General features: G+C 72.6%; 50 protein-coding genes and 1 pseudogene. 30 read left to right on the forward strand and 21 right to left on the reverse strand.

The features are described from left to right. The 4 genes from ACWDAS_RS07320 to ACWDAS_RS07335 form a co-directional block, all read right to left on the reverse strand. The coding region (locus tag ACWDAS_RS07320) for a beta-ketoacyl synthase N-terminal-like domain-containing protein (protein ID WP_450387859.1) at window positions 1–3,306 on the reverse strand (3,306 nt) is incomplete at its 3' end. A gap of 35 nt (window positions 3,307–3,341) precedes the next feature. Continuing rightward, complete coding sequence (locus ACWDAS_RS07325; protein WP_450387860.1) at window positions 3,342–4,229, reverse strand: thioesterase domain-containing protein; 888 nt, start codon at window positions 4,227–4,229, stop codon at window positions 3,342–3,344. Beyond that, complete coding sequence (locus ACWDAS_RS07330) at window positions 4,213–4,479, reverse strand: acyl carrier protein (protein WP_450387861.1); 267 nt, start codon at window positions 4,477–4,479, stop codon at window positions 4,213–4,215. Before ACWDAS_RS07330 ends, ACWDAS_RS07325 begins: the two co-directional genes overlap by 17 nt. Before the next feature lie 15 nt (window positions 4,480–4,494). Then, a complete protein-coding gene (locus ACWDAS_RS07335; RefSeq protein ID WP_450387862.1) occupies window positions 4,495–5,787 on the reverse strand; it encodes an NAD(P)/FAD-dependent oxidoreductase in 1,293 nt (430 codons plus the stop codon). Between the two features lie 412 nt (window positions 5,788–6,199). Between ACWDAS_RS07335 and ACWDAS_RS07340 the strand changes: the two genes are divergently transcribed. Together ACWDAS_RS07340 and ACWDAS_RS07345 are read left to right on the forward strand one after the other, a co-directional pair. After that, window positions 6,200–6,607 carry a DUF3291 domain-containing protein gene (locus tag ACWDAS_RS07340; protein WP_450387863.1) on the forward strand — a complete coding sequence of 136 codons (408 nt, stop codon included), beginning with the start codon at window positions 6,200–6,202 and terminating at the stop codon, window positions 6,605–6,607. Further along, the gene (locus tag ACWDAS_RS07345) at window positions 6,604–8,142 is read left to right on the forward strand and encodes an MFS transporter (RefSeq protein ID WP_450387864.1); all 1,539 of its coding nucleotides are present in this window, start codon (window positions 6,604–6,606) and stop codon (window positions 8,140–8,142) included. The genes ACWDAS_RS07340 and ACWDAS_RS07345 overlap by 4 nt, the downstream gene beginning before the upstream one ends. A 77-nt stretch (window positions 8,143–8,219) precedes the next feature. On the opposite strand, the gene ACWDAS_RS07350 is transcribed toward ACWDAS_RS07345, so the two are convergent. Further along, window positions 8,220–9,209, reverse strand: coding sequence for an alpha/beta fold hydrolase (locus tag ACWDAS_RS07350; RefSeq protein ID WP_450387865.1), 990 nt, complete (start codon window positions 9,207–9,209; stop codon window positions 8,220–8,222). A gap of 281 nt (window positions 9,210–9,490) precedes the next feature. Between ACWDAS_RS07350 and ACWDAS_RS07355 the strand changes: the two genes are divergently transcribed. Together ACWDAS_RS07355 and ACWDAS_RS07360 are read left to right on the forward strand one after the other, a co-directional pair. Beyond that, window positions 9,491–10,498: an ATP-grasp domain-containing protein gene (locus ACWDAS_RS07355; protein ID WP_450387866.1), complete on the forward strand. Its 1,008-nt coding sequence runs from the start codon at window positions 9,491–9,493 to the stop codon at window positions 10,496–10,498. A gap of 47 nt (window positions 10,499–10,545) precedes the next feature. After that, window positions 10,546–10,986, forward strand: a complete 441-nt coding sequence (locus ACWDAS_RS07360; protein WP_450387867.1) for an SRPBCC family protein — start codon at window positions 10,546–10,548, stop codon at window positions 10,984–10,986. Window positions 10,987–11,110: 124 nt separating this feature from the next. On the opposite strand, the gene ACWDAS_RS07365 is transcribed toward ACWDAS_RS07360, so the two are convergent. From ACWDAS_RS07365 to ACWDAS_RS07380, 4 genes are all read right to left on the reverse strand, one after another. Beyond that, on the reverse strand, window positions 11,111–12,298 hold the full coding sequence (locus ACWDAS_RS07365) for a transglycosylase family protein (protein WP_450387868.1): 1,188 nt from the start codon (window positions 12,296–12,298) through the stop codon (window positions 11,111–11,113). Between the two features lie 82 nt (window positions 12,299–12,380). Then, window positions 12,381–12,710: a hypothetical protein gene (locus tag ACWDAS_RS07370; protein ID WP_450387869.1), complete on the reverse strand. Its 330-nt coding sequence runs from the start codon at window positions 12,708–12,710 to the stop codon at window positions 12,381–12,383. Window positions 12,711–12,855: 145 nt separating this feature from the next. Then, window positions 12,856–13,443, reverse strand: a complete 588-nt coding sequence (locus tag ACWDAS_RS07375) for a pyridoxamine 5'-phosphate oxidase family protein (RefSeq protein WP_450387870.1) — start codon at window positions 13,441–13,443, stop codon at window positions 12,856–12,858. 80 nt (window positions 13,444–13,523) lie between these two features. Beyond that, window positions 13,524–14,216 (reverse strand): pentapeptide repeat-containing protein, encoded by a 693-nt coding sequence (locus tag ACWDAS_RS07380; protein ID WP_450387871.1) that lies wholly within the window; start codon window positions 14,214–14,216, stop codon window positions 13,524–13,526. Between the two features lie 142 nt (window positions 14,217–14,358). Here ACWDAS_RS07380 and ACWDAS_RS07385 point away from each other — a divergent pair, with 142 nt between their 5' ends. Together ACWDAS_RS07385 and ACWDAS_RS07390 are read left to right on the forward strand one after the other, a co-directional pair. Beyond that, complete coding sequence (locus tag ACWDAS_RS07385; protein ID WP_450387872.1) at window positions 14,359–15,756, forward strand: FtsW/RodA/SpoVE family cell cycle protein; 1,398 nt, start codon at window positions 14,359–14,361, stop codon at window positions 15,754–15,756. Then, window positions 15,753–17,216: a penicillin-binding transpeptidase domain-containing protein gene (locus ACWDAS_RS07390; RefSeq protein ID WP_450387873.1), complete on the forward strand. Its 1,464-nt coding sequence runs from the start codon at window positions 15,753–15,755 to the stop codon at window positions 17,214–17,216. The genes ACWDAS_RS07385 and ACWDAS_RS07390 overlap by 4 nt, the downstream gene beginning before the upstream one ends. Window positions 17,217–17,229: 13 nt before the next feature. Here ACWDAS_RS07390 and ACWDAS_RS07395 read toward each other — a convergent pair whose 3' ends face one another. Further along, on the reverse strand, window positions 17,230–18,312 hold the full coding sequence (locus ACWDAS_RS07395) for a ferritin-like domain-containing protein (RefSeq protein WP_450387874.1): 1,083 nt from the start codon (window positions 18,310–18,312) through the stop codon (window positions 17,230–17,232). A 52-nt stretch (window positions 18,313–18,364) separates the two neighbouring features. Here ACWDAS_RS07395 and ACWDAS_RS07400 point away from each other — a divergent pair, with 52 nt between their 5' ends. The 7 genes from ACWDAS_RS07400 to ACWDAS_RS07430 all read left to right on the forward strand — a co-directional run bounded on the left by ACWDAS_RS07400 (window position 18,365) and on the right by ACWDAS_RS07430 (window position 25,186). Beyond that, entirely contained in the window at window positions 18,365–19,267 is a 903-nt protein-coding gene (locus tag ACWDAS_RS07400; protein WP_450387875.1) for an AurF N-oxygenase family protein, read from the forward strand. A gap of 30 nt (window positions 19,268–19,297) precedes the next feature. Further along, on the forward strand, window positions 19,298–20,050 hold the full coding sequence (locus tag ACWDAS_RS07405; protein ID WP_450387876.1) for a TetR/AcrR family transcriptional regulator: 753 nt from the start codon (window positions 19,298–19,300) through the stop codon (window positions 20,048–20,050). Window positions 20,051–20,084: 34 nt separating this feature from the next. Continuing rightward, on the forward strand, window positions 20,085–20,351 hold the full coding sequence (locus ACWDAS_RS07410; protein ID WP_450387877.1) for a hypothetical protein: 267 nt from the start codon (window positions 20,085–20,087) through the stop codon (window positions 20,349–20,351). A gap of 147 nt (window positions 20,352–20,498) precedes the next feature. Next, the gene (locus tag ACWDAS_RS07415; protein WP_450387879.1) at window positions 20,499–22,082 is read left to right on the forward strand and encodes a chitinase; all 1,584 of its coding nucleotides are present in this window, start codon (window positions 20,499–20,501) and stop codon (window positions 22,080–22,082) included. A 127-nt stretch (window positions 22,083–22,209) separates the two neighbouring features. Continuing rightward, window positions 22,210–23,355 (forward strand): NlpC/P60 family protein, encoded by a 1,146-nt coding sequence (locus ACWDAS_RS07420; protein WP_450387880.1) that lies wholly within the window; start codon window positions 22,210–22,212, stop codon window positions 23,353–23,355. 141 nt (window positions 23,356–23,496) lie between these two features. After that, window positions 23,497–24,081, forward strand: coding sequence for a TetR/AcrR family transcriptional regulator (locus ACWDAS_RS07425; protein ID WP_450387881.1), 585 nt, complete (start codon window positions 23,497–23,499; stop codon window positions 24,079–24,081). 88 nt (window positions 24,082–24,169) lie between these two features. Beyond that, window positions 24,170–25,186, forward strand: a complete 1,017-nt coding sequence (locus ACWDAS_RS07430; protein ID WP_450387882.1) for a zinc-dependent alcohol dehydrogenase family protein — start codon at window positions 24,170–24,172, stop codon at window positions 25,184–25,186. A 79-nt stretch (window positions 25,187–25,265) separates the two neighbouring features. Here ACWDAS_RS07430 and ACWDAS_RS07435 read toward each other — a convergent pair whose 3' ends face one another. Beyond that, window positions 25,266–26,699: a selenium-binding protein SBP56-related protein gene (locus ACWDAS_RS07435; protein WP_450387883.1), complete on the reverse strand. Its 1,434-nt coding sequence runs from the start codon at window positions 26,697–26,699 to the stop codon at window positions 25,266–25,268. A 217-nt stretch (window positions 26,700–26,916) separates the two neighbouring features. Between ACWDAS_RS07435 and ACWDAS_RS07440 the strand changes: the two genes are divergently transcribed. After that, the gene (locus tag ACWDAS_RS07440) at window positions 26,917–27,543 is read left to right on the forward strand and encodes a DUF4328 domain-containing protein (protein WP_450387884.1); all 627 of its coding nucleotides are present in this window, start codon (window positions 26,917–26,919) and stop codon (window positions 27,541–27,543) included. Between the two features lie 176 nt (window positions 27,544–27,719). Here the strand turns inward: ACWDAS_RS07440 and ACWDAS_RS07445 are convergent. Both ACWDAS_RS07445 and ACWDAS_RS07450 read right to left on the reverse strand, forming a co-directional pair. Beyond that, a pseudogene (locus ACWDAS_RS07445) lies at window positions 27,720–27,980 on the reverse strand (tyrosine-type recombinase/integrase); the annotation flags it as partial. Between the two features lie 111 nt (window positions 27,981–28,091). After that, window positions 28,092–28,685: a TetR family transcriptional regulator gene (locus ACWDAS_RS07450; protein WP_450387885.1), complete on the reverse strand. Its 594-nt coding sequence runs from the start codon at window positions 28,683–28,685 to the stop codon at window positions 28,092–28,094. A 188-nt stretch (window positions 28,686–28,873) separates the two neighbouring features. Here ACWDAS_RS07450 and ACWDAS_RS07455 point away from each other — a divergent pair, with 188 nt between their 5' ends. Continuing rightward, window positions 28,874–30,505 (forward strand): MFS transporter, encoded by a 1,632-nt coding sequence (locus ACWDAS_RS07455; protein ID WP_450387886.1) that lies wholly within the window; start codon window positions 28,874–28,876, stop codon window positions 30,503–30,505. Between the two features lie 78 nt (window positions 30,506–30,583). Then, a complete protein-coding gene (locus tag ACWDAS_RS07460; protein WP_450387887.1) occupies window positions 30,584–31,486 on the forward strand; it encodes an NmrA family NAD(P)-binding protein in 903 nt (300 codons plus the stop codon). Between the two features lie 825 nt (window positions 31,487–32,311). Here ACWDAS_RS07460 and ACWDAS_RS07465 read toward each other — a convergent pair. The 5 genes from ACWDAS_RS07465 to ACWDAS_RS07485 form a co-directional block, all read right to left on the reverse strand. Then, on the reverse strand, window positions 32,312–33,547 hold the full coding sequence (locus ACWDAS_RS07465; protein WP_450387888.1) for a styrene monooxygenase/indole monooxygenase family protein: 1,236 nt from the start codon (window positions 33,545–33,547) through the stop codon (window positions 32,312–32,314). A gap of 75 nt (window positions 33,548–33,622) precedes the next feature. Then, window positions 33,623–34,225, reverse strand: a complete 603-nt coding sequence (locus tag ACWDAS_RS07470) for a GTP-binding protein (RefSeq protein ID WP_450387889.1) — start codon at window positions 34,223–34,225, stop codon at window positions 33,623–33,625. 1 nt (window position 34,226) lies between these two features. Continuing rightward, window positions 34,227–34,652 carry a DUF742 domain-containing protein gene (locus tag ACWDAS_RS07475; protein ID WP_450387890.1) on the reverse strand — a complete coding sequence of 142 codons (426 nt, stop codon included), beginning with the start codon at window positions 34,650–34,652 and terminating at the stop codon, window positions 34,227–34,229. Next, window positions 34,652–35,158: a roadblock/LC7 domain-containing protein gene (locus ACWDAS_RS07480; RefSeq protein ID WP_450387891.1), complete on the reverse strand. Its 507-nt coding sequence runs from the start codon at window positions 35,156–35,158 to the stop codon at window positions 34,652–34,654. Before ACWDAS_RS07480 ends, ACWDAS_RS07475 begins: the two co-directional genes overlap by 1 nt. Further along, window positions 35,158–37,746 (reverse strand): nitrate- and nitrite sensing domain-containing protein, encoded by a 2,589-nt coding sequence (locus ACWDAS_RS07485; RefSeq protein WP_450387892.1) that lies wholly within the window; start codon window positions 37,744–37,746, stop codon window positions 35,158–35,160. Before ACWDAS_RS07485 ends, ACWDAS_RS07480 begins: the two co-directional genes overlap by 1 nt. A 357-nt stretch (window positions 37,747–38,103) precedes the next feature. Between ACWDAS_RS07485 and ACWDAS_RS07490 the strand changes: the two genes are divergently transcribed. After that, window positions 38,104–38,949 carry a hypothetical protein gene (locus tag ACWDAS_RS07490; RefSeq protein WP_450387893.1) on the forward strand — a complete coding sequence of 282 codons (846 nt, stop codon included), beginning with the start codon at window positions 38,104–38,106 and terminating at the stop codon, window positions 38,947–38,949. Window positions 38,950–39,056: 107 nt separating this feature from the next. Here the strand turns inward: ACWDAS_RS07490 and ACWDAS_RS07495 are convergent, their stop codons facing one another. Further along, window positions 39,057–39,485 carry a MarR family winged helix-turn-helix transcriptional regulator gene (locus tag ACWDAS_RS07495; RefSeq protein ID WP_450387931.1) on the reverse strand — a complete coding sequence of 143 codons (429 nt, stop codon included), beginning with the start codon at window positions 39,483–39,485 and terminating at the stop codon, window positions 39,057–39,059. Between the two features lie 393 nt (window positions 39,486–39,878). Further along, complete coding sequence (gene lon / locus ACWDAS_RS07500) at window positions 39,879–42,347, reverse strand: endopeptidase La (RefSeq protein WP_450387894.1); 2,469 nt, start codon at window positions 42,345–42,347, stop codon at window positions 39,879–39,881. Window positions 42,348–42,557: 210 nt separating this feature from the next. On the opposite strand from lon, the gene ACWDAS_RS07505 reads away from it, so the two are divergent. The 12 genes from ACWDAS_RS07505 (at window position 42,558) to ACWDAS_RS07560 (ending at window position 55,730) form a co-directional block, all read left to right on the forward strand. Continuing rightward, window positions 42,558–43,127 (forward strand): RNA polymerase sigma factor, encoded by a 570-nt coding sequence (locus tag ACWDAS_RS07505; RefSeq protein ID WP_450387895.1) that lies wholly within the window; start codon window positions 42,558–42,560, stop codon window positions 43,125–43,127. Then, a complete protein-coding gene (locus ACWDAS_RS07510) occupies window positions 43,121–44,017 on the forward strand; it encodes a zf-HC2 domain-containing protein (protein ID WP_450387896.1) in 897 nt (298 codons plus the stop codon). Before ACWDAS_RS07505 ends, ACWDAS_RS07510 begins: the two co-directional genes overlap by 7 nt. After that, window positions 44,014–44,799 carry an ABC transporter ATP-binding protein gene (locus ACWDAS_RS07515; RefSeq protein ID WP_450387897.1) on the forward strand — a complete coding sequence of 262 codons (786 nt, stop codon included), beginning with the start codon at window positions 44,014–44,016 and terminating at the stop codon, window positions 44,797–44,799. The genes ACWDAS_RS07510 and ACWDAS_RS07515 overlap by 4 nt, the downstream gene beginning before the upstream one ends. Next, window positions 44,796–46,106, forward strand: a complete 1,311-nt coding sequence (locus ACWDAS_RS07520; protein WP_450387898.1) for a hypothetical protein — start codon at window positions 44,796–44,798, stop codon at window positions 46,104–46,106. The genes ACWDAS_RS07515 and ACWDAS_RS07520 overlap by 4 nt, the downstream gene beginning before the upstream one ends. 26 nt (window positions 46,107–46,132) lie before the next feature. Then, window positions 46,133–46,750 carry a hypothetical protein gene (locus ACWDAS_RS07525; protein WP_450387899.1) on the forward strand — a complete coding sequence of 206 codons (618 nt, stop codon included), beginning with the start codon at window positions 46,133–46,135 and terminating at the stop codon, window positions 46,748–46,750. Between the two features lie 43 nt (window positions 46,751–46,793). Next, window positions 46,794–47,477 (forward strand): spermidine synthase, encoded by a 684-nt coding sequence (locus ACWDAS_RS07530; protein ID WP_450387900.1) that lies wholly within the window; start codon window positions 46,794–46,796, stop codon window positions 47,475–47,477. 61 nt (window positions 47,478–47,538) lie between these two features. Next, window positions 47,539–48,285 carry a response regulator transcription factor gene (locus ACWDAS_RS07535; protein WP_450387901.1) on the forward strand — a complete coding sequence of 249 codons (747 nt, stop codon included), beginning with the start codon at window positions 47,539–47,541 and terminating at the stop codon, window positions 48,283–48,285. Further along, the gene (locus tag ACWDAS_RS07540; protein WP_450387902.1) at window positions 48,282–49,379 is read left to right on the forward strand and encodes a HAMP domain-containing sensor histidine kinase; all 1,098 of its coding nucleotides are present in this window, start codon (window positions 48,282–48,284) and stop codon (window positions 49,377–49,379) included. The genes ACWDAS_RS07535 and ACWDAS_RS07540 overlap by 4 nt, the downstream gene beginning before the upstream one ends. Before the next feature lie 256 nt (window positions 49,380–49,635). Beyond that, a complete protein-coding gene (locus ACWDAS_RS07545) occupies window positions 49,636–53,418 on the forward strand; it encodes a multifunctional oxoglutarate decarboxylase/oxoglutarate dehydrogenase thiamine pyrophosphate-binding subunit/dihydrolipoyllysine-residue succinyltransferase subunit (protein WP_450387932.1) in 3,783 nt (1,260 codons plus the stop codon). Between the two features lie 191 nt (window positions 53,419–53,609). Beyond that, window positions 53,610–53,789: a DUF6104 family protein gene (locus ACWDAS_RS07550; protein ID WP_431967379.1), complete on the forward strand. Its 180-nt coding sequence runs from the start codon at window positions 53,610–53,612 to the stop codon at window positions 53,787–53,789. Window positions 53,790–53,962: 173 nt separating this feature from the next. Next, window positions 53,963–54,832, forward strand: a complete 870-nt coding sequence (locus tag ACWDAS_RS07555) for a DUF4097 family beta strand repeat-containing protein (protein ID WP_450387903.1) — start codon at window positions 53,963–53,965, stop codon at window positions 54,830–54,832. A gap of 1 nt (window position 54,833) precedes the next feature. Further along, window positions 54,834–55,730, forward strand: coding sequence for a helix-turn-helix transcriptional regulator (locus ACWDAS_RS07560; RefSeq protein ID WP_450387904.1), 897 nt, complete (start codon window positions 54,834–54,836; stop codon window positions 55,728–55,730). Here ACWDAS_RS07560 and ACWDAS_RS07565 read toward each other — a convergent pair. Next, window positions 55,727–55,864: a hypothetical protein gene (locus ACWDAS_RS07565; protein WP_450387905.1), complete on the reverse strand. Its 138-nt coding sequence runs from the start codon at window positions 55,862–55,864 to the stop codon at window positions 55,727–55,729. The two genes, ACWDAS_RS07560 and ACWDAS_RS07565, sit on opposite strands and share 4 nt — an antisense overlap. Window positions 55,865–55,940: 76 nt before the next feature. Between ACWDAS_RS07565 and ACWDAS_RS07570 the strand changes: the two genes are divergently transcribed. Next, on the forward strand, window positions 55,941–56,219 hold the full coding sequence (locus ACWDAS_RS07570) for a hypothetical protein (protein ID WP_450387906.1): 279 nt from the start codon (window positions 55,941–55,943) through the stop codon (window positions 56,217–56,219). The last annotated feature ends 18 nt before the right edge of the window (window positions 56,220–56,237 follow it).

Here is a 56,237-nt window from a genome sequence, read left to right on the forward strand (position 1 = left end):
CCCCAGGTCCGCTTCCAGATCCATCCCCGGCTCCAACATCTCCGCCGGATAACCCGTCTTCTCCGCCACCACCTCCAACAGCGCATCCAGCACCACGCCACTCGCCGCAGCCGGGACGGAGGCCGCGACCGGCTCCGCAGCCGCGGGGAGCTCCGCAGACACCGCGGGCGCCGCGGGCGCGGCGTCGCCGCGGAGGGCGTCGATGAGCAGACGCGTCGCGCGTTCGTGGGCGGCGGATATGGACGTGCCGTGCCGCTCGATGAGCCGCAGCGCGGCATCCGTGTCGGGGCGGCCGCCGGCGCGGACGGACTGCTCCAGGGAGGCCACCGCATCGCGGATCGTCTCGACGTGGGCGTCGAGGATCTCGGCCTGGAGCCCCAGGCCCTCGCGCACGACGTCGCTCAGGGCGTCCGCGGAGGCCGGGGCCGGCGCGGCCGCATCGGCCGTGGCCGTCACCGTCGGCTGCGACAGGGCCTCCGCATAGGCCTCGCGCCGGGCGTCCGAGACGTAGTTGACGCCGCGCAGCGGGATCGTGAGGCCCTTGCGCGCGGGCGCGGCCGGGCGCGGCTCGGCGTGGTCGTCGATGCCGGTGACCGGGAGGCCCAGGACGGCGAGCTCGACGGCGGCCCGCTTCAGCGAGATCTCGCTGTCCTTGCTGGGCCCGCCGTCGACCGCGAGGGAGACGACGTCGCCGCGCCCGTCGAGGATGCGGTCGATGAGGTCGGACAGCACGCGCTTGGGCCCGAACTCGACGAAGACGCGGTAGCCGTCGGCGTACATCTCCTCGACGCGGTTCTGGAAGGCGACGGGCTGCAGCAGCTGCTCCACGAGCGTGCTCCGGTTGGCATCGGCGTCCGTGCCGTAGGCCGCGCCCGGCGTGTTGGCGTACACGGGGATGCGCGGGGCGGCGAGACCGACGCGGTCGACGGCGTCGCGGAAGGCGTCGGCGGCGTGCGCGACGAAGCGGGTGTGGAAGGCGGCCGAGACGGGGAGCCGCTTGGCGGGGATCTTCCTGGCGGCGACGTCGGCGACCAGGCGGTCGATCTCGGCGGTGGGGCCGCCCACGACGATCTGGCCGGGGGCGTTGACGTTGCAGATGGCGACGCTTCGATAGGTGGCGACGAGCCCCTGCACCTCGCCCAGTTCGGCGCGGATCGCGGCCATGGCGCCCGGGTCGAAGTCGGCGGCCGCGCGCGCCGGCGGGGCCATGGCCAGTCCGCGGGCACGGGCGAGTTCGGCGAAGCCGTCGTCGTCGAGGGCGCCGGCCGCCCACAGGGCGGTGAGTTCGCCGAAGGAGTGGCCGATGGCGCCGTCGGGGGCGAAGCCGAGCTCGCGGAACCAGGCGAACTGGCCGGCCGAGAGGGCCCCGATGGCCGGCTGCGCGAAGTCGGTGCGGCGCAGCGCCTCCTCCTGCGCGGTGCGTGTGGCGTCGTCGAAGGCGGGCGGCGGGAAGACGACCCGGCCCAGGGTCTCGGCGCCGCCGCTGATCCGGTTGGCCCTGTCGTACGCGGCGAGGACGGGCGGCAGCGCGAGCGCCGCCTGGCGGCCCATGCCGACGTACTGGCTGCCCTGCCCGGCGAAGACGGCGGCCGTCTTCACACCGGAGGGCAGTCCGGCGCGGCGGTAGCTGATGCCCTTGGGGTGCTGCCAGGAGGCCGCGTCGGGCTTGGCGCGCAGCAGTTCCACGGCCGCGGCCCGCAGCTCCTCGAACTGCTCGTCGCTGCGGGCGACGATGCCCAGCCGCGCGTCGCCGGCGGGGATCGGGCCGGCCGGGTCGGGCGCGGCGCCCTGCTCCAGGCGGCGGGCGAGGGCCTCGGGGTCGGCGGCGTGCCACAGGCCGGTGCGGGCGACGGGCCCGAGCACCTTGCGGGCGCCGGCCGGGTCGTGCTCCTCCAGCACCATGTGGAAGTTGGTACCGCCGAAGCCGAAGGAGGAGACCGCGGCCCGCCGCCTGTCGCGCGCGGGGTCCAGGACCCAGGGGCGGGCCTGGGGGCTGACGTAGAAGGGGGTGCGCGCCGGGTCGACGGCCTCGCTGGGCTTCTCGACGTTGATGGTGGGCGGCAGGACCTTCTGGTGCAGGGAGAGCGCCAGTTTGATGAGGCCGGCCGCGCCCGCGGCCGCCTTGGTGTGCCCGATCTGGGACTTGACGCTGCCGATGGCGGCGTAGCCGAGCTCGCCGGAGCCGGGCCCCTCGCCGACGAACGACCCGAGGGCGGACAGCTCGGTGTGGTCGCCCACCGCCGTGCCCGTGCCGTGGGCCTCGAAGAGCTCGACGGAGCCGGCGGGCACGGCCGCGTCCTCGTAGGCGCGGCGCAGCGCGAGCTGCTGCCCTTCGGCGCGCGGGGCGTAGATGGACTTGAAGCGGCCGTCACTGGAGGTGCCGATGCCGCGGAGCACGGCGTAGACCCGGTCGCCGTCGCGCTCGGCGTCGGCGAGCCGCTTGAGGGCGAGCATGCCGATGCCCTCGCCGATCAGCGTGCCGTCGGCGGACTCGTCGAAGGGCTTGATGACCTGGCTCTTCGAGAACGCCGGGGTCTTGCTGAAGCACATGTACATGAGGATCGTGTTCTCGGCGTCGCAGCCGCCCGTGATCATCAGGTCGGCACGGCCCTCGATCAGCTCGCTGACGGCGAGCTTGACGGCGGCCAGCGAGCTGGCGCACGCGGCGTCGACGGTGCAGTTGGTGCCGCCGAGGTCGAAGCGGTTGGCGATGCGGCCGGCGACGACGTTGCCGAGCATGCCGGGGAAGGAGTTCTCCTCCCACGGGATGTACGCCTTCTTGAAGCGGCGGGCGATCTCCTCGGCGTCGGCCTCGCTCAGCCCGACGCTGCGCACGACCTCCTTCAGCACGGGGGTCTGCAGGCGCGCGGAGAGCGGCTGGGTGAGGGAGTTGGCGCCGGTGACGCCGAGGATGACACCGGTCCGGCTTGCGTCGTACCAGGCCGCGTCCTCCGTGCCCGCGTCGCGCAGCACGTCGCGCGCGACGGTCAGCGACAGCAGCTGGAGGATGTCGGTGACCTCCAGGGTGTTCGGGGGCAGGCCGAACTCCATGGGGTTGAAGGCGATCTCCGGCAGGAAGCCGCCGCGCCGGGCGTAGGTCTTGTCCTCGGCGGTGGGGTCCGGGTCGTAGTGGTCGTCCGGGTTCCAGTGGCTCGCGGGGACGTCCTCGATGCAGTCGCGGGCGTCCACGATGTTGTGCCAGAACTCGCGCAGGTCGCGCGACTTGGGGAACAGGCCGGCCAACCCGACGATGGCGATCGGTGTCTCGGCCAGACGTGAGTGATGCACGACGGTCCTCTCGGTCATGGGCGCCGGGTGGCAGGGCGCGGGTCCACGAATGCTCAGGCGACGGCCGGATCGGCCAGCAGGCCGGCGAGCACGGCGACGGCGGTGGGTTCCCGGAGCATCGTGTAGTGGTCGCCGGGAACGCCCAGCTGCCGCACGGGGCGGGTGCTGAGCAGGCTCCAGCCGAGGTCACCGCGGTCCGGGAGCAGCGAGCGCTCCGGCTTGACGAGAGTGACCGCGCGGTGCAGCGGAGCCGGTTCGTACGGTGCGGTGCAGCGGTTGTTGCGCAGCAGCCCGCCGTGGTAGGCGGCGTAGAGCTTGCGCAGCCCGGCGAGTTCTGTGCCGGCGGGCAGCACGCCCTGGGCGGTGGCCGCGGCCAGCAGCGCGGGCAGGCCCTCGTCGGTGTCGGCGACCGGCGGGACGCTCACCGTGAACGGGCGGCCGCGTTTGGCCCCCAGGTACATGGCGAACCAGTCGAGCAGCATCGCCGGTTCCAGCAGCTCGTCGGCGCGCTTGAAGGCGGGGACGGGCGCGATGCTGTCCAGCAGGACGAGTTCCTCCAGCCGGCCGCCGCGCCCCGTGGCGTCGAGCCGGGCGGCGATCTCGTACGCGACGACACCGCCGAAGGACCAGCCGACCAGGGAGAACGGCGCGTCCCCGGGCGGAGAGGCGGCCAGTTCGGTGAGGCAGCGCTCCGCCAGGTCGCCGACGGAGACCGCCGCGGCCTCCGGGTCGAGGGCGGCGGCGAAGAACTCGGGGACGTTGCCCAGGTCGAACAGCGACAGCGCGGTGTCCCCGGGCAGCCGCTCGGCGAGCGCCTCCCACGCGGCGGCCGCCAGCGCGCCGGGGTGGACGGCGTAGAGCCGGCGGGCCGCCCCGCCGTCCGGCTCGCGCAGCGGCGTGAGGACCGGGCGGGGGGCGGTGCGGTCAGGCCGCTGCGACATGGCGGGCGTTCTCCTCGGCGATGTGCTCCGACAGCGCGGCGATGGTCGGGTGGTACCAGAGCGCGGTCGCCTCCAGTTCGAAGCCGAGCCACTTCTCGAGCTCACCCGCGAGGATCAGCGCCTCGGTGGAGTCCAGGTCGAACTCGTCGAAGTAGCGGTTGACGTCGATCTGGGACGGCTCGACCTCCAGGCGGACGGCGAGCTTCTCGACCAGCCAGGCCTGCGCTTCCTCGGCGGTGACACGCTGCATGGGGATTCCCTCACTTCACTTCTTGATGTCGCGGGCGATGGACTCGGCGGCCTTGAGCCCGGAGACGTATCCGGCCTCGTGGGAGCCGATCAGGTCGTGGCCGATCTTGGGCGAGTGGAAGTAGGAGCCGGCGAGCTTGATCCGGCCGGTGTCGTTGACGGCGTAGATGGTGCGCTGCATGGAGCGCACGTCCAGGTCGATGACCGGGTGGGTGAACGGCAGCTCCCGGATGACCAGTTCGTCGCGGGGGACGATCGGGCAGTCGAGGGTGACGAAGTAGTCCTTGCGGGCGGTGAAGCCCTGCAGGGAGTTCATGTAGTACGCCACCCAGGTGCGGGTGCGGCCGTCGACGGTCTTCAGGCCGTAGTTCCAGCTCTGCCAGCGGGCGCGCTCCGGCGGCATGCCGGAGGGGTCGGTGTGCAGGACGGCACGGGTGGAGCTGTAGCGGACCTTGCCGAGGATGTCGGTCTGCAGTGCGGTCGGCTGCTCCAGCATCGCCAGGGTCTGGTCGGCGTGCGAGGCGAGCACCGCGTAGTCGTAACGCTCCTCGCCGTCGGCGGTGCCGATGACGACGCCGCCGCCGGGACCCGCCTCCTCGCGGACCCGGGTGACGGGGCTGCCGGTGCGGACCTTGCCGTTGACGGCGGCGACGACCCGGCGGACGTACTCGATGCTGCCGCCGGAGACGGTCTTCCACGCCACCGAGCGGCCGCCGAGACCGCCCGGGTCGTGCGACATGAAGAAGGCGATGACGGTGGTGGCCGGCATCTCCCAGATCAGCTCGGCCGGCACCGACCAGACGGCGGTGGCCAGCAGCACGACGTAGCCGTACTTGAAGGCGTCGGAGTAGCCGTTGCGGTCGAGGTACTCGCCGAGGGCCATGTCGGTGCGCTTGCGCAGGAAGTCGCGGGGGGCCTCGCGGTGGAAGCGCTCGGCGTCCCGCCACAGGGGCAGGAAGCCCGCCGGGTAGCGCCGCGCGATCTCCTCCTCGGGGAGCTCGAACTCGGCGGTGCCGTAGTCGAGTCCGCGGTCGAGGTCGAAGAAGTCGAAGCCGCCGGTGTGGTCCAGGGCGGTGGCGCCGAGCTCCTGGAAGAAGGCGGTCAGCTGCGGGTACGTCCGGGAGTTGAAGACCACGAAGGCGGTGTCGATCCCGATGGTGCGGCCGTCCTCCTCCACCTCGACGGTCAGGGCGTGGCCCCCGGGCCGGTCCTCCTTCTCGTAGACGGTGACTTCGACGTCGTCGGGCAGGTGGTACGCGGCGGACAGGCCGGATATGCCGGCTCCGACGACAGCGACACGGGTGGTCATGACAGGCAGCCCCTCGGCTCGAGCAGTTCTCAGGAACCGGTCGCGTTGGGCGACGGCGGCTGGAGCGCAGAGGGCTGAGACCTCTGAAGGCGTGAAGTCGTCCGTGTCCCGCGCGGGTCGGGCCGGCGGGCGGCGCACTGGGAACGTAGGACGACGCGGGGCGGAGGGTCAAACACCGCATCATCGACGGTTTCCGGCCCATCGAGGCCACCGATGCGCCCCGCCCGGGGTGTCCGGATCGGCGTACGCCGGGCACCGGGGGCGCGAACAGGCCAACTGCCGCGCGTACGCGCCGATCCGCCTCCCAAAGGTGTCCGGAAGGCCGCGGGGAGGGACTCATGTGGGTGGCGGGAGTTCCTGCCGTGACAGCGCGCATCGGCCGCGCACCCGTACCGAAGAGGAGAGAGCTGCCATGCCCACCATTCCCTGGATGCCCGGGGCCGCCGCCGAAGAGTCCCCAGACTCCGGTGAGGCCGTGGTCATGGCCTCCAAGCTCCAAGTGACCTCGCTGCTCAGCGTGCCCCGCTTCTTCCTGCTGTCGCTGGTGGTGTGGAGGCAGGTGCGGTCGGCGCCCGGCGTGATCGGTGCCTCGCTGCGGGCGGAACCGCTGAAGAAGACCTTCTGGACGCTGTCGGCGTGGCGGGACCAGGAGGCGCTGGACACCTTCGCCCGCACCGACCCGCACGCGCGGATCGTGGCGCGGCTGCGGAAGGTGATGGACCGCTCGGTGTTCGTCTTCTACACCACCGGCCGCGACGCCCTGCCCGTCGCCTGGGACGACGCCACGCGGCGCCTGGCCGAGAAGGAGCGCGCCCGATGAGCACCGTCACGGGCGCGGCGTCCGCGCAGGCGCCGCAGAAGCCGGTGATCCCGCGCGGCAGGCTGGTGCTGCTCGCCGCCTGCCTCGGGCTGTTCATGTCGTTCATCGAGGTGACGGCGGCGATCTCCACGCTGCGCGCCTTGCAGGTCGACATGCAGGTCGCCCCCGCCGACCTGAGCTGGGTGTCCAGTACGTACACCCTGGTCGTGGCGGCGTGCGTGCTGTCGGGCGGCGCGCTGGGCGAACGCTACGGCCGGCGCCTGGTGTTCGTGGTCGGCGTGGTCGCCCTGGCGGCCGGCTCGCTGGTCGTGGCCACCGCGGGCGGGTTCCCGCAGGTGCTGGTGGGGCGCGCGATCAGCGGAGTCGGCGGGGCGCTGGTGCTGCCGACCTCGCTGGCGATCATCACCACCACCTTCTTCGTCGACCTGCCGCGCATGGTGCGCTACATCACGGTGTGGGTGTCGGTCTCCGGCCTCGGGCTGGCCGTCGGCCCGCTGCTCGGCGGCGCCCTGCTCGACCGCTTCGACTGGCCCGCGGTCTACCTGGTCAACACGCCGCTCGCGGTGGTCACCGTCGCCGTCGCCCTGTACGCGATGACCGAGTCCAAGGTGCCCGACCGGCCGCTCGACCTGCCCGGCCAGGGCCTGTCCGTGCTGGGCCTGGGCACTCTGGTGTACGGGATCGCGGTCGGCGGCCGGGCCGGCTACGACGACCCGGCCGTGGTGGCGGCCCTGGCGGTGGCGGTCGTGGCGCTGGTCGCGCTGGTGCTGGTGGAGCGCCGGACCGCGGTGCCGATGCTGGACGTGCGCATGATGGGCTCGGTCCGGGTGTCGGCGGCGCTGGTGGTGGCCGCGGCGGCGCTGTTCGCGTTCGTCGGCGTCATCTTCCTGCAGGTGCTGTTCCTGCAGCGGGTGCAGGCGGTCGCGCCGCTGAGCACGGGGGTGCGGCTGCTGCCCGCGATGGTCTTCTTCGTGCTGTCCACGTTGGGGGCGCAGCGCATCGCCGGGAAGGTCGGGGCGGCCCGGCTGCTGGCCGCCGGCTCCCTGGTGACCGCCGTCGCCGCCGCGGTGCTGGTGCGGCAGCAGCCGGACAGCCCGTACGCGATCACGGCGGTGGGCCTGGCCCTGGTCGGCCTGGGCAGCGGACTGGTCGTCGCGCCCTCGACGGCGGCCGCATTCGCGGTGGTGCAGCCCGCGCAGATGGGTGCCGCGTCGAACGCCGTCACCGCGTTCCGGCAGGTCGGCTCGGTGCTGGCGACCTCGGTGCTCGGCGCCGTTCTGGCGGTCCGCTTCATCGGCGCGCTGCCGGCGCGGCTGGCGGCCGCCCATGTGCCGCCGCAGATCGCCGCCGCGGTCGTCGGCGTGGCCCGCAGCGGCGGGAGCGGCAGCGGCCGCTCCACGCCCGCGGTGACGGACGCGATCGGCGCGTCGTTCACGATCGGCATCCACACCGGCCTGTGGGTCGTCGCCGGGGTGTCCTTCGGGGCGGCCGTGCTGGCCGCGGTGTTCCTGGCCCGCGAACCTGCCGCCGGGTAGCCCGGACGCGGCACGACGGCGCGGCGGGAGGGGTTTCCTCCCGCCGCGCCGTTTCCGTGTCCCGGCGGATCCGCGCGTCAGCGGCGGAAGCGGCGGACGGCCGCGACCAGGACCGCGCCGGCGACGAGCGCGAGGCTCGCCACGCCGCCCATGCCGGTGAGGACCCTGTCCCGGGGGCCGGTGTCGGCCAGCGCGGGGCGCCCGGCGGACCCGGACGCGGTGCTGTCGGCGGCCTCGCGGATCATCCGGACGACGGTGTCGGGATGGGAGATCATCGCGACGTGCGAGGAGTCGATCTCCACGGTGTGCGAACCGGCCCGCTTGGCCTCGAACCGTTCCAGGTCGGGGTTGATGGCGTGGTCGCCGGAGGCGACGAGGGCCCAGGACGGGATGGTCCGCCACGCCGCCCACGGCGCCTCGTCGGTGAACGCCCGCAGCGCGATCGGCCGTTGTTCGGCGGCCATCAGCCGTGTCATCGACGTGGGCAGGTCCGCGGCGAAGACCTTGCGGAAGGCGGCGTCGCGGATGTAGACGTCGGTGCCGCTGCCGGACCCGTCCCGGTACGGCACCGGGCGCTGTGCCGAGGCGAGGTCGCTGGGCGCGAACTTCGAGGCCAGCCCGCCCAGGGTCTCCCCCGTGTCCGGCATGAACGCCGAGACGTAGACCAGCGCCTTGACGTCGGGGTTGCCCGCGGCGGCCCCGCTGATCACCGCGCCGCCGTAGGAGTGGCCCGCCAGCACGATCGGGCCGTCGATGCTCTTCAGCACGCTCGCGATGTAGGTCGAGTCGCTGATCAGGCCGCGCAGCGGGTTGGCGGGGGCCACGACCTTGTAGCCGGCGTTCCGGAGGCGCTCGACGACCGGGCTCCAGCTCGACGCGTCGGCGAAGGCGCCGTGCACCAGGACCACGGTCGGTCCGGCCCCGCGGCCCGCGGCGCCGCCGTCGGCGACCGGGGAGGCGAGGGCGGGGCCGCCGGCGAGCGCCGTGGAGATGAGCGCCGCGAGGAGCGCTCCCGTCCGCGCTATGTGACGACGGTTCAGCGGACCACGGGAGGAAGGCCCAGCCATGCTGTTCTCTCTTCCGGGCGGAGGGACTGCTGTCGCCTCCAGCCTTGGCCCGCCGCGGCCGTCCCGCTCGTTCCCGGGGGACGGAAGAGTGACGGCGGGTCGAGCGTTCTTCGCCTGCGCTCCGTGGACGTGAAACACCGGCGTCACGGAACGCGGCTATGATCCGCCTCACACATGATCCCGGACGGCAGGAAGCCTGCGTAGCCGCATGCCTTCCTGCCGCTCCCATGCACTGAGGGGAGCGTCCGATAGCCCTCCGAATATGGCTCAGCAGCGCGGGGGTGGCCACCACCCAGGTCATGCGGATGCTGCGCGGAAATCCCGATTCCGTCGATGTCCGCATCTACGGGACCAATGTCGATCCCTCGGCGCCCGCCCTGGCCGCGTGCGACGTGGCCGAGGTGGAACCCCGCCATGTCGGCGACGAGGCGTACGCCGACTTCGCGCTCGATTTCTGCCGCAGGCACGGGATCGACGTCCTCGTCCCGCCGCGCAGGCTGACGGCGCTGGCCGGGCGGGCCGACGACTTCGCCGCCGCGGGCACCCGGCTGATGTGCTCGCCGCCGGCCTCGGTCAAGGTGCTGACCAGCAAGAGCCGTACTTATGAGGAGGCACTCGCCGCGGGCATCCCGGTCCCGCCGTGGCGGGTGGTGCGGGACGCCGACGGCCTGCGGGCCGCGGTGGACGAACTCGCGGCGACCGGCGAGACCATCTGCATCAAGCCCGCCGGCGAGTACTCGGCCTTCGGCTTCCGCATCCTGGAAGACCGCCCGATGGCCATCCGGGACCTGCTCGCGCCCGCCAGGCCCATGGCCTCGGTCGACGCGGTCGCCCAGGCGATGAAGCGGGCGGCGGACGAGGGCGAACACGTCCCCAGCCTGATCGTCATGCCCTACCTGGAGGGTCCCGAGGTCAGCGTCGACTGCCTCTCCGCTCCCGGCGGGCGGCTGCTCGCCGCGATCCCCCGGGCCAAGGAGGGCCGCTACCGGCTGCTGCTGGACGACCCCGCCATGACCGAGATCGCGCGGCGCCTCGTCGGGCACTTCGGCCTCGCCTATCTCTCCAATGTGCAACTGCGGCACCGCCACGGCGAGCCCGTCCTCCTGGAGGCCAATCCGCGGCCCTCAGCGGGGATCTTCCAGACCGCCTTCACGGGCGTGAACCTGCCCTGGGCCGCCGTCCGCCTGCTCACGCACGGTGACGCGGGGCTCGTCGACGCGCCCCGGCTCGGTGGCCGCGTCGCGATGACGGAAGCGGTCACCGAGGTCCCGGTGGTCAGCGTGGCGTGAGGCGGAGGCAGGGGGCACGCTGGAAGGAGGAAGGCAGGTGGCAGCTCATGAGCAGACTCGAAGAGCAGATCGACCTGAACGTTCCGACCGAGGTGGCGTGGCAGCACTTGCACCGTGTGGAGGAGTATCCACAGTTCGTCGGTGGCGTCCGGGAGGCCAGGGCCGAGGGGGACAGCAAGGCCCGCCTCGGCGTGTCGGGGTCCGGCCGTGACTCCATCGACGCAGAGTTCTCCGACCGCACCAAGGCCCGGAGCGACACCCGGGAGATGACCTGGCGCACCAGCGGCGGTGCCGAGATCACCGGGACGTGCTCGGTCCTCCCGATCGACGAGCAGCACAGCCGGATCCAGGTCCGCATGGAGTACGACCCCGCCGAGATCCGCGAGGCCTTCGGCGGTCCCAAGGGTTTCGCCCAGGTCAGCGCGATCGAGCGCACGGTCCGTGACGACCTCGAACGCTTCAAGGACCTCGTCGAGCGCGAACGCTAGTCGGTGCTCCGGCACGTCCGTGCGGCCCGCGGGGCCGCACGGGCCGCCATGGTGGTGTGGTGCCGGTAGTGGTCCGGCTGTCCCGCCGTCTCGCACCCACCCAGCGGCCGGGGGCCGGGTTCGCCTAGAGCCGCACGCCGTGGCGTCGCAGATAGGCGACCGGGTCGACGTCGGAGCCGTAGCCCTCGCCCGTGCGCACCTCGAAGTGCAGGTGCGGGCCGGTCGTGTTGCCCGTCGAGCCGGAGCGGCCGACCTGGCGGCCCGCGCTCACGGACTGGCCGGCGCGCACGGTCAGCGAGGACAGGTGGCCGTACTGGGTGTACATCCCGTCGTGGTGCCGGATCACCACCTGGTAGCCGTAGGCACCTCCCCAGCCGGCCTCGACGACGGTGCCCCCGGCGACCGCCTTCACGGAGGTGCCGGTGGGCACGACGAAGTCCTGGCCGGTGTGGTAGCCGCTGGCCCAGTGGGAGCCGCTGCGGTGGTACGGCGTGCCGAGCGCGCCGCTGACGGGTGCGACGAACGCGTGCGTGGCGGCGGCGGGTTCGGCGTGCCGTTTCCCGGGCGCGCCGGGCTTCGCCGACTTCCCCGGCTTGGCGGGCTTCGCCGCCTTGGCGGGCTTGGCGGCCTTCGCGCCGCCCTTCGCCGGGGGCTTCGCCTTCGTGCCCGGCAGGGCCAGTTCCTGTCCGGGGAGGATGAGATCGGGGTCGGCGCCGACGACCGAACGGTTGGCGGTGTAGAGCCGCTGCCAGCCGCCGCGTATGTGCTGCTCGTCCGCGATCCCGGAGAGGGTGTCGCCGCTGACGACCGTGTAGGAACCCTCCTCCGAACCGGGGTGACTGCCCGTCACCTGCTTCTGGTCGGCCTTCTTCCCGGGCGCCGATGCCGTCCGCCGCGGCTGCGCCTTCGCCTCATGGCCGCCCCGGGACAGCCCTGCGCGCCGCGAGCACACGGGCCACGCCCCGGGCCCCTGGCCGTCCAGGACGCGTTCCGCGATCGCGATCTGCTCGCCCCTGCTCGCCAGGTCGGCGCGGGAGGCGAACTTCGCGCCGCCGTACGTCTTCCACGTCGACTGGGCGAACTGCAGCCCGCCGTAGTACCCGTTGCCGGAGTTGATGTGCCACTTGCCGCTGCTCTCGCACTGGGCGACCTTGTCCCAGGTGCCGGCCGGCGCCGCCCCCGCGCCCGTCGCGGCGACGATCGGCAGCGCGAGCCCCGCGCCGGAGGCGGCCGTGACGGCGACGGACATCTGGGAGAGCCGGCTCGGCGGCTGGGGCCTGCGGTGGCGACCGCGCGCGGACCGTACGGGCATGGGGGACCACTTCTCGGCTCCGAACACACGGCCGTACAAGTACGACAGAGGGATCTTGTCGCCGCAAGGGTGTGTTCGAGCCTCAGTTGCCCCAAACCGCACGATGCCGATGCCGAGTTGGCGGCAGGTCGAGTTCCGCCGCCGCCTCCGTCCACTCCACCCCCGCCCCGCGCAGCGCCTTGCCGGCCTCCATCCGGAAGGCCCGGAGCGCTGCCCGGGCCTGCCCCTCGGAGTTCCGCGAGCAGGTCACGGGCGTGCCGCTCCCGCGCGGGAACGCGTACGCGTCGAAGCGCAGCCGCCGTACCCGGCCGCCGGCGGCACGGCGCAGCACGACGAGCTCATGGCCGGTCCACGCCCCGGGCGCTCCCCCGTGGTGGTGCGCCGGGGGGACGTGGTGGACAGTGCGTGACACGCGGGACCTCACAGCGGGCCCGCCGGTACCTCCGGCGTGGCCGCTACTGGTCCGCGGCGGAGAAACGTCCCTGGAGCCGGGCGCGCCGCATCGGGACAGCCTGGCACAGGCACGGGCCGTACCCCATCCGGTTTCTCACGCCTCCTCAGGACGTCCGGGGCGGCAGCGGGAGCGGCAGTCCGGGCAGGCCGTCCAGGCTGACGGCGACATGGGGCTTGCCCTCGCAGTAGTCGCTGAAGGACTCCTCGGTCTCACGGGAGAAGCGCTGCGTGTGCAGCGGCCGCTCCTCGCGGAAGTCCATGTAGGGGACGGCGAAACCGCAGCTGTCGCTGACGCGTTCGGCGGTGACGACGATCACGGCCCGGATGTCGGTCCGCTTGCGGATGTCGTCGGAGAAGTGCGGGACGAGGTCGTCCCAGCGCGGGTCGTCGCGGAAGACGGCCTCGCCTCGCCCGTGCACCCGCACGACGGTGGGCGGCCCGGTGAAGGCGCACCACATCAGTGTGATGCGGCCGTTCTCCCGCAGGTGCGCGATGGTCTCGGCCCCGCTGCCGCCGAGGTCGGCGTAGGCGAAGGTGCGGTCGTCGAGGACGGCGAAGGATCCGTCGAGGCCCTTGGGCGACACATTGACGTGTCCGTCACCGGACAGGGGCGCGGTGGCGGTGAAGAAGACCTTCTGTTCCTCGATGAACGACCGCAGGCGGCCGTCGATGCGTTCGTACGTCTTTCCCATGTCTGCGATTCTCCGGCGCCCGGCCGGCTTCCGCCGCACCTTTTCGGCCGGGTGCGCCCCGCCCTCCGCGGGGCGCGTCCTCAGCGCCGGCGTCGCCGCTGGCCGGCGTCCCCCTCGTCCCGTACGACGATGCCCAGCGCCGCGGCGAGCGCCGGGGCGAGGTCCAGCAGCTGGCCGGTGCCGATGACGGCGCCGCGGAGGCAGTCGTGGCCGTCGGCGAGATCGAGGAGGGTGACGCCGCGCAGGTCGGCGGCGTCGAGTTCGGCACGGCCGAGGCGGATGCGCTCCAGGGCGGTGCCGGGGAAGGAGACGTCCTTCAGGCGGGCGCCGCCGAGGTCGACGTCGCGCAGCACGCAGTCATCGAAGACGACCTCGTGCAGCCGGGCGGCGCGCAGGTTGACGGAGTCGAACTTGCAGCGCCGGAAGACCACCCGGCGCAGCACCGCGCCGAATGCCTCGACCCCGGCGAGGACGCAGGAGTCGGCGGTGGCGTCCATCCAGTTCGTCTCGGCGAACGAGGTGCCGACGAAGCGGTCGCCCTGCAGCCACACCTCGTTGAAGCGCGCCCGGCGCAGGCTGCCGCCCTCGAAGGCGGTGTCGGTGACGGCGCACTCGAGGAACACGGCACCGCCGGCGTCCTGTTCGCCGAGGGTGAGGCCGTCGAAGTGGAGGGTGTCGTAGCGCTCCTCGACGCCCAGCCCCGGCTCGTCGAAGGGCTCCAGGGCCTCCGCGTACGGCAGGTCGGACAGCGACTGCGGTGCCTTGAGGGTCATGCGGCCCACGCTAGCGGGCCCCTCCGACAGTCGCCGACCGCCGCGGGGGCGCCGCCGGACCGCCCGGGCCGTCGTCGCGAGCGGCGATCACTCAGCATGGATATGAGCGATTTGCCCGTCATGTCTTGCTACGTTGCGTCCCATGACCGCGCCCGCCCCCAGGACTTCACCGCCGACCGCCGTCGTGCCCGGCGTCCGGGTGCCCCGGCGCCGGGGCGTCGAGCTGGCGCTGCTCGTCGGCGCGGTGCTGATCTCCGTGTACGGATACTGCGACGTGGGGCTGGCGCGCGGTGGCGCCGTCCCGCCGGGTGCGGCGGGCCACGGTGCGGCGCTCGGCGGCCTGGCGCTGGTGGCGCATCTGGCGGTGCGCTTCCGCGCCCCGTACGCGGACCCGCTGCTGCTGCCGATCGGGGTGCTGCTCAACGGCCTCGGCCTGGTCCTGATCCACCGCCTCGACCTGGAGACCCCGGACGCCGCCGCCCCGGCGCAGCTGATCTGGTCGGGGCTGGGCGTGGCGCTGTTCATCGCCGTCGTGCTGCTGCTGCGCGACTACCGCGCCCTCGCCCGGTACGCGTATCTGAGCGTCGTGGCGGCCCTGCTCCTGATGATCGCGCCGATCCTCTTCCCCGCCGTGAACGGCGCCCGGATCTGGATCCGCGTCGCGGGACTCTCCCTCCAGCCGGGCGAGTTCGCGAAGGTGCTGCTCGCGGTGTTCTTCGCGGCGTACCTCGCGGACAACCGCACCGCGCTCGCGTACACCGGCCGGCGGATCTGGCGGTTCCGGCGGCTGCAGCTGCCGACCGGCCGGGTGCTCGGCCCGGTGCTGGCGATCTGGGCGATCAGCCTCGGGGTGCTGGTCGTGGAGCGCGACCTGGGGACCTCGCTGCTGTTCTTCGGGCTCTTCGTGATCCTGCTCTACGTCGCCTCCGGGCGCACCGGCTGGATCGCGATCGGGCTGCTGCTGTCGGCGGCGGGGGCCTTCCTCGTCGGCACGCTCGAACCGCATGTGCACGCGCGGGTGGAGGACTGGCTGCACCCCTTCGCGAGCATCGGGGCGGGCGAGGGGCCGGGCCAGCTGGCGCAGTCGCTGTTCGCGTTCTCCGCCGGGGGGCTGCTGGGCACGGGCCTCGGCGAGGGGCACTCGGTCCTGATCGGCTTCGCGGCCAAGTCCGACTTCATCCTGGCCACGGCGGGCGAGGAACTGGGCCTGACGGGGCTGACCGCGCTCTTCCTGCTGTACGGGCTGCTGGTGGCCCGGGGTTACCGGGCGGGGCTGTCGATCCGCGACCCCTTCGGCCGGCTGCTGGCCGTCGGGCTGGCCTCGATCGTCGCGCTGCAGGTCTTCGTGATCGCGGGCGGGGTGACCGATCTGATCCCGCTGACCGGGATGGCGATGCCCTTCCTGGCGCAGGGCGGTTCGTCGGTCGTCACCAACTGGGTGATCGTCGCACTGCTGATCCTGCTCAGCGACGCGGCCCGCCGCCCGGTCCCCGGCACCGGCGGCGGTCCCGGCCCCGGCAGCGGGGCGGATCCGGCATGACCCCGCACGCCCGCCGGGCCGCCGCGCTGTGCCTGCTGCTGTTCGTGGCACTGCTGGTGAACGCGATCCGCGTCCAGGTGGTGCGGGCCCCGGAGTACGACGGCAACCCCGCCAACCGCCGGGTGCCGATCGCCCGCTACGCGCAGCCGCGCGGCGACATCCTCGTCGGCCACCGGCCCGTGACCGGTTCCCGGCCCACCGGCGGCCAGTTGGACTGGGTCCGCACCTACGCCGACGGCCCGCTCTACGCCCCCGTGACCGGCTTCGCCTCCCAGACGTACGGCACGGCGCTGCTGGAGGCAGCCGAGGACGGCGTCCTCTCCGGCGCCTCCCCCGACCTGTCGGCGCTCCCCCTGTGGAACGCGATCAGCAGGCGGCCGCAGCCCGCGGGCGACGTCCGCACCACCATCGACGCGGCCGCCCAGAAGGCCGCGTACAAGGCGCTGGACGGCAAGAAGGGCGCGGTCGCCGCCCTCGACCCGACGAGCGGCCGGATCCTGGCGCTGGTCAGCACGCCCTCGTACGACCCCGGGACGATCGCCGGCACCGGGCCCGAGGCGATCGGCGCCTGGCGCAGGCTCACCTCCGCGCGGGACCAGCCGATGCTCAACCGGGCGCTGCGCCGGACGTATCCGCCCGGCTCGACCTTCAAGACGGTGACCGCGGTCGCGGCGCTGACCGCCGGCGTGGTCACCGACATCGAGGAGCCCACAAACTCGCCCGACCCCTATCCCCTGCCCGGCTCGACGACGAGACTGGCCAACGAGTCGGCGTCCGAGGACTGCGAGGACGCGCCGCTGCTGTACGCGTACGCCTTCTCCTGCAACACCGTGTTCGGCAAGCTCGGCGACGACGTCGGGCTGCGGGCGATGCGCGAGACCGCGGAGGCCTTCGGCTTCAACGACCCGTCCATCGGCGTCCCGTCGCACCCCGCGGTCAGCGTCTTCGACCGCCGCATGGACCGGGCGCAGCTGGCGCTGTCGTCCATCGGGCAGTACGACACGCGGGCCACGCCCCTGCAGATGGCGATGGTCGCCGCGGCCGTGGCCAACGACGGCGCGCTGATGTACCCGCATCTGGTGGACCGGACGACCGACAGCGCCGGCCGTCCGCTGGCGATCACCGGGCAGCGGGCCTACCGGCAGGTGATGGACGCGGTCGTGGCGTTCGAGATGCAGGAGATGATGGTCGCCGTGGTGCGGCACGGCACGGGCCGCAACGCCGCCATCCCCGGCGCGGTGGTGGGCGGCAAGACGGGCACGGCGCAGCACGGCGAGGCCAACCGCGGGACGCCCTTCGCCTGGTTCATCTCCTGGGCGAAGGAGAGCAGCGGTGCCCCTGCCAGGGTCGCCGTCGCCGTGGTCGTGGAGGACGCCGCCGCGGACCGCGCCGACATCAGCGGCGGCGGGAAAGCGGCCCCGGTCGCCCGCGCGGTGATGCGCGCGGTGCTGGGGCGCTGAGCCCGCCCCCGGGTCAGTCCCGGCCGCCCAGCGCGATGGCCTCGGCGACCTCGGCGGCCCGCTCGGCCTCCTCCTTGGCGAAGCGCTCCGCGTCGAGCTTCTCGGCGATCTCCTCGTCCTGGGCCATGAGCAGGTCGAGGTTGGAGTCGCCCATCTCGAAGACGCCCATGTCGACGTAGGCCCGCTGCAGCCGCTCGCCCCACAGCCCGATGTCCTTCACGCACGGCACGATGCGGCTGAACAGCAGCTTGCGGAAGAGCTGCAGGTACTCGGAGCGCTCGCTGAGCTCCTCGGCCTCCTGCCGGGGGATGCCGAAGTCCTCGAGCACCTCGGCGCCGCGCAGCCGGTCGCGCATGAGGTAGCAGCCCTCGATGACGAACTCCTCGCGCTCGCGCAGTTCGGCGTCGGACAGCTGCCTGTAGTGGTCGCGCAGCGCCATCCGGCCGAAGGCGACGTGCCGGGCCTCGTCCTGCATGACGTAGGCGAGGATCTGCTTGGGCAGCGGCTTGTCGGTGGTGTCGCGGAGCATGCCGAAGGCCGCCAGGGCCAGGCCCTCGATGAGCACCTGCATACCGAGGTAGGGCATGTCCCAGCGGGAGTCGCGCAGGGTGTCGCCGAGCAGCGCCTGCAGCGAGTCGTTGATCGGGTAGAGCATGCCGACCTTCTCGCGCAGGAAGCGGGAGTAGATCTCGGCGTGCCGGGCCTCGTCCATGGTCTGGGTCGCGGAGTAGAACTTGGCGTCGAGGTCGGGGACGGACTCCACGATGCGGGCGGCGCACACCATGGCGCCCTGCTCACCGTGGAGGAACTGGCTGAACTGCCAGGAGGCGTAGGCGCGGCGCAGGTCGCGCTTGTTCTGCTCGGACATCTTGTCCCAGTAGGGGGTGCCCCAGATGGTCATGTTCTGGTCCGGCACCCCGAGCGGGTCGTACGGGTCGACCTCGATGTCCCAGTCGATGCGGGTGACCGCGTCCCACTGCTTGTCCTTGCCCTTCTGGTAGAGGGCGAGCAGCCGGTCGCGCCCGTCGTCGTACTCCCAGGAGAAGCGGGCCGCTCCCGAGGCCGGGATCTCCCACGAGCTGGCTTGCGACGTCATTGGCGCCTCCTCGACTCTTGACGGGCTTGCTGACACACAGTCTCATAAGAGCATGACCGCTGGCACCCCTCTTGCAACGCGTGAAAAAGTGGCGGAGCGGCTGCTCGACGCCTCCGCGAAGCACTCCTTCGACCCCGACACCGAGCTGAACTGGGACGCCCCCTTCGAGGACGGCAAGTGGTTCTGGCCGCCCGAGCTGTGCTCCTTGTACGACACCCCGCTGTGGAAGCACATGTCGCAGGAGCAGCGGATCGAGCTGAGCAGGCACGAGGCGGCCTCGCTGGCCTCGATCGGCATCTGGTTCGAGATCATCCTGATGCAGCTGCTGCTGCGGCACTCCTACGACCTGGACCCGACCAGCGGTCACGTCCGCTACGCGCTGACCGAGATCGCGGACGAGTGCCGCCACTCGAAGATGTTCGCGCGGCTGGTGACGCGGCTCGGCACGCCCGTGTACAGGCCGTCCCGGCTGGACCACAACCTCGGCCGGGTGCTGAAGACGGTCTCCACCACGCCCGGCTCCTTCACCGGCACCCTGCTCGCCGAGGAGATCCTGGACTGGATGCAGCGGCTGACCTTCACCGACGAGCGCGTCCAGCCGCTGACCCGCGGCGTCACCCGCATCCACGTGGTCGAGGAGGCCCGGCACATCCGCTACGCCCGCGAGGAGCTGCGCCGCCAGATGAGCTCGGCGCCGCGCTGGGAGATCGCCTTCACCCGGGTCTCCTCCGCCGAGGCCGCCCGGGTGATCGCCCGGTCGCTGATCAGCCCGCAGGTGTACGCCTCGGTCGGGCTCGACCCGAAGTACGCCGCCGAGCTGGCCCGCACCAGCCCGCACCGCCGCGACGTGATGCGGCAGGCCGCGCGGAAGCTCATGGACTTCCTCGACGAGATCGGGATGTTCGAGGGTCCGGGCGTACGCCGCATGTGGCGCAGCTCGGGGCTTCTCGGGTAGGACGGCGCGCGGGCGGATACGCTGGCGTGCATGAACGGCAGTTCGACGCCGGCGCCCGCCGCTCCCGCCTACCGCCGGCTGAGCGTCGAGCAGCGCCGTACCCAGCTGCTCGCCGCCGCCGTGGACCTCTTCGGCCACCGGCGGCCCGAGGACGTCTCGGTCGACGACGTGGCCGCGGCCGCCGGGGTCTCCCGCCCCCTGGTCTACCGCTACTTCCCCGGCGGGAAGCAGCAGCTGTACGAGGCCGCCATGCGCAATGCCGCCGAGGAGCTGCGGGCCTGCTTCGTGGAGCCCGCGGAGGGCGAGATGACCCAGCGCCTGTCCAACGCGCTGGACCGCTATCTCGCGTACGTGGACGAGCACGACGCGGCGTACTCCGCGCTGCTGCGCGGCGGCAGCGTCGCCGAGACCAGCCGGACGGACGCCATCGTGGACGGGGTCAGGCGCAGCGCGGCCGAGCAGATCCTGATGCACCTGGGCGCCCCGAACCCCGGCCCGCGGCTGGCCATGATGGTGCGCTCCTGGATCGCCAGCGTGGAGGCCGTGTCGCTGACCTGGCTGGACGAGGGCAAGCAGCCGCCGGCCCGGGAGCTGCGGCAGTGGCTGGTGGACCACTTCACCGCGCTGCTGCTGGTCAGCTCCACCACCGACCAGGAGACCGCGGAGGTCGCCGTGGCCGCGCTGGAGCGGGAGACCGCGGGCAGTCCCGCCGGGGACCTGGCCCGCAGGGTGGCCCCGCTGGCCCAGGCAGTCGCACATCTGCTCCCACCTGCCGTTTCCTGAACGTGAGCCCCTCCGCAGGGCCTACTCTGACCCCGTGAGGCATGAGGACACGGAATTCGTCGGAGGGCCGCTGGACGGCCGCGTGCTCGGGGTGCTGACCGGCATCACCGGGCAGCCCCCGAAGGTGTACGAGGTGCCGGTGCCGCAGGAGGACGGCGCGCCGCCGGTCGTGCACGTCTATCATCGCGAGCCGAGTCCGGGGCCGCGCGCGCAGCGCCGTACGCGCTGGGTCTTCGTCTACGACCCGGAGGGGAACCGGCCGGAGAAGCCGCGCTGGCCCTGGTCGAAGCCGCGGGCGTGAGCCGCGGCCGAATGTGAGCCGCCGCCGGGCCGACGACCCCGGGGATCCCCGCAGGACTGGTCCGGACCATTGACAGAATTGGTCCAGACCTGTTTGCTGCGACTTGTCATGCGCACTTCTTCTCGTCCCCGAAGGAGCGGCCCCTCCATGAGACACCTCGTCGCCGCGACGGCGACCCTCGCCTGCACCGCCGTCCTCGGCGGGCTGGTCGCCCTCGCCCCCACGGCGCACGCCGGTGAGTTCCTGGTCAACGGAGGCTTCGAGTCCGGCAACCTGTCCGGCTGGAGCTGCGACTCCGGCACCACACAGGCGGTCACCGGACAGGCGAGGACCGGCGGCTACGCCCTCGCCGGCACTCCCGGCGCCTCTGGGACCGCACAGTGCAAACAGACCGTCTCCGTCTCCCCGAACACCGCCTACACCTTCTCGGCGCAGGTCAAGGGCAGTTACGTCTACATCGGGGTGGACGGCGGCACCAGCACCTGGACCCCGGGCACCGGCGGCGCCTACCAGCAACTGAGCATCGACTTCACCACCGGCGCGAGTCAGACCAGCGCGACGGTGTACGTCCACGGCTGGTACGCGCAGCCGGCGTACTACGCGGACGACCTCTCGCTGACCGGGCCCGGCGGACCCACGCCCAGCCCCACCCCCACTTCGCCGACACCGACGCCCACACCCACGCCGACCCCGACGCCGACCCCGACTCCCACCGGGCCGTCCTCCCACGCCCTTGTCGGCTACCTGCACTCCAGCTTCGCCAACGGCTCGGGCTACGTCCGCATGGCCGACGTCCCCGCGAGCTGGGACTACATCGACCTCGCCTTCGGCGAACCCACCTCCACCACTTCGGGCGACATCCGCTTCAACCGCTGCCCGGCCTCCGAGTGCCCGGGCGTCGAGTCCGACGCGGACTTCAAGGCCGCGATCAAGGCCAAGCAGGCGCAGGGCAAGAAGGTGCTGATCTCCATCGGCGGCCAGAACGGCCAGGTCCAGCTCACCACCGCCGCCGCCCGCGACGCCTTCGTCAGTTCCGTCGGCAGGATCATCGACACCTGGGGACTGGACGGCCTCGACATCGACTTCGAGGGCCACTCGCTCTCCCTCGACGCCGGCGACACCGACTTCAGGAACCCGACCACGCCGGTCGTGGTCAACCTGATCTCCGCGCTGAAGAGCCTCAAGGCCGAGTACGGCAGCGGATTCGTGCTGACCATGGCCCCCGAGACCTTCTTCGTCCAGCTCGGGTACCAGTTCTACGGCCCCGGCCCCAACGGAGCCCAGGACCCCCGGGCGGGCGCGTACCTCCCGGTGATCCACGCCCTGCGGGACGATCTGACGCTCCTGCACGTCCAGGACTACAACTCCGGGCCGATCATGGGGCTGGACAACCAGTACCACCAGATGGGCGGGGCCGACTTCCACATCGCCATGACCGACATGCTGCTCACCGGCTTCCCGGTCGCGGGCAACACCGCCCGGGTGTTCCCCCCGCTCTCCCCGTCCCAGGTGGCCATCGGCCTGCCCGCCAGCAGCAACGCGGGCAACGGCTGGACCACCCCGGCCGAGGTGAACAAGGCGCTCGACTGCCTTACCAGGAAGGTCAACTGCGGCGGGTACGCCACCCACGGCACCTGGCCCGCGCTGCGCGGCCTGATGGCCTGGTCGGTGAACTGGGACAAGTACGGCAACTGGGAATTCCAGCGGAACTTCGACACCTACTTCGGATGACGCCGGACGAACGGGTGGCTCCCGGACGTGCGGAGCCACCTGTTCCGGCCCGTCCCTCTGTTCCAGCCGACCCGATCATGTAAGGATCTACCCGGAGGTGCGCAGTCGGACAAGCGGAGGTGACGGGATGTCAGCAGCACGCCGGCCCGGTGAGTGGGTGCGCAGGGCACTCGTCTGCGGGGCGCTGCTGGCCGCCGCGGCCCTGGGCATTCCCGCCCAGGCGTACGCCGCACCCACCGATCCGGTTCCGAGCGGCCAGACGCTCGTCGCGCTGCTGGAACGGCTGCAGGACCTCTACCTCAAGGCCGAACAGGCCACCGAGACGTACGACCAGGCCAAGACCGAGCTCGAGGAGAACCAGAGCAAGGCCGACCGCCTGGACCGGCAGCTCGCCGACGAGCGCACCGCGCTCAGCGACGCCCGCGCCCTCGCCGGGCAGCTGGCGCGGGAGCAGTACAAGTCCGGAGGCGTCTCCCCGTACCTCAACCTGCTGCTGAGCCGCGACCCGCAGGACGCCTTCACCCAGGGCCACATGCTCGACCGCGCCGCCGGCAGCCAGGCGGAACTGGTCGCCCAGCTGGAGAACGGCGAGAAGCGGATCGCCGCGCTCAGCCGGTCCCAGCAGCACGCGCTCGACGACTCGGAGCAGCTGGAGAAGAAGCAGCGCGAGGCCAAGGAGGAGATCGAGCGGCAGCTGTCCGACGTCGAGCGGATCCTCGCCGGCCTGACCGGCACCCAGATCGCCGACCTCCAGAAGCTGGAGGAGCAGGGCATCGACCAGGCCCAGGCGGCCTTCCTCCGTTCGGGCAAGCTCGGCAGTCTGGCGCTCGCGCCGTCCCGGGCCGGCAACAAGGCGCTGAGCTTCGCCTACGGGCAGCTCGGCAAGCCCTATGTCTGGGGAGCCGAGGGCCCGAAGGCGTACGACTGCTCGGGGCTCACCTCGCGCGCCTGGGAGCACGCGGGCACCACCATCCCGCGCACCAGCCAGGAGCAGTGGAAGCGGCTGCCGCACGTCCCGCTGAATCTGCTGCGCCCCGGCGACCTGGTGGTCTACTTCCCCGGCGCCACCCACGTGGCGATCTACATCGGCAACGGCATGGTCATCCAGGCCCCGCGTCCGGGCGGCGTCGTCAAGATCTCCCCGATCGCCGCCAACCCGATCCTGGGCGCGGTCCGGCCGGACTCCGACGACCCGTCGATGAAGCACTACGTCTCCCCGGTCGCCCCCGCGTCGGCCACCGCACCCACCCCGCTCGGTGGCACCTCGCGCTGACCCGGCGGCGGCGCCCGGCGGACCGAGGCACCGCCCGCGTGCGGCCGGTGTGACCGGCACCTCATCCACATCGGACAGACCTGTCTGTTAGTTTTGCTGCGACGGGCCCGCCGGGCCCCGGTGAGCATCGAGGTGACCAGCATGCCCGCGACGGCCAAGCGCCCTTCGGCGCGCGAGCGCATACTGACGACGGCCGAGGCGCTGTTCTCCGCGCACGGCCTGCGCGGCGTGGGGGTCGACCGGATCATCGCCGAGTCGGAGGTGGCCAAGTCCACGCTCTATGTGCACTTCCCCTCCAAGGACGAGCTGGCCGCCGCGTATCTGCGCCGGGTCGACGACTCCTGGCGGGGCAAGCTGCGCGCCGCGGCGCTGGCGGCCGGCGACGACCCCCGCGAGCAGCTGGTGGGCCTGTTCGACGCGGTCGCGGCCTCGTACGAGCGCCACGGCTTCCACGGCTGCCCCTTCATCAACGCCGCCGCGGAGAGCGAGCCGGGCAGCCTGCCGCACGCGGTGACCGTCGAGCACAAGCGGACCGTGCGGGCCTGGGTGCGGGAGCTGGCCGAGTCGGCGGGGGCCGCGGATCCGGACGAGCTGGCGCTGCAGCTGACCCTGCTGGTCGACGGCACTCTGGCCGCGGGCAAGCTCGAACAGGACCCGGCGATGCCCGCCGCCGCCAAGACCGCGGCGCGGGCCGCGGTCGAGCGGGCCTGCCCGCCCGCCGCCTGAGACCCCTCCCGCCCTCGTCCGCACCGGATGGACGAGGGCATTCCTCAGCCCTGAATAAAACAGACCTGTCTGTTCGAAAGGACATTCCATGACCTCCCGTCCCCCGGTGGGCGCCACCATGCGCGCGATGGTGCTGGAGCAGTTCGGCACCCCTCTGACCCTCGGCGAGATCCGGACCCCCTCACCCGGCCCGGGCCAGGTGCTGGTCCGGGTCGCGGCCAGTGGCGTGAACCCCCTCGACACCAAGATCCGCGCGGGGAAGGCCGCGCACGCCCGGACCCGGCTGCCCGCGGTGCTCGGGCTTGATCTGGCAGGCGTGGTGGAGGAGGTCGGAGCGGACGTCACCGGCTTCACGCCCGGCGACGAGGTCTTCGGGATGACCGGCGGGGTCGGCGACCTGCAGGGCTCCCTCGCCGAGTACGCGGCCGTGGACGCCCGCCTGCTGGCCCGCAAGCCGGATTCGCTGACCATGCGTCAGGCGGCAGCGCTTCCGCTGGTCTTCATCACCGCGTGGGAGGGCCTGGTGGACCGGGCGGGGGTGCACGAGGGCCAGAAGGTGCTCGTGCACGGCGGCGCCGGCGGCATCGGGCACGTGGCCGTCCAGCTGGCCCGGGCCCGTGGCGCCGAGGTCTTCGCCACCGGATCGCCGCGCAGTCTGGAGACGATCGCCCGCCTCGGGGCGACCCCGATCGACCACACCTCCACGCCGGTCGACGCCTACGTGGCCGAGCACACCGGCGGCGAGGGCTTCGACATCGTCTTCGACACCGTGGGCGGGGAGACGCTCGACGCCTCGTTCACCGCCGTGCGCACCTACACCGGCCACGTGGTGAGCGCCCTCGGCTGGGGCACCCACAGCATCGCGCCGCTCTCCTTCCGCGGGGCCACCTACTCGGGCGTCTTCACGCTGCTGCCGATGCTGACCGGAAACGGGCGCGAGCACCACGGCGAGATCCTGCGCGAGGCGGCCGCCCTCGCCGACGCCGGGGCGCTCACGCCGCGGCTCGACCCGCGCCGCTTCACCCTCGCCACGGCTGCCGGGGCGCACGAGGTGGTCGAGCAGGGAGCGGCCGAGGGCAAGGTCGTCGTGGACGTCACCGCCTGACGGACCGCCCCCGGCCCGTCGCCACGGCCTGCGGACCGGGGGCGTCCGTCCCGGGCGCTCCCGGAGCACGCCCGGGCGGTCAGTGGCGGAAGCAGTACGAATCCGAGGAGGCGTCGCCGCCCTGCAGGCGCGTCTGGTGCACCCGCAGGCCCAGGAAGTCCGGGCCGTGCGGGAAGAAGCGGTTGTCCACGGAGAGGCCGCCGCGCGAGGTGTCGGCGTCGAGTCCGATCATCCACGGGTCGATTCCCGCGGGATAGAACTGCGCGTCCCAGGCGGCGTACAGGGAGTTCGTCAGGTACACGCGCCGCCCGTCGCGGCTGAGCTCGACCATCTGCGCCCCGCCGGTCAGCGGAACGCCGTCCGGCTCGGCGGGGTGCGGCCGCCCGCCGACGATGCCGCCGAGACGCACGGACGCGGTCTGCCGGGGACGGGACGGGTCGCTCACGTCGTACTGGAGCAGGTCCCCGGTCCCCCATGCGGACACGTACAGCCACTGGTCGTCCACCGACAGGTCGATGTCGGTGATCAACGGGGGCACGGCGCCGAACGGCTGCAGCGCCGGGGGCAGGTCCTCGGCCGGCGCCGGCTCTGCGGGGACGGTGATCACCTTCCGGACGGTGAAGTCCTCGCCCTCCCGGTTCCACAGCCACACCGACGCCGACAGGTCATCCACGTTGACGACGGTGTTCGCGAATCCCCACGTCGCCTCGGGGTCGTGCGCGGGACGCAGCTCCAGCACCATCTGGTTCTCGTCCCCCAGGTCGACCCGCTGCAGGTGACGGCCGGAGTCGAGCTCCCAGAAGTGCAGCGAGTGGCCGTACCGGCGCCCCAGCAGCAGTTCGGGGACGACACCGTCCTCGATCATCGACGGGGTCCCCCACTCGCTGGTCACGGCGATGTTCCGGCGCAGGTGCCACCAGACGTCGTAGGCGAGCCACTGCGGTCCCCGGTCGCTCTCCCAGGCGCGCAGCACATCGAAGCTCTCGTGGTCCAGCAGCGCGACGCCGCCGGGGCCGTCCGCACCGTCCGCGCCGCCCAGGCAGGACAGGAACACTCCGTCGGGGCCGCAGTGGAGTGTGTGCGGACGCGAGTATCCGGCCTTGGCGGCCAGCTCCTCGGGCCCGATCACCTTGGTCAGGCGCGGGCGGGCGGGATCGGGACCGGTGTCGAAGACGTGCAGCCGGGAGGAACGCAGTCCCGGGACGATGAGGTAGCGCCGCACGGCGTGATGATGGCCGGCGTGCGCCAGCGCGCTGGAGCAGGCGTTCCAGCCGAAGTGGTGCAGTTCGTTGCCCGTGTCGGGCAGCTCGACATGGGAGACCACACGGCCGTACTCGGGAGAGTCGGGGTCGGTGCCGACGGTGAACAGCGCGTCCGGGCGCTCCCCGGTCGGATCGAAACCGACGACGTAGGCGAGCTTCTCCGGGGGCGCGGCGACCGCGTCGGCCGGAGTGCGGTACAAGGTGGGGTCACTGTGCTCGTCGCGGTCGTGAGCGTGCTCGGTCGTCGTCATGGCCGTTCCCTCTCCCGAAGGGGAGCCTGGATCCGGGGGGACTCCCGACGGGCAGCCGGGCTCGCCCGTTCGAGATCTATGTGCGAACAACGGACAGATATGCCATGAAACGAGCGTTTCACAGCCCCGGAGCCCTGCCAAGGCGAGAGCATCGGCGCCGGTTCCCACGGCGGCCGCGCTGGACCGAATGCCGAGGTCGGCAGTAGTTTGCGCCCCTGTGAGCCACGACGACGCCATCGCCATATCCCCGCCCGTGCCCTCGGCCAAGGGCGATCCGCTCTTCGTTCCGAGGGCGATGACCATGGCGGTCGTGGTCGCGCTGGGGATCTGCGTACTGGTGAACGCCGCGCTGCTCATCGCCCAGTTGCGCCTCCACGGCGCCGCTGACGGCTCGTACGCGGCCCTCGATCGGGGGATCTGGGTCGGCAACCTCACCGGCATCAGTCATCTGGCCTTCGTGCTGACCGGGGTCGTCTTCCTGCGCTGGCTGTGGCAGATGCGGGTGAACGCCGAGGCACTGGCACCCGGCGGACACCGGATGCGACGGGGCTGGACCACGGGCGCGTGGCTGATTCCGTTCGCCTGCTTCTTCCTGCCCAAGCGGATCATCAACGACATCTGGGCCGCCAGTTCGCCGCCCGATCGCCCGCGGCGCACCGGTGCGCTGCTGACCTCGTGGTGGCTGGTCTTCGTGGCGGCGCAACTGATCGCGCCCCCGGCCACCGCCCAGGGCCCACTGCCGGCGGAGATGACCGGCGCCGCACTGTACGTCCTCGCGGGAGTGCTGTGCATCGGTGTGGTGCGGCGGCTCGCCGCGATGCAGAGGGCACGCCTGCGGGGTTGATCCGGCGGGGCGGGCGCACCGCCGGCGTCGGCGGTCCGTCAGGCTCCCGCGGCCGAGGCCAGGTAGGCGGCTCTTCTCCGGGTCGGAGCAGAGGTTCCGCGGCCCGGCACGCCCTCTGCCGGCGAGTTGTCTTCAACTGGGCGACGTAAGCCAGTCCGTGGGCCGTCTGTGGGCCGTCACGCGGAGCGGTGGCCCATGTCGTAAATGGCAGCGATCGCCTCGCGCGTGCGCTCCTGGCTGCTCGGCATGAGGTGCACATAGATCCTCAGGGTCAGCGCCGGGTTGCTGTGCCCGAGGTACTCGCTGACGGCCTTCACGTTCTCGCCGGCATCCGGCAGCGCCGATGCGTAGAAGTGCCTCAGCGCATGCCTTCCGTGCTCGCGCGCAGCGGCGTAGCCATCTGCTTTGGCGACTGGCTCAGCGATGACTCCGGCAGAACCGGCCTGACCCATCACCCCATCGACCCCGACCTGAAAACCTCAGGGGGCGGCCGGAGGCTCGGGGCACTTTCAGAAGAGTTGATCGACCGCCTATGGCCGTTGGCTCGCTCACCGCGCTACCGCCGTGTCGGACTGACCGATGCCGTTCTCGGCGAGAGCCGTGCGCGCCGCCTGCAGCAGTTCTTCGGAGAGCGGGTTGCCTCGGGTGGCGCGCGCGAGGACGAGGGCGCCGACCATGGTACAGAGCTGGGCCAGGCCGTCGTCGTCGCCGGTGGCCAGCCGGGCGGCGCGACTCCGTATCCCGTTGATGTAGACCTGCTGGGATCGGGCGGCCTGGTCGGGGTCACGCCCCAAATCGGCGGCGAATCCTGAGACGGGGCAGCCGTCCCCGGCGTGATCGCGGTGCCAGATCGAGAGGTACTGCTCGATCAGCGTCCGGCGGGCGGCCTCGTGGTCCCTGGCGGGCTCCTCAAGCGCCGCCGGCGAGTGCGCCCCCGGGTCCTCGAAGGCGTGGGCGATGGCCGTGTCGACCAGGTCCTCCTTGGAGGCGAACTGCTTGTAGAACGCGCCATGGGTGAGCCCGACGGCCTTCATCAGGTCGGCAATGCTGACCGCGGTGCCCTGCTCGCGGAACATCCGTGAGGCAGTGGCCACGACGTGCTGCCGGTTCTCCTGTGCCTGCGCCTTGGACACGCGGCCCACGGAATCACTCTCCCCAGTTGGCTGTCGCTTGTCATCTATCCTAGCCTGTGTTTAGTTTGATTACGACATCTATTTAGGTCCGACGTGATCACTGGCAGGTCAGCGGGGCCTTGCGCTGCCTCCCCGGCCTCAGGCCGGCCGCCTCCGCCCCGCACTCGCCATACCACCGACAGCACTGGAGATCCGCTGTGGCATCGCCACCCACCCCCACCGAGTCCTCGACGCCCGCGGAGTCCACGCCACCCGTGCCGCCGGCCCGACGCAGGGTTTCTGAGACGGTGCACCGCCGGCGCTGGGCCATCCTGGCCGTGCTCTCCTGCAGCCTCCTGGTGGTGATGCTGGACAACTCGATCCTCAACGTGGCAATGAAGACCATTGCCCAGCCCGCTCCCACTGGCCTCGGCTCCACCCAGAGCCAGCTGGAATGGGCGGTCAACTCCTACACGCTCGTCTTCGCCGGACTGCTCTTCACCGCGGGCCTGCTCGGTGACCGGCTCGGCCGCAAGAAGGTGCTGCTCCTCGGCATGCTGGTGTTCGGCGCTGGATCCGCGCTGTCCGCCATATCGGACTCCTCCGGGCAGCTCATCGCCTTCCGCGCCGTGATGGGCTTCGGTGGCGCCTTCATCCTGCCCGCCACCCTCGCCATCATCATGAACGTCTTCGAGCCCGCGGAGCAGCCCAAGGCCATCAGCATCTGGACCGGTGTGGTCGGTTTCGCCCTCGCCGCCGGCCCGATCGCCGGCGGCGTCCTGCTGGCTCACTTCTGGTGGGGCTCGGTCTTCCTGATCAATATCCCGATCGTGGTCGCCGCGATGGCCGCGATGGTGGCGATCGTCCCCGACTCCAAGGATCCCAGGCCCGGCAGGCTCGACCCCGTCGGCGTGCTGCTGTCGATCGCGGGACTGACGCTGCTGGTCTACGGGATCATCAAGGGCGGACAACTGAGTGACTTCACCCGCCCCGAGGCCTGGGCGACGATCCTCGCCGGCGTCGCGGTCCTCGCCGGCTTCGTGGTGTACGAAGCCCGCTGCGACCATCCCGCCCTCGACGTCACCTATTTCCGCAACCGGCGGTTCTCCGCGTCCGTCGCCGCCATCGGCCTGGTCTTCTTCGCCCTCATGGGCGTCACGTTCTTCAGCGTCTTCTACAACCAGAGCGTTCGGGGCTACAGCGTCCTGCAGTCCGGTCTGCTCGTGCTGCCGCTGGCCGCCTCCCAGATGTTCTTCGCCCCACGGGCCCGGCTGGTCGTCAACCGCTTCGGCGCCCGAGCCGTGTGCGCCACCGGCCTCGTCCTGACCGCCGTGGCCTTCGCCGGGTTCCCGCTGCTCGGTCAGGACACCCCCATCTGGGTGCTGGAGGTGCTGTTCTTCCTGATGGGCACGGGGATGGCCCATGTGATGCCGCCCGCCACCGTCATGATCATGTCGTCGCTGCCGAGGGAGAAGGCCGGCTCCGGATCCGCGGTCAACAACACCTTCCGGCAGGTCGGCGGGGCCATGGGGGTCGCCGTGCTGGGATCGCTGCTGTCCACCACCTACCGCAACGGCATCGACGGCCACCTCGGCATGCTGCCCGCCTCCGACCGGCACGCCGCAGGTGAATCCCTCCAGGCCACCCAGGCCGTCGCCGAGAAGCTGGGACCGGCCGGCAGGGCACTGGTACGGCTCGCGAACGACTCCTTCATCCATGCCATGCACATCACCGCGATAGGGGCGGCGGCCGTCGCCCTGGTCGGCGCCGCCGTCGTGCTGGCCTTCCTGCCGGGCAAGGATGCCGCCGTAGCCGTCGGCGGTGGCAAGCCCCAGCGCCAGACCGTCTGAACCCCTTGCTGACGGCTCCTCCGACGCTCTGATCACACCACAGCTCAGTTATTCCACCACCACGAAGGAGATCGACTGATGATTGCCAACAATCTTGTTCTCATCCCCGGTGCCGGCGGCGTGGGCCGTACGGTCTTCGAGCAACTGCGTGCGCAGGACGTGCCGGTGCGTTTCATGGTCCGTCGCGAGGACGAGCGTGCGGCCGAGCTGCGGGCGCTCGGCGCGGAGGTCGTCATCGGCGACCTGACCCGGCCAGAGACGGTGGCGGCCGCGCTGCAGGGCGTGGCGCGGATGTACTTCGCGATGCGCGTGTCGCCGGACCACCTGCTGGCGGCGACCGTGGTGGCCTCCGTCGCAAAGGAGTACGGGAAGCTGGAGGCGCTGGTCGGCCTGTCGCAGATGACGGTGTCCCAGATGACCGCCACCAGCACCGAGGAGTCGCATCAGCAGCGACTGCACTGGCTGGCGGAGCAGGTACTGAACTGGTCCGGCCTGCCGGTGGTGCACATCCGGCCGACGGCGTTCCTGGACACTCCGCTGTTCACCACGATGGCGGCGCGGTCGATCCAGGAGAACGGCACGATCGCGCTGCCGTTCGGCACGGGACGCACCTCGCCGGTCTCCGTGGACGACGTCGCCCGGGTAGTCGCCACCATGCTCCGGGACCCGGCTCCGCACATCGGGCAGGTCTACGAGCTGACCGGGCCGCGCTCGGTCGACATGACGGAGCTGGCCGAGGCGTTCTCGCGGGCACTGGGCCGTCAGGTGTCCTACGTGGACGTGCCCCCGGAGAGGTGGCAGGCCCAGCTCCCGAAGCTGGGGATGCCGTCGCACATCGAACAGCACGTCGCCACCATGGCCCAGCTGCACCGGGACAACCGTTACGACCGCACGGCCGACGGCGTCGAGCGCGTGACGGGTATCCCCGCCCAGTCGATCGAGGCGTTCGTGGCCGCCCGGAGGGACTTCTACCTGGTCTGAACCGCGCCAGCCAAGGCCGGCCCCGGGGCGACTGCCTTCGCGGGGCAGGCCAAGCCCCAACCTTGACTGCCCGACCGGCACTCACGCTGCTGCTAACCGGGGTGGTCGCCGGCGGACCAAGGCCGACTGACATCACCAGATGGCATCAACGTCGACGGACGATTGCGGAACAAGGCAGCCGAAGACCGACCATGAGCCGCTGGGGAAGGGGACTTCCGGCAGTCCGTGCGGAAATGTGTTCGAACTTACAAGGCACGTGTCGGCGGCTGGAGTCCACCTGCACCGCCAGTTCGCCCCGACATGGTCCACCGCTCTCAGGCTTTCCATTCACCCGAGAGGTATCGCGCCAAGTTGGCGCGTCGGGTGAAACGCTACGAGCGCGAAAGACACTGACCGCGTACGCATCTACGAAGGAGTCGCCTGCCACAGCCGTGCCAGATTCAGGGATCAGCCACGGTCAACAGTGGTGGATAACGGGCGCACTCATGCCTGCCAGCTCGGCACGGCTCCGGCAGGGTGCCCTCTTCGTGCTGTTCGCCGACACCAATGCCTGCGCAAGACGCGCGCCCGGACCGCCCCGCACCTACCCCGGCTGAGATTGCCGCCAGCCTCCTACGGCGAGCAACGGGAGGCAGGCGGCAAGGCCCCCACCGCACCTACGCCCGGCGGTGGGGGCCTCCCCATGTCCGGCAACCAGACAAGCCGCCGTCAGCTCGCGGTGACGGAGGACCGCTCATGTCTGGGCCGTCTCCGGGCCGTCCGAGGACGGCCGACAGCGACCGACAACGACAGGTGACGACGGCCGGACCGCCGGTCAGAGGCCCGTCAGGCGCCGGAGACCGAGGCCAGGTACGCGGCGGTCTTCTCCGGGTCGTAGAAGTACGACTCGTAGTCCGACGGGTCGTCGAAGCCGTTGGCGAAGCGGTTCGCGACGGCCGGCAGCTGCCCGGCGGCGCCGATCAGGCCCAGGATGTGCTCCGGCGGCGGGCCGAGCAGGGCGTTGGTCCACTTGGTCACCGGCTCGGCCGTCGTCCAGAAGCGGGCGAAGGCGGACTCCATCCAGTCCCGGTCGAAGGGCTTGTCGCCCTGCTCGACGATGGCGGCGAGGTACGCGGCGGCGCACTTGGAGGCGCTGTTGGAGCCCTGACCGGTGATCGGGTCGTTGGCGACGACGACATCGGCCACCCCCAGCACCAGACCGCCGGAGGGCAGTTCCGCGACGGGGTGCCGGACCACCGGGGCGAAACGGCCGGACAGCGTGCCGCCGGCGTCGGTGAGCTCGACGTCGCGGGCGCGGTCGTACTCCCACGGCAGGTAGCGCTGCATCAGGTCGAGGGTCAGCCGCAGGTGCTCCTTCGGTTCCTTGACGCCGTCGAAGACGTCGAGCGGACCGCCCGGCAGCCCCTCCCAGAAGAGGATGTCGCAGGGGCCGGAGGTGGTCAGCGCCGGAATGACGATCAGTTCACCGGCCCCGGGGACCATGTTGAGCCGCACCGCGTGGAAGTCCGGGTGCTCCGGACGCGGGCCCAGGCCGTGCACATAGGCGACGGCCAGCGAGCGCTGCGGGCTGTCGTACGGGGAACGCTCCGCGTTCCGGCCGAACATCGAGACCAGCTCGCCCTTGCCCGCCGCGACCATCACCAGGTCGTAGGCACGGGAGAAGTAGTCCAGGTCGCCGACGGTCACGCCGTGGATGACCAGCTTGCCGCCGCGCTCGACGAAGGTCTCCAGCCAGCCGGCCATCTTCACCCGCTGGTCGACGGATTGCGCGTAGGCGTCGAGCCGGCCGACCCAGTCGATCGGACGCGATCCGTCCGGGGCCGCGACGGAGACGCCCAGGCCCTCGATGCGGGGGGTCTGGTCCTCCCAGAAGCCCAGGCCGAGGTCCCGCTCGTGCCCCAGCGCCGTGTCGAACATGCACTGGGTGGACATGACACGCCCCTGGCGTATCTCGTCCGCCGTGCGGTTGGACATGACGGTGACCTCATATCCCTGGGACTGCAGACCCAGGGCCAGTTGGAGCCCGGACTGGCCGGCTCCCACGATCAGTATCTTGCGCAAGACGGCATGCTCTCTCGTGCGGTGCGGGCTTGGGTGCGTCCGGTGGGCGTCCCCAGGACGCCCACCGGAAGACTGCTACTCCGGCTGGGCGATGAGGGCCTGCTTGACCAGGGCCAGCAGCACCTGGATCACCGACTGGCGGTCGCGGGCGTCACATATCACCACCGGGATCTCGTCCGGCACGGCGAGCGCCTCGCGGACGTCGATCTCCTCGTAGGCGGTGGTGCCCTCGAAGTGGTTGACCGCCACCGCGTAGGGCAGGCCACTGCTCTCGAAGTAGTCCAGCGCCGGGAAGGCGTCGGCCAGCCGGCGGGTGTCGGCGAGGACGACCGCGCCGATCGCCCCGCGCACCAGGTCGTCCCACATGAACCAGAAGCGCTGCTGACCGGGTGTGCCGAACAGGTAGAGCACCAGCTCCCGGTCGAGCGTGATCCGCCCGAAGTCCATCGCCACCGTGGTGGTGGTCTTGTCCGGGGTGGAGCCGAGGTCGTCGATGTCCTCACTGGCCCGGGTCATCACCGCCTCGGTGGTGAGCGGGGTGATCTCCGAGACCGCGCCGACGAAGGTGGTCTTGCCCACGCCGAAGCCGCCCGCCACCACGATCTTGGTCGAGGTGGGGGCATGGCTCACGTCCAGTTGCCACTCCTGCAGGCCGTCTTCTTCCGCAAGGGACGACATGTCAGAGCCTGCGAAGTCCACCGAGCACCCTCTCCAGCAGCGCGCGATCCGGGGCGCCGGGCCCGTGCCCGGTTCCGTACACGCGGATCCTTCCCTGATCGGCCAGGTCGCTGAGCAGGACCCGGACGACGCCGAGCGGCATGCGCAGCAGCGCCGAGATCTCCGCCACCGAGCGCATCCGGCGGCACAGTTCCACGATGGCCCGCATCTCCGGCATGACGCGCTCGGCCCAGTTGCCCGAGGTCAGCTCCCGGCGCTCGGTGGAACCGTCGATCGTCGCGACGAAGGTCTCCACCAGCAGCACATGGCCGAAGGACGTGCGGCCGCCGGTCAGCGCGTACGGCCGCACCCGGGCGGCCCTGCGCCCGGATCCGCGCACCGGGAGGGCGGCGGCCGACTGGGGCGCGGGGATCAGCGGTCGGCGCATCAGCGGCCCGCCTCGATCGCCTCGCGCAGCTCCGAGCGGAGCGCGGGGGTGAGCACATGGCCGGCCCGGCCCACGAACAGGGCCATGTGGTAGGCCACCACGCTCATGTCGCACTCGGCGTCCGCGTGGACACCGAGCAGCGAACCGTCGCCGATCGTCATGACGAACACACTGCCGTCCTCCATCGAGACCGCCGTCTGCCGCACTCCGCCGCCGTCCATCAGGCGCGCCGCGCCGTCGGTCAGCGACGCGATGCCGGAGACGACCGTCGCCAGGTCGGCGGAGGTGCCCGCCGGTCCCTTGGGCCGTACCGCCGTGCCGTCCGCGCCCTCTTCCTCCGCGTCGGCCTCGGCCTCGGAGGTCAGCAGCAGCAGTCCGTCCGAGGACACGACGGCCACGGAACGGACGCCTGGCACGTCCTCCACGAAATTGCTCAGCAGCCACTGGAGGTTACGTGCCTCGTGGCTCAGGCCCCGTTCACTCTGGGTGTCCGTACCGGCCGACATCAACCGCGTGCCTCCTCGACGCCTTCGGCTTCGACTTGTTGGTGTCCCCCCGAACTGCCTTCTGCTGTGTCCGCGTCGGCCGCCCCCCGCGGCGCGGGCACCCCTTGCCGGATCTCCTGCGTCTCGGCCCGGGCCTCCGCCCGGCCGTCGCGCAGACCCCGCGCGAAGCCGCCGAGCTTGCGCCGCAGCTCCTCCGGGTCCACTCCCCCGCCCTGCCGGGCCTGTTCGCGGGTCTGCGGCTCGCCCGACAGTCCCGTGGCGCGTGGCACGCGCTGCGGCAGTCCCTTGGTGGTGCGCCCCATGCCCTCGGGAACCTGCGCGGCTGCCGGTGGGGCTTCCGGCGCGGGCTGGTCGGCCCGAACGTGCTCGATGGCGTCACCCGCGGGCGCGGACGTGGGCGCAGGCGTGGCCGTGGGCTCCGGCTCGGAGGCCGGGTCCGCCGCCGCGGCCGTCACCGGATCGTTGGGCTCGCTCGGTTCGTTCGGCTCGTCGCGGCCCTCCGCCGGGACCGCCGTCTCCTCCGGTTCCCCGGCGCGCTCGCCCCGCGGGCGCGGCAGCGCCTGGCGCGGCTGCCACGGCTCGCCCGCGACGGCCGCCTCCACGGGGGTCTGCGGGCCGTCGGGGTCCTCGGCGGGCGCGGTGAGCGCCGTGGGCACGACCACCACGGCGGTGGTGCCGCCGCCCTTGGCGTCGCGCAGCTGGACGCGGATGCCGTGCCGGGCGGCGAGCCGGGCGACGACGTAGACGCCCATGCCCTCAGCCCCGGAGCCGTGCGCCGCGGGGTCGGCCTGCGCCAGCAGCTCGTTGAGCTCGTCCAGCCGGGCCGTGGGGACGCCTATGCCCTGGTCCTCGACCGAGAGCATCAGTTCGCCGCTCTCGAGCATCCAGCCGGACAGCTGCACCTCGGTCTCCGGCGGGGAGAAGGCGGCGGCGTTCTCGAGGAGTTCCGCGATCAGGTGACTCAGGTCGTCGGAGGCGAAACCGGCGATCCGCCCGGCGGGCAGCTGCTGGATGCGGACGCGCTCGTACTTGTCGATCTCGGAGACCGCGGCACGCGCGACGTCGACCAGCGCGACGGGCTTGGGGTGCGCGTGGCCGTGCTCGGCGCCGGCCAGAAGCAGCAGGTTCTCGCTGTTGCGGCGCATGCGGGTGGCCAGGTGGTCGAGCCGGAACAGCTGGGCGAGCTCGTCCGGGTCGTGGACCAGGTCCTCCAGCCGCTCGATCAGCGTGAGCTGGCGCTCGACCAGACCGAGGGTGCGCAGCGTCAGATTGACGTACGTGCTGTGGACGTTGCCCTGCAACGTGCCCAGGCGGGTGGTGAGCGCGTCCTGCTTGCCGTGCAGCAGGTCGCGCTCCGCGGCGAGGGCGTCCCGTACGCCCTGGAGCTTGGTGTGCTCGGCGTCCTGCGCGGCGACGCGCTCGCGCAGCCCGGCGAGCTCGGCGCGGAGCGCGTTGACCGCCCGGGCCGTCGCGGCGAACTCGTCCGCGCCGACGATCCTGACCTGCTCGCCGGCGGGTATGTCGCCGCGCGCGAAGCGGGCCAGGGCGGCGGCCGGGCGGGTGATGGAGCGGGCCGTGGAGACGCTGATGCCGATGACGAGCAGGAAGCACACCGCGGCCAGGGCGATGTGGAGTTCGAGGGCCGTCACGTCGTCGTCGCGCAGCGCGGCGAGCCGGTCGGCGGAGGCGGCGGCGAGCGAGGACTCGACTCCGCGCATCATGTCGATCCGCGCGGAGAGCGCCGACTGCACCGGACCCGGCTTGAACGCGCGGTCGGCGGCGGACAGCGAGGGGCTGTCCAGCAGCCGCTTCAGCCGCTTCTCCGCCGCGCTGACGTCGGAGCCGGTGACCGTCTCGTCGTACTGCTCGACGGCGGCCGGTGAGGCCGCGCCGCGGAAGTCGGCGAGCGCGGACCGCTCGCTGACGGCGGCGGTCTGCGCCGCCTGGACCAGGCCGGACTCCTCGCCCCCCGCGGTGAGCGCGCCGACCAGCAGCCCGCGCTGGGCGGAGGCCTGGTCGACGGCGCGGGCGAGCGCGGGGAGCATGGTGGTGTCGGCGGAGGCGCCGCGGGCGGGCAGCGAACGGGCGACGGCGGCGCCGACGCCGTTCAGCGCCTGGATCGGCGGGTCGTAGGCCGCGACGGCCGCCTGGGCGGAGCCGTGGCCGGAGAGCACCTTCTGCCGGACGGCGGGGAGTTCGCCGAGCCGACGGACGACCTCGGCGGTCGCGTCGGCGAAGGCCGGGGCGTCGTCGGTGTCGGCCTCCGCGGCCGCCGCCAGCACTTCCTTGACCTGGCGGTCGACCCGCTCGCGCTGGGTCTCGGAGACGCCCGTGCCGGCCGCGGTGGAGCGGCCGCCGGCCACGAAGACCGCCATGTCGTCGCGTTCGTCGGCCAGGGCGTGGGACAGCGAGACCGCCTGGGCCTCCAGTCGCGCCATGCCGACCAGCCGCTGGGACTCGGCCAGATCGCGTACCGCCGTGGCCACACCCGGCGCGGAGGCGGCCAGGACCGTGACGGCGCAGATCAGCAGGGCGCCCAGCAGTCGCTGCCGTACGCGCTTGGTCCGCGGGTTACGTCGTGTTCGCACCGATGCTCGCTATCCCGTCTCGCCTGATCCAGTGGTCCCGAGATGACGACACATCGGCCGAGCGCCGAGCACGGCAACGTCTGGCCTCATCCCGGCATCGTCCCGACCATCTCAGGCCGACCCGGAATGCAGATGTGCGTCCCCCACCTCGACACCCGAACGAGTGAATCGCACGCACAAGTTGACGTTCAACTCCCCGGCGGGATCGTTACGCGCGCGTTCCCCACCCGCCCCTGGGAAAAACTGGCATCCGGACCGCCGTCCTGGCAGGATGCGCTCCTTCACTCACCGGTAACCTCCCGGGAGCACCGCCGGGCCTCGAACAGCCCTCCCCGGCGACTGACGCACACTGGCCGCATGCGCATCGACACGGCGACCGAGCCGGGCAGCCCCGAACGCCCCAACGAGGACTTCGCCGCGGTGGCCATGCCCGCGTCGGGCGGCGGCGGTTCACTGATCCTGCTGGACGGCGTGACTCCTCCGGACGGCCCCACGGGATGCCGCCACTCGGTCCCCTGGTACGTCTCCGAGCTGGGCGGATCCATGATCGAACTGTCCGTTTCGCCCGCGGCGCCGAGCCTCGCGGACTGCCTCGCCGGAGCCGTCCTGCGCACCGCGGACGCACACCGCGGCACCTGTGACCTTTCTCACCGTCGCACTCCTCAGGCAACCGTGGTCGCGGTCCGGTGGAATGCGGACACCGTGGAGCATCTGGTGCTTTCCGACTCGGTGTTGCTCGTCGAGGACCCCGCCGGCGACGTCTGCAGCGTGCTCGACGACCGGCTGGCCCGGCTCCCCGATCCGCTGCCCGCGATGCGCGCCGCCGTCCGGGCCCTCCCGCGCGGCACGGCGGCCCGCGCGCAGGCCGCCGCGGAGTACGGACTCGCGGTGGAGGCCCTGCGCAACGAGGAGGGCGGGTTCTTCACCGCGGCGGCGGACCCCGCGGTCGCGGAACGCGCCGTCACGGGCACCCGACCGCGCTCCGGGGTCCGCGCGGTCGCGGCCCTCACGGACGGCGCCGCCCGCCTCGTCGAGGTCTTCCACGAGCAGGACTGGCAGGACACGTTCGCGCTGCTGCGCAAGGCGGGCCCGGAGGAGCTCCTCCGGCGTGTGCGCGCCGCCGAGTCCGCGGACCCGGACGGCGCCCGCTTCCCCCGCGGCAAGGTGCGCGACGACGCGACGGCGGTGTTCGCGCAGCTGTGACGGCGTCACGGGCCGCCGGTGCGGCGGCGGTGCGGTCCGGTGGCGCGGCGGCCCGGTGGAGGCGCGTGCCGGGCGGCGCGACGCCGGAAGGGCCCGGGCGACCGGCCCTACGCCCCCTCCGGCTCCTGCGACGCGTTCAGCTGGCCCAGCAGTCGTGCCAGTTCCCGCAGTTCGCCCCGGTCCCAGCCGCTGAGGCGGCTGACGTACCGCGCCCGGCGTGCCTCACGGACCCGGGAGAAGCGGGCGGAGCCCTCCCCCGTGAGCTGCACCAGGAAGGCCCGGCCGTCGGCCGGGTCCGGCTCGCGGCGGATGAGCCCGAGCACCTCGAGGGCGCGCAGTTGACGGCTCATCGTCGCCTTGCCGACGCCGAAGTAGGCGGCGAGCACGGTGGCCCGCTCCGGTCCGGTCTCGGCGAGCCGGGCGAGGATCCCGTACGCCGCGGGCTCCAGTTCCGGATGGACCTCGCGGGCCATCTCGCCGGAGGAGGCGCGGGCGCGCCGCAACAGGACGGTGAGCTCGCGCTCGAGCGCCTCCATCACGGGGTCCGTCTCCCCGGGGGAGCCGGCGCTGTGGGCCACCTGGTCACCCGCTTTCAGTCATGGGATGTCTCGTCTCCGGCCGCCGTGTGCGCGGCGTCCCCAGTATTTCGCAGGCGTGGACCAGCGGCGTGACCAGGGGCGCTTCCGCCGTGGGTGTCCGATCATGTGAAGGCCGCCGCTGCGGCGCCGCCTTCGGCGCCACCGGCCCGCTGTGGACCGCCCGTTACGCCTCCTGCGGCTGCTCCCCTACCTCCCCGGCGACCGGGACGCCTCCGTCGGCGCCCACGACCGCCCGCGGCCGCTCCCCACTGGGAAGCCGCGGACGCGAGAGCGGCCCCTCCTCAGGCGCATGGGAGGGGCCGCTCTCTTCTCACCCGGTCAGGACCTCACTCACGCCGCGACCGGGGGCTCCTCCCCCGACGGCAGGGGGCGGGCCTCCAGTCCGGCCTCCGCGTCGGTGACGGCGGGCTCAAGGGCCAGCTTCAGCACGTGCCGGACGTCCGAGACCGCGTGGACCTCCAGCTTCTCCAGGACCTCGGCCGGCACGTCGTCCAGGTCCGCCTCGTTCCGCTTGGGGATCACGACGGTGGTGATCCCGGCGCGGTGCGCGGCCAGGAGCTTCTGCTTGACGCCGCCGATGGGCAGCACGCGCCCGGTCAGCGACACCTCGCCGGTCATCGCCACGTCCGTGCGGACCCGGCGCCCCGACAGGAGCGAGGCCAGGGCCGTGGTCATGGTGATGCCCGCGCTCGGGCCGTCCTTCGGGACCGCGCCCGCCGGGACGTGCAGGTGGACGCCGCGCTCCTTCAGGTCGCCGACCGGCAGTTCCAGTTCGGCGCCGTGCGAGCGCAGGAAGGAGAGCGCGATCTGCGCGGACTCCTTCATCACCTCGCCCAGCTGACCGGTGAGCTGCAGCCCGCTGCCGCCGGTCTCCGGGTCGGCCAGCGACGCCTCGATGTAGAGGACGTCACCGCCCGCGCCGGTCACCGCCAGGCCGGTGGACACGCCCGGCACCGCCGTGCGCCGCTCCTGCGGGTCCTGCGCGGACTCCGGCACGTGGTGCGGCCGCCCGATGAGATCCCGCAGGTCCTCCGGGGTCACGGTGCACGGCAGCTCGCGCTCGCCGAGCTCGTGCTTCGCGGCGACCTTCCGCAGGATGCGGGCGATCGACCGCTCCAGGGTGCGCACGCCCGCCTCGCGGGTGTACTCCCCGGCCAGCTTGCGCAGGGCCGCGTCGTCGACGGTGACCTCGTCCTCGCCGAGCCCGGCCAGCTCGCGCTGGCGCGGCAGCAGGTGGTCACGGGCGATGACGACCTTCTCGTCCTCGGTGTAGCCGTCCAGCCGCACCAGTTCCATGCGGTCCAGCAGCGGCTCCGGGATGGCCTCCATGACGTTGGCGGTGGCGAGGAAGACCACGTCGCTCAGGTCCAGCTCGACCTCCAGGTAGTGGTCCCGGAAGGTGTGGTTCTGCGCCGGGTCCAGGACCTCCAGCAGGGCCGCGGCCGGGTCGCCCCGGTAGTCGGAGCCCACCTTGTCGATCTCGTCCAGCAGGACCACCGGGTTCATCGACCCGGCCTCCTTGATGGCGCGGACGAGCCGGCCGGGCAGCGCGCCGACGTAGGTACGCCGGTGGCCGCGGATCTCCGCCTCGTCGCGGACGCCGCCGAGCGCGACGCGCACGAACTTCCGCCCCATCGCGCGGGCCACGGACTCGCCGAGCGAGGTCTTGCCGACGCCGGGCGGGCCCACCAGGGCCAGCACCGCGCCTCCGCGGCGCCCGCCGACGACGCCGAGACCGCGGTCGGTGCGGCGCTTGCGGACGGCCAGGTACTCGGTGATGCGTTCCTTCACGTCCTCCAGGCCCGCGTGGTCGGCGTCCAGCACCGCCCGCGCGCCGGGGATGTCGTACGCGTCCTGGGTCGTGGTGTTCCACGGCAGCTCCAGGACGGTGTCGAGCCAGGTGCGGATCCAGCTGCCCTCGGGGGACGCGTCGCTGGACCGCTCCAGCTTCTCGACCTCCTTCAGGGCGGCCTCGCGCACCTTCTCGGGCAGGTCGGCGGCCTCGACGCGGGAACGGTAGTCGTCCGCCTCGTCCTCCGGGTCGCCGTTCAGCTCGGCCAGCTCCTTGCGGACGGCCTGCAGCTGCTGCCGCAGCAGGAACTCGCGCTGCTGCTTCTCCATGCCCTCCTGGACGTCCTTGCGGATGGTCTCCGCGACGTCCTGCTCGGCCAGGTGGTCGCGCAGCCACTGCGTGGCCAGCTTCAGCCGGGCGACGGGGTCGACGGTCTCCAGCAGCTCGATGCGCTGCTTGTTGGTGAGGAAGCCGGAGTAGCCGGCGTTGTCGGCCAGCTGCGAGACGTCGTCGATCTGCTGGACACGGTCGACGATCTGCCAAGCGCCGCGCTTGCGCAGCCAGCTGGTGGCCAGCGCCTTGTACTCCTTCATGAGCTCCGCGACGGTGCCGGGCGCCTCGGCGGGCGTGGGCTCGGAGAGTTCGGTGCCCTCCACCCACAGGGCGCGGCCGGGTCCGGTCGTGCCGGCGCCGATGCGCACGCGGCTCACACCGCGGATCACGGCACCGGGATCGCCGTCCGACAGACGTCCCACCTGCTCGACGGTGCCCAGCGTGCCCACGCCCGCGTAGTCGCCGTCCACCCGGGGAACGAGCAGGACCCGCGGCTTGTTGCCGAGTCCGGGCTGACCGGACCGCTGCGCGGCCTGGGCCGCCTCGACCGCGGCACGCGCCTCGGCGTCGGTCAGGTCCACCGGCACGACCATGCCGGGCAGGACCACCGCGTCGTCGAGGGGCAGCACGGGGAGGGTGAGCGGCGCGAACGCCGACGAAGACGATTGAGCCATTATCTCTCCCTAAGCAATCAAGTTGAGCTATGCAGACTCAATGCATCTGATGCCCCTGGTGTTCCCCGGCCTCTGTTCGCTCTGAGCGATCGGCCGCGGACGGACCGCACGAGGGGCGCCCGACGAGGCAGCCGGCACCTCTTCCGTACGGCCGCGGAGAACCGCCCGCGGGGCGGGCGGCGATAGACGGGTGTGAGACTCTTCCGGCCCATGAGCCACGAGCCGCCCGGCGACGACGCGCTCATCCGCGCGATCGCCCGGGGGGACACCCAGGCCCTCGCGGACCTGTACGACCGCCATTCCGGGTGGCTGCACGCCCGGCTCACCCGGCGCTGCGCCGATCCGGAGACCGTACGGGAGGTGCTGCAGGACACCTTCGTGGCGGCCTGGCGCTCGGCGGACGCCTACGGCGGCGGCGCGGCCGCCGGTGGCTGGCTGTGGGTGATCGCCGCCCGGCGGCTGGTGGACGCGCGCCGCGCCGCCGCGCGCGCCGATACCCGCGACCTCCTGGCCGCGAAGGAGCCCGGTACCGCCCCGTCGGCCGAGGAGCATGTGCTGGCCGGGCTGGAGTACGGCGACGTGGGCGCCGCGCTCGACCGGATCTCGCCCGAGCTGCGGGCCGTGCTCCGGGCGACCGTGATCGACGGCCTCACCACGCGGGAGACCGCACGCCTGCTCGGGATACCCGAGGGCACCGTCAAGACCCGGGCCCAGCGGGCGCGCCGCGAACTGCGCGCCGCGCTCGCCGCCCTCGACCCGGCGGGAGGAGCCGCATGCTGAGTTCTCCCCGGGGGCGCGCACGGCGCTCCCCCCGCACCCCGCACGAGGACCGATCCGCCTGGCACGTGCCGGACCGGACGGCCGCCGCCTACGCCGACGGCACCCTCCCGGACACCGCCGCCTGGTCCGTGGACAAGCACCTGGAGTCCTGCGCGGCGTGCGCCGCCCGGATCTCCGCGCTGGCCCGGGCGGGCGAGGGGGGTGCCCTGCTCGCGGAGGTACGGGAGTCGGTGCTCGCCGCGGCCGCGGGCACCACGGCCCGCCCGCGTACCGCCGCCGACAGTCTGCCCGGAGCCGCCGTGCCCCGGCCGTGGCGGGCCGCCGTACGGTCCGCGTGCGCGCTGCGGCCCGCGTGGGTGGCGTCGGTGCTGCTCACCCTGGCGGCGGCCGTGGCGCTGGCGCGCTTCGGCGGGCCGCCGGAAGGACGGCCCTGGCTGCTGGTGCTCGCGCCGGTGCTGCCGCCGGTGGGCGTGGCCCTGGCGTACGGGAGGTACGGCGACCCGGCCCACGAGCTGGCCGCCTCCACGCCCTCGGGAGGGTTGCGGTTGCTGCTGACCCGGACCGGGGTCGTGCTGGCGGTGTGCGTGCCGCTGCTGAGCGCCGCCGGCGGCGTCCTCGCGGGAGCGGGGGCGGCGGTGGCGTGGCTGCTGCCGGGTCTCGTGCTGACCGGGGCCACGCTGACGCTGGGCAGCTGGACCGGTTGCCACCGGGCCGCCGCGGCCGTCACGGCCGGCTGGCTGTGCGCCGTCGTCGCGTGCGGGCTGCCGCCCGCGGCCCCGCCCCCGCTGCTCTCCCCCGCCGCGCAGCCCGCGTGGGCCGCGGCCGGCGCCGCCTGCGCCCTCCTCCTGGCCCTGCGCCGCACCGCCTTCGACCACCTGGAGCGCCCGTGACCACCCCGACCACCGTCCGCGTGGACGGTCTGACCGTGAGACACCGCAGGACCACCGCCCTGGACGCCCTCGACCTGGGCATCGGCCGCGGCGTCCACGGGCTGCTCGGCCCCAACGGCGCCGGGAAGACCTCGCTGATCCGGGTGCTGGCCACCGTGGCGAAGTACCGCTCGGGACGGCTGGAACTGCTGGGCCACGATCCCGCGACACATGAGGGGCGCACCGCGGTCCGGCGGCGCCTCGGCTACCTGCCGCAGGATTTCGGCTACTACCCCGGCTTCACGGTGCGCGAGTTCGTGGCGTACGTGGCCTGGCTCAAGGAGATGCCCGTGGCCGCCGTGCCGGAGGCCGTCGACCGCGCGATGGAGCGGGTCGGTCTCACCGGGCGCGCCGACGCGCGGATCAGGACCCTGTCCGGCGGTATGGTGCGCCGGGTCGGCATCGCCCAGGCCATCGTCAACGACCCGGCCCTGCTGCTGCTCGACGAACCGACCGCCGGCCTCGACCCGGAGCAGCGGGTGGAGTTCCGCGCCCTGCTCAGGGAACTGGGCGCCACGGCGACCGTCCTGGTCTCCACCCACCTCGTCGAGGACGTGGCCACCGCCTGCTCGGAGGTGACGCTGCTCGCCGCGGGGCGGGTCGCCTTCCGGGGCACGGCGCAGGAGCTGGCCGCGGCCGGTGACGACGACGCGGCCGGGGACACCCCGATCGAGCGCGGCTACACGGCCGCGCTGCGCCGCCACCGCGCGGCGCGCGCCGACGTCCGGGAGGCCGCCGTATGAGCGCCGCAGACACCCTGGCCACCCCTCCGCAGGTGCCTCCCGCCGCGCCCCGAGTTCACCGTGTCCACCGCACCGAGCTGCTGCGCGGCCATGGGGCGTGGACGGGGGCCGCCGTGGCCGGCAGCGTCCTCATCGCCGTACTGGCCAGGCGGTACTCGCTGGGGGACGACTGGGCGGTGCTCCACGGCGCGCTGCGCGAGGCGGGCCTGCTCCTCGGCGGTCCGCTCGCCCTCGCCGTGGGCTGCTGGCAGGGCGGCCGCGAGCGGCGGCGCGGCACCGGCGACCTGCTCGCCTCGGCGGCGCGGTCGCCGCTGCGCAGGGCGCTGGTGGCGGCCCTGCCGTCTATGGCCTGGCCGGTGCTGGGTTATCTGGCGGCGGTCGGCCTGTGCCTGGCGCTGGTCCTGCCGTACGCGTCCTACGGGCACCCCGCGTGGGACCGGCCGGCCGCGGACGCGGTGGCGCTCGGTGCTCTGGGCGCGCTCGGCTTCGCGGCGGGGCGGGCACTGCACTGGCGCTTCGCGGCACCGCTGCTCGCGGTCGCCGGGTATGTGCTGCTCGGCATCGGCGCCTACGGCGAGTCGGGCGCCACGGTACTCAGCCCCGCGTACGTCGGCCCCTCCGGTGACGCCCCGGTGTGGTGGGCCGCCCCCGTCGCGGCCGTGTGGTACGCCGGACCGGCCGTGGCCGCGCTGCTGGCCGGCCACGCCCGGCGCCGCGTGCTCGCCGTGGTGCCGCTCGTGCTCGCCGTCGCCGCCGCGTCGGTGCTGTACCGGACGGGCGACGGCCTGTGGCGGCCCGACCCCGCCGCGTCCACGCTCGTCTGCGACCGGGGCACCCCCACGGTGTGCCTGCGCGCGGACCACGGCTCCGCGCTGCCCGCCGTGCGGGCGGTCGTGGCGCGGATCGACTCCCGGCTGGACGGGGTGCCGGGAGCTCCCGTCCGGTTCCGCGAGGGCGCCACGGACGAGGCACCACCACCCGGAGAGGTCAGGTTCGAGCTGTACGGAGGGGTCTTCCGGGGCCGCCTCGGCGACTCCGGCATGCTCTACCGGGACTTCGTGTACGCGGTCGCCTCACCCCCGTGCGAGCGGCCGCAGGGCGGCGCGCACGCCAACGCCAACGAGTACGCCGCCCAGGAGTGGCTGCGCCTGGGGCGTCCCCTGTCCCCCGACGACCCCGAGGCGCGTCCCGCGCGGTCGGCCGCGCGGCGCCTGCACTCGATGGCGCCGGCCGATCGCCGTGCCTGGCTCGGCCGTTACCTGGCCGGCGTCCGTGCCTGCGACACCGGCGGTGTCCCGTCACCATGAACCCCCGCCCGAGCCTGCGAGGACCAGTGCCCACGACGCCGTCCCTGCTCTCCCTGTACGCCCGCTCGCGCGGCCTGCCCGGCGCCGCCGCCGTGCTGGCCGTCCTGTTCGCCGTGTCCCGTTGGAGCGCGGACTGGCTGGTCGCCCGGCCGTTCTTCGACACCGGTGCCCGGGTCCCGGTGGTCGTCCTGGCCCCGCTCCTCGCGGCGGCGGTCACCGGCGTATCGCTCCACACCCACTCCGGGGAGCTGGAGCGCGGGTCCCCGCTGCCCTGGTGGCGGTGGCGGGCCGTGCACCTGCTCGCCCTGACCGGGTCCGCCGTGCTCTGGCTGGGCGTGGCGGTGCCCGGGGACCCGCAGCACTTCGGCGCCCCGACGATGATCCGGGGCGTGCTCGGCTTCACCGGGCTCGCCGCCGCCGGCGCCGCCGTACTCGGCGCCCGGCTCAGCTGGCTGCCGCCGGTGCTCTACGGCGGCAGTGCCTACCTCGCCGCCCCTCGTACGCCGGGTGGCGCCGCCGCCGTATGGGCCTGGTCGATGCAGCCGGGCCCGCAGCCCGCGGCCTGGGCGACCGCCGCCGTCCTCTTCGCGGCCGGGGCCGTCCTCGTGGCCGTCCGGGGTCCGGCCGCGGGGGGCGGGCACTGAAAATCCCGTCCGGCCCGGAGGACCGCCTCATTACGCTGGGCCCATGTACGCGAACGAAGAGGAGCGGCCGGTCACTCTGGACCGCCGGGAGGGGCCGTACGGGGAGGTCGCCCTTCGCCGGAGCGGCGGGCGCTACGAGATCATCGCCAACGGCACCTTCCTGATGGACACTTCGGACGGCCGCTCGGAGCGGCTGCTGGTCGACGCGGCGCTCGGCGCCCTCCCGGCGGACCGTTCGGGGCTGTCGGTGCTGATCGGCGGCCTCGGGGTGGGCTTCTCCCTCGCGCGGGCGGCGGGCGAGCCGCGCTGGGCGCGGATCGCGGTGGCCGAGCGGGAGCGGGCGGTGATCGACTGGCACCGGGCGGGCCCGCTGGCGGCCTTCTCCGAGCACGCGCTGGAGGACCCGCGGGTCGACGTCGTCGAGGGCGATCTGGTCGCGTACGTCCGGGACGCGGACGTGACCTACGACGCACTGTGCCTGGACATCGACAACGGGCCCGACTGGACGGTCACCGAGGGCAACGGCGGACTCTACGGTCCCGCGGGCCTGGCGGCCTGCAGAACGCGACTCGAACCCGGCGGCGTACTGGCGGTATGGTCGGCGCAGCCGTCCGCCGCGTTCGAAGACGCACTGAGGTCGGCGCAGTTCACGCAGGTCCGGACGATCGAGATCCCCGTGAATCGGGGCGTTCCGGATGTCGTGCACCTGGCAACGAAACCCGCGTAGCCGCGCCGCCACCCTGCCCCGTACGCTGCTGCGCAACGCAAACGACCATGGGGGACCCCACATGGACAGCACACAGCCGACGACGGCCGACGCCGCAGCGGTGACGGCCACCCCCGGAGCGCAGCGCCGCGTGCTGGTGGTGGAGGACGACGCAACGATCGCCGACGCCATCGCGGTACGCCTGCGGGCCGAGGGTTTCCAGGTCCGCACCGCGGGCGACGGCCCCGCCGCCGTGGAGACCGCCGCCTCGTGGCAGCCCGACCTGCTCGTACTCGACGTCATGCTCCCCGGGTACGACGGCCTGGAGGTCTGCCGCCGTGTGCAGGCCTCGCGCCCGGTGCCGGTGCTGATGCTGACCGCCCGCGACGACGAGACCGACATGCTGGTCGGGCTCGGCGTGGGTGCCGACGACTACATGACCAAGCCCTTCTCGCTGCGCGAGCTGGTCGCCCGGGTGCACGTTCTGCTGCGCCGCGTGGAGCGCGCCACGATCGCCGCCCGCGACCCGCGCGGCGCGAACATGCAGCTCGGCGACCTGGAGATCGACAACGCCCAGCGCCGGGTCCGGGTCCGCGGCACCGACGTGCACCTCACCCCGACCGAGTTCGACCTGCTGGTCTGCCTGGCCCAGCAGCCGCGCGCGGTGCTCTCCCGGGAGCAGCTGCTCGCCGAGGTGTGGGACTGGGCGGACGCCTCCGGCACCCGCACCGTCGACAGCCACGTCAAGGCGCTGCGGCGGAAGATCGGCGCGGAGCGCATCCGCACCGTGCACGGCGTCGGCTACGCGCTCGAGACGCCCACGCCATGAGCCCCTACAGCGCGCCGCCCCCGCCGAAGCTGCGGGAACGTGTCTGGGCCGCGCTGAGGCCGTACGACCCCTTCCGGTCGATCAAGGCGGCGCTGCAGTACCTGGTGCTCGCCTCGGTGCTGATCACCACGGGTCTGATCTTCGTGGCGATGCACTCGGCGACCGAGATCCGGATCATCACGCTCTTCTCGATCATCGCCTCGCTGCTGATCTCACAGCTGGTGGCGCACGGCCTGACCGCGCCCCTGCGTGAGATGACCGCCGTCGCCAGCGGCATGGCGCGCGGCGACTACAGCCGGCGGGTCACCGCGGCACGCCGCGACGAGGTCGGCGAGCTGGCCGAGACCTTCAACCGGATGGCCGCCGACCTGGAGGCCGTCGACCGGCACCGCAAGGAGCTGGTGGCGAATGTCTCACACGAGCTGCGCACCCCGATCGCGGCCCTGCGCGCGGTCCTGGAGAACGTCGTGGACGGGATCTCCGAGGCCGACCCGGAGACCATGCGCACCGCGCTGCAGCAGGCCGAGCGGCTGAGCCTGCTCGTCGCCCACCTGCTGGACCTGTCCCGGCTGGACAACGGCATCGTGCCGCTGGACGCCAAGCGCTTCGAGGTGTGGCCGTACCTGTCGGCCGTGATCAAGACCGCCAGCCTGGGGCTGCAGGGCAACCCCGGACCGGGCGCCCGGGCGCGCAAGGACGTCCACATCCATCTGGACGTCTCGCCGCCGGAGCTCACCGCGTACGCGGACGCCGAACGGCTGCACCAGGTGGTCGCCAACCTCGTCGACAACGCCGTCAAGCACAGCCCGCCCAGCGGCCGGGTCACCATCCGCGCCCGGCGCGGCGGGGGCCCCGGCAGCCTCGACCTGGAGGTCCTGGACGAGGGCCCCGGCATACCCGAGGCCGAGCGCACCCGGGTCTTCGAGCGCTTCAACCGCGGCAGCGCGGGACCGGGCGACGGGGGCACGGGGCTGGGACTGGCGATCGCCCGCTGGGCGGTGGACCTCCACGGCGGCGACATCAAAGTGGCGGAATCCCGCCGCGGCTGCCGGATCCGCGTCACCCTTCCCGGGTCCGCCCCGGCGACGGCCTGACGCCGCTGCCCGGAGCGGATGTTGCCAGAGGCAACCGGACCAGTCGATTCAGGACCCCATTCCCGCCAAACTCCGCCGCGAAACCGCCTTTCCGATGTGACTTAGGCGACGACTGACCACCCGGCCTGCAGGAAGCCCTCAGGTAGGCGTAGCCTTTATTTCCGCTGTCCATCACCTTGTGAAGCGGAAGAGGGCGGTTGCCGCCGTGTCGCCACACCCCAATAGCTCGAGCTCCCCCGACCTCCGGTCGGGCGGTATCTCCGGGACCGGAACCGATGGGCAGGGCCAGGGCCCTGCCGCGGGATTCGGGCCCAACGAGTGGCTTGTCGATGAGATCTACCAGCAGTACCTCCAGGACCCGAACTCGGTGGACCGAGCCTGGTGGGACTTCTTCGCCGATTACAAGCCGGGAGCGGATACGGGTTCCGCAGTCGCCTCGGGCCTGCCTCAGGCGGCCCCCGCAGCGCCGCCGGCCGCGCCGGCCGCACCCGCTGCCCCCGCACAGAGCAGCGCCCCTGCCCCCGCGCCCGTGAAGCCCGCCGCCGCGCCGGCCCCGGCCCCGGCCCCGGCTCCGGCCGCGCCGGCCCCCGCGAAGCCCGCCGTCGTGAAGCCCACCCCCGCGCAGCCGCAGCCCGCGGCGAAGGCCGCCCCGGCCACCGCGTCCGAGGGCCCGGAGTTCGTCACGCTGCGCGGCCCGTCCGCGGCCGTGGCGAAGAACATGCACGCCTCGCTGGAGCTGCCCACGGCCACCTCCGTGCGCGCCATCCCGGTGAAGCTGCTGTTCGACAACCGCATCGTCATCAACAACCACCTCAAGCGCGCCCGCGGCGGCAAGGTCTCCTTCACGCACATCATCGGCTACGCCATGGTGCAGGCGCTGAAGATCATGCCGTCGATGAACTGGTCGTTCGCGGAGAAGGACGGCAAGCCGACGCTGGTCAAGCCCGACCACGTCAACCTCGGCCTCGCCATCGACCTGGTCAAGCCCAACGGCGACCGCCAGCTGGTCGTCGCGGCCATCAAGAAGGCCGAGACGCTGAACTTCTTCGAGTTCTGGCAGGCCTACGAGGACATCGTCCGCCGCGCCCGCGTCGGCAAGCTGACGATGGACGACTTCTCCGGCGTCACCGTCTCGCTCACCAACCCCGGCGGCATCGGCACCGTCCACTCCGTGCCGCGCCTGATGCCCGGGCAGTCGGTGATCCTCGGCGTCGGCTCGATGGACTACCCCGCCGAGTTCCAGGGCACCTCCCAGGACACCCTGAACAAGCTGGGCATCTCCAAGGTCATGACGCTGACCAGCACCTACGACCACCGGGTCATCCAGGGTGCGGCGTCGGGCGAGTTCCTGCGCATCATGAACCAGCTCCTGCTGGGCGAGAACAACTTCTTCGACGACATCTTCAAGGCGCTGCGCATCCCCTACGAGCCGGTCCGCTGGCTCAAGGACATCGACGCCAGCCACGACGACGACGTCACCAAGGCCGCCCGTGTCTTCGAGCTGATCCACTCCTACCGGGTCCGCGGCCACGTCATGGCCGACACCGACCCGCTGGAGTACAAGCAGCGCAAGCACCCCGACCTGGACATCACCGAGCACGGGCTCACCCTGTGGGACCTGGAGCGCGACTTCGCGGTCGGCGGCTTCGCCGGCAAGTCGCTGATGAAGCTGCGCGACATCCTCGGTGTGCTGCGCGACTCGTACTGCCGCACGGTCGGCATCGAGTTCATGCACATCCAGGACCCGCTGCAGCGCAAGTGGATCCAGGACCGGGTCGAGCGCTCGCACACCAAGCCCGAGCGGGACGAGCAGCTGCGCATCCTGCGCCGGCTCAACGCCGCCGAGGCCTTCGAGACCTTCCTGCAGACGAAGTACGTCGGCCAGAAGCGCTTCTCCCTGGAGGGCGGCGAGTCCGTCATCCCGCTGCTCGACGCCGTCATCGACGCGGCCGCCGAGTCGCGCCTGGACGAGGTCGTCATCGGCATGGCCCACCGCGGCCGCCTCAACGTGCTCGCCAACATCGTCGGCAAGTCGTACGCGCAGATCTTCCGCGAGTTCGAGGGCAACCTCGACCCGAAGTCGATGCACGGCTCCGGCGACGTGAAGTACCACCTGGGCGCCGAGGGCACCTTCACCGGCCTGGACGGCGAGCAGATCAAGGTCTCGCTGGCCGCCAACCCCTCGCACCTGGAGGCGGTCGACCCGATCGTCGAGGGCATCGCCCGCGCCAAGCAGGACGTCATCGGCAAGGGCGGCACGGACTTCACCGTCATGCCGGTCGTGCTCCACGGCGACGCGGCCTTCGCCGGCCAGGGCGTCGTCGCGGAGACCCTGAACATGTCGCAGCTGCGCGGCTACCGCACCGGCGGCACCGTGCACGTGGTGATCAACAACCAGGTCGGCTTCACCGCCGCCCCGGAGTCCTCCCGCTCGTCGATGTACAGCACCGACGTCGCGCGCATGATCGAGGCGCCGATCTTCCACGTCAACGGCGACGACCCGGAGGCCGTGGTCCGCGTCGCGCGGCTCGCCTTCGAGTTCCGCCAGGCGTTCAACAAGGACGTCGTCATCGACCTCATCTGCTACCGCCGCCGCGGTCACAACGAGGCCGACAACCCGTCCTTCACCCAGCCGCTGATGTACGACCTGATCGACAAGAAGCGCTCGGTGCGCAAGCTCTACACCGAGTCCCTCATCGGTCGCGGCGACATCACGCTGGAAGAGGCCGAGCAGGTCCTGCAGGACTACCAGGGCCAGCTGGAGAAGGTCTTCACCGAGGTCCGCGAGGCGACCGCGCCGGCCGCGCCGCAGGAGGAGGAGAACCGGGCCACCGGCCCGGAGTTCCCCGTCCCGGCGGACACCGCGATCAGCCAGGAGACCGTCAAGCGGATCGCGGCCTCCCAGGTCAACATCCCGGAGCGGATCACCGTCCACCCGCGTCTGATGCCGCAGCTGCAGCGCCGCGCGGCCATGGTCGAGGACGACACCATCGACTGGGCCATGGGCGAGACCCTCGCCATCGGCTCCCTGCTGATGGAGGGCACCCCGGTCCGCCTCGCGGGCCAGGACTCCCGCCGCGGCACCTTCGGCCAGCGGCACGCCGTCCTGGTCGACCGGGAGACCGGCGAGGACTACACCCCGCTGCTCTACCTCTCCGAGGACCAGGCGCGCTACAACGTCTACGACTCGCTGCTCAGCGAGTACGCGGCGATGGGCTTCGAGTACGGCTACTCGCTTGCCCGCCCGGACGCGCTGGTGGCCTGGGAGGCGCAGTTCGGCGACTTCGTCAACGGCGCCCAGACCGTCGTCGACGAGTTCATCTCCTCCGCCGAGCAGAAGTGGGGACAGACCTCCGGCGTCACCCTCCTGCTCCCGCACGGCTACGAGGGCCAGGGACCGGACCACTCCTCCGCACGCATCGAGCGCTTCCTGCAGCTGTGCGCGCAGAACAACATGACGGTCGCGGTCCCGACCACCCCGGCGAACTACTTCCACCTCCTGCGGTGGCAGGTCCACAACCCGCACCACAAGCCGCTCATCGTCTTCACCCCGAAGTCGATGCTGCGCCTGAAGGCGGCGACCTCGAAGACCGAGGACTTCACCTCCGGTCAGTTCCAGCCGGTCATCGGCGACAGCACGGTCAAGCCCGAGGACGTCCGCAAGGTCGTCTTCTGCTCCGGCAAGGTCTACTACGACCTCGTCGCCGAGCGGGAGAAGCGCGGCGCCTTCGACACCGCCCTCATCCGCATCGAGCGTCTCTACCCGCTGCCGGGCCTGGAGATCCAGGCCGCCCTGGCCCCGTTCACCAAGGCCCAGAAGTACGTCTGGGCCCAGGACGAGCCGGCCAACCAGGGTGCCTGGCCGTTCATCGCCCTCAACCTGATCGACCACCTCGACCTGGTGCTCGGCGCCGCCCCCGACAACGCCGACCGGCTGCGTCGTGTGTCGCGTCCGTCCTCCTCGTCGCCGGCGGTCGGTTCCGCCAAGCGGCACCAGCAGGAGCAGGAGCAGCTGGTGCACGAGGTCTTCGAGCTCTGAGGCCGTCAGGCCCCTGAGGCTTCGAGGCTCTGAGATCGCGGTACGTCGCGTGGGGCCCCGCACTCGGTGAGTGCGGGGCCCCACGCGTCGGCCCCGTCCCGGCCCCGTCCCGGCACCGGCACCGCGACGGGGTCCGCCACCTGCATATCCTTGCCGGGAGAGTTCCGCCGACAACCCCATCGGAGCACCCCTTGTACTTCACCGACCGCGGCATCGAGGAGCTGGAGAACCGGCGCGGCCAGGAGGAGGTCACCTTCGAGTGGCTCGCCGAGCGGCTGCGGGAGTTCGTCGACCTCAACCCCGAGTTCGAGATCCCGGTGGAGCGGCTGGCGACGTGGCTGGCCCGGCTGGACGACGACGAGGACGAGTAGCCGCCCGCCCGCCGTCATGCCGGTTCGGTGCCGCGCCTGCGGGGTCAGGAGCCCGACCCGCGCGGCGCTCCCTTGACTTCCGACCTACGCGATATATCGTGTGTTTGGAGAGACGCGATATGTTGCGTTGTCGGCATGGCCCGGCGTGCCCGGGTGACCCCAAGGAGGGGCAAATGAGCGGAACACCCGGCTCACGGGAGTGGACGGTCACCGAGCCGCACAAGATGGTCTTCGACGGGACCGTCGACACCCTGCACGTCCGGATCGTCAACGGCGCCGTCAACGTCGTCGGCGTCGACGAGGGACCGGCCCGGCTGGAGGTGAGCGAGCTGGACGGCCCGCCGCTGATCGTGTCCCAGGCGGGCGGGACGCTCACCGTCACGTACGAGGACCTGCCGTGGAAGGGCCTGCTCAAATGGCTCGACCGCAAGGGCTGGCGGCGGCATGCCGTGGTCTCGCTCGCGGTGCCGCAGCGCACCGGCGTGTCGGTCGGCGTGGTCGGGGCCAGCGCCGTGATCTCGGGGATCTCCGACCGCACCGCCGTACGGGGGGTCAACGGCGACATCACGCTGGTCGGCCAGGCGGGCCCGGTGACCGCCGAGACGGTCGCGGGGAACGTGGAGGCCCAGGCGGTCTCCGGTGACCTGCGGGTCAACACGGTCTCGGGGGACCTGACCGTGGTCGAGGGCAGCGGCGCGGCCGTCAAGGCCGACTCGGTCAGCGGCAACATGGTGCTCGACCTCGACCCGCGCAGCGGCGCGGACGTCCGCCTGACCTCCGTCTCCGGTGAGATCGCGATCCGCATCCCGGAGCCCGGGGACGCCGAGGTCGACGCCAACACCACCAGCGGCGCCGTCTCCTGCGCCTTCGACGAGCTGCGGGTCAGCGGGCAGTGGGGGGCCAAGCGGATCTCCGGACGGATGGGATCGGGCGGTGCCCGGCTGAAGGCCACGACGGTTTCGGGCGCGATCGCGCTGCTGCGCCGCCCGCCCCAGGAGGACCACGGACCCGCCGACGCGGATCCGTTCCGGAAGGACGTCTGAGATGGCCCCCGTCTTCGCCCACGGCCGGCTCCGCCTCTACCTGCTCAAGCTGCTGGACGAGGCCCCGCGCCACGGCTACGAGGTGATCCGGCTGCTGGAGGAGCGCTTCCACGGCCTGTACGCCCCCTCCGCAGGTACCGTCTACCCGCGGCTGGCCAAGCTGGAGAAGGAGGGTCTGGTGACCCACTCCACCGAGGGCGGCCGCAAGGTGTACTCGATCACCGACGCCGGCCGGGCCGAACTCGCCTCCCGCAGCGACGAGATCGCCGACCTGGAGAACGAGATCCGCGACTCCGTCTCCACGCTCGCCGCCGAGATCCGCGAGGACGTCCGCGGCGCCGCCGGCGATCTGCGCCGCGAGATCCGGGCGGCGGCGCAGCAGGCGGCGCGCACGCAGACCAAGTCCTCCCCGGCGGACTGGAAGGAGCAGATGCGCCGCTCCAAGGAGGAGATCCGGCAGGCTCGCGAGGAGGCCCGCAACGCCAAGCGCGCCGCCAAGGAGGCCCAGGACGCCGCACGGGACGAGGTCCAGCGCATCGCGCGCCGCGTCCAGGAGGAGGTCCAGGACCACGTCCGGCGCGGCGACTGGCAGACCGGCGTCCGCGAGGGGCTGGCCGAACTCACCCGCGAGCTGGGCCAGTTCGGCCGTACGTCCACCTGGCCGCCGTATGTGAAGCCCGAACCCGCCGAGGCGCCCGAGTGGGGCGCGGAGGACGCCGCCGTGACCGACGACCCGGCCCGCGACCTGGAGCGCCTCCTCGACCGCTTCCGCGACGACGTCCGCGACGCCGCCCGCGACAACGGCGTGGACGCCGAGCAGCTGCGCGAGGTGCGCCGCCACCTGTCCACGGCGGCGGCCCACATCGGCGTGGTGCTGCGCGGCAAACGCGAGGACTAGTACCCGCCCGCGGGACCGTCCACGACGCACCGGACGGCCACGCCGCCGACCTCCCGCTCCGCGAGCGGCACCATCGGCGCGCGGTTGCGCCACGGCCCGTCGAGCGCCCCGAGCACCCCGGCACGGCGCTCCACGCCCGGATACCCCGGTATCCGGGCGTGCGCGCCCCCCGCGTCACGGCCTCCGCGCCCGCGGGTGCATGATCTGCACGTGAAGATCGCGCTGTTCGTCCTGCTGTGCCTGGCCGCGCTCTGGACCCTCGTCTCGGGCGCCCTGGCCCTCACCACCGGTCGCGTGGCCGCCTTCCGGGCGGGCCATGTGCTGCGCCCCCGCCTGTGGGGCGCGGGGCAGTTGTGCTTCGGAGCGGGCGTCACCCTGGCGAGCCTGACGACCCGCTCCACGGTGGCGGCCGGGGACGTCCCGGGCTGGGCCGTCCCACTGTGCCTGCTGGCGTACGCCCTGCTCACCTGGCGGTCCTCGCGGCCCTAGGTGTTCTGGGCGGACGCT

Source organism: Streptomyces sp. NPDC001070 (assembly GCF_053598835.1).

Excerpts from the sequence above, each read along its gene's own strand:
- ACWDAS_RS07325 (WP_450387860.1), bottom strand. The coding sequence starts at position 4,229 with ATGTCGCAGCGGCCTGACCGCACCGCCCCCCGCCCGGTCCTCACGCCG.
- ACWDAS_RS07330 (WP_450387861.1), bottom strand. The coding sequence starts at position 4,479 with ATGCAGCGTGTCACCGCCGAGGAAGCGCAGGCCTGGCTGGTCGAGAAG.
- ACWDAS_RS07335 (WP_450387862.1), bottom strand. The coding sequence starts at position 5,787 with ATGACCACCCGTGTCGCTGTCGTCGGAGCCGGCATATCCGGCCTGTCC.
- ACWDAS_RS07340 (WP_450387863.1), top strand. The coding sequence starts at position 6,200 with ATGCCCACCATTCCCTGGATGCCCGGGGCCGCCGCCGAAGAGTCCCCA.
- ACWDAS_RS07345 (WP_450387864.1), top strand. The coding sequence starts at position 6,604 with ATGAGCACCGTCACGGGCGCGGCGTCCGCGCAGGCGCCGCAGAAGCCG.
- ACWDAS_RS07350 (WP_450387865.1), bottom strand. The coding sequence starts at position 9,209 with ATGGCTGGGCCTTCCTCCCGTGGTCCGCTGAACCGTCGTCACATAGCG.
- ACWDAS_RS07360 (WP_450387867.1), top strand. The coding sequence starts at position 10,546 with ATGAGCAGACTCGAAGAGCAGATCGACCTGAACGTTCCGACCGAGGTG.
- ACWDAS_RS07365 (WP_450387868.1), bottom strand. The coding sequence starts at position 12,298 with ATGCCCGTACGGTCCGCGCGCGGTCGCCACCGCAGGCCCCAGCCGCCG.
- ACWDAS_RS07375 (WP_450387870.1), bottom strand. The coding sequence starts at position 13,443 with ATGGGAAAGACGTACGAACGCATCGACGGCCGCCTGCGGTCGTTCATC.
- ACWDAS_RS07380 (WP_450387871.1), bottom strand. The coding sequence starts at position 14,216 with ATGACCCTCAAGGCACCGCAGTCGCTGTCCGACCTGCCGTACGCGGAG.
- ACWDAS_RS07385 (WP_450387872.1), top strand. The coding sequence starts at position 14,359 with ATGACCGCGCCCGCCCCCAGGACTTCACCGCCGACCGCCGTCGTGCCC.
- ACWDAS_RS07390 (WP_450387873.1), top strand. The coding sequence starts at position 15,753 with ATGACCCCGCACGCCCGCCGGGCCGCCGCGCTGTGCCTGCTGCTGTTC.
- ACWDAS_RS07395 (WP_450387874.1), bottom strand. The coding sequence starts at position 18,312 with ATGACGTCGCAAGCCAGCTCGTGGGAGATCCCGGCCTCGGGAGCGGCC.
- ACWDAS_RS07400 (WP_450387875.1), top strand. The coding sequence starts at position 18,365 with ATGACCGCTGGCACCCCTCTTGCAACGCGTGAAAAAGTGGCGGAGCGG.
- ACWDAS_RS07405 (WP_450387876.1), top strand. The coding sequence starts at position 19,298 with ATGAACGGCAGTTCGACGCCGGCGCCCGCCGCTCCCGCCTACCGCCGG.
- ACWDAS_RS07415 (WP_450387879.1), top strand. The coding sequence starts at position 20,499 with ATGAGACACCTCGTCGCCGCGACGGCGACCCTCGCCTGCACCGCCGTC.
- ACWDAS_RS07420 (WP_450387880.1), top strand. The coding sequence starts at position 22,210 with ATGTCAGCAGCACGCCGGCCCGGTGAGTGGGTGCGCAGGGCACTCGTC.
- ACWDAS_RS07425 (WP_450387881.1), top strand. The coding sequence starts at position 23,497 with ATGCCCGCGACGGCCAAGCGCCCTTCGGCGCGCGAGCGCATACTGACG.
- ACWDAS_RS07430 (WP_450387882.1), top strand. The coding sequence starts at position 24,170 with ATGACCTCCCGTCCCCCGGTGGGCGCCACCATGCGCGCGATGGTGCTG.
- ACWDAS_RS07435 (WP_450387883.1), bottom strand. The coding sequence starts at position 26,699 with ATGACGACGACCGAGCACGCTCACGACCGCGACGAGCACAGTGACCCC.
- ACWDAS_RS07460 (WP_450387887.1), top strand. The coding sequence starts at position 30,584 with ATGATTGCCAACAATCTTGTTCTCATCCCCGGTGCCGGCGGCGTGGGC.
- ACWDAS_RS07470 (WP_450387889.1), bottom strand. The coding sequence starts at position 34,225 with ATGTCGTCCCTTGCGGAAGAAGACGGCCTGCAGGAGTGGCAACTGGAC.
- ACWDAS_RS07475 (WP_450387890.1), bottom strand. The coding sequence starts at position 34,652 with ATGCGCCGACCGCTGATCCCCGCGCCCCAGTCGGCCGCCGCCCTCCCG.
- ACWDAS_RS07480 (WP_450387891.1), bottom strand. The coding sequence starts at position 35,158 with ATGTCGGCCGGTACGGACACCCAGAGTGAACGGGGCCTGAGCCACGAG.
- ACWDAS_RS07490 (WP_450387893.1), top strand. The coding sequence starts at position 38,104 with ATGCGCATCGACACGGCGACCGAGCCGGGCAGCCCCGAACGCCCCAAC.
- ACWDAS_RS07495 (WP_450387931.1), bottom strand. The coding sequence starts at position 39,485 with ATGGAGGCGCTCGAGCGCGAGCTCACCGTCCTGTTGCGGCGCGCCCGC.
- lon (WP_450387894.1), bottom strand. The coding sequence starts at position 42,347 with ATGGCTCAATCGTCTTCGTCGGCGTTCGCGCCGCTCACCCTCCCCGTG.
- ACWDAS_RS07505 (WP_450387895.1), top strand. The coding sequence starts at position 42,558 with ATGAGCCACGAGCCGCCCGGCGACGACGCGCTCATCCGCGCGATCGCC.
- ACWDAS_RS07510 (WP_450387896.1), top strand. The coding sequence starts at position 43,121 with ATGCTGAGTTCTCCCCGGGGGCGCGCACGGCGCTCCCCCCGCACCCCG.
- ACWDAS_RS07520 (WP_450387898.1), top strand. The coding sequence starts at position 44,796 with ATGAGCGCCGCAGACACCCTGGCCACCCCTCCGCAGGTGCCTCCCGCC.
- ACWDAS_RS07530 (WP_450387900.1), top strand. The coding sequence starts at position 46,794 with ATGTACGCGAACGAAGAGGAGCGGCCGGTCACTCTGGACCGCCGGGAG.
- ACWDAS_RS07535 (WP_450387901.1), top strand. The coding sequence starts at position 47,539 with ATGGACAGCACACAGCCGACGACGGCCGACGCCGCAGCGGTGACGGCC.
- ACWDAS_RS07540 (WP_450387902.1), top strand. The coding sequence starts at position 48,282 with ATGAGCCCCTACAGCGCGCCGCCCCCGCCGAAGCTGCGGGAACGTGTC.
- ACWDAS_RS07555 (WP_450387903.1), top strand. The coding sequence starts at position 53,963 with ATGAGCGGAACACCCGGCTCACGGGAGTGGACGGTCACCGAGCCGCAC.
- ACWDAS_RS07560 (WP_450387904.1), top strand. The coding sequence starts at position 54,834 with ATGGCCCCCGTCTTCGCCCACGGCCGGCTCCGCCTCTACCTGCTCAAG.